Source organism: Colwellia sp. TT2012 (genome assembly GCF_001440345.1).
GTDB lineage: Bacteria > Pseudomonadota > Gammaproteobacteria > Enterobacterales > Alteromonadaceae > Colwellia.
The window spans coordinates 57672-103239 of the sequence record NZ_LJYX01000025.1 but is presented as its reverse complement, the minus strand read 5'-3'; the positions used below and the strand labels follow the sequence as shown (position 1 = coordinate 103239).

The following is a 45568-nucleotide window of genomic DNA, read 5'->3' as shown; positions in this document are numbered from 1 at the left end:
TAACTTATATTTATTTGCATGAACATCATTCATTAAGCGTTTTTGTTCTCCCCGAAAGGAAAACTATGTAAAACAACATTAATGTGAGTGTCCACACAAATTGCATGATAACTAATTGTTAAAGAAATAAGCAGTAATCGCATTCGTTACTCGCTTTAACTCCTTGCTAACGTTGCCGTTTGCCCGAAGCAGGATGCGTATAATACGCTTCCGAGTTTTGATGTCAACGTTTTATTTAAAAAACTTTTCAGCTTAACTTTTAAAACGTTAAGTTAACTTATTTACCTTAAAAGGAAGTAGATAACTTATCAAAACAGTTCTTTAGGATACCCCTTGGAACTGGATGCGCATTTTAGACATTTTTATAATTAGGTCAACCCTTTTTTGGTTAAAATCGTATAAATATTTCGCTTGCTCTATTTTTACACAGCCCTTGTGTGAGTTTACCTCGATACGTTCATTAGTTAGTCGTATTTATTGTTTTTCATTTCAATTGCTTATTTTATCTTTATAGATTTTTTCAATACAAAGCTGCTCTAATACTGGTTTTATTGACTGTCTATGTTATTTTTACCACCACTTGCCATTAAATTAAATTGCAGCTGTGCAAAAGGTGCTATATGAGTATAACTAACGTACGTCCTTATAAAGGTATTTACCCCTCACTTGGTTCGAATATCTATATCGATAACTCAGCCGTTTTAGTTGGAGACATTACCTTATCAGATGATGTCAGTATTTGGCCGCTCGTTGCCGCCCGAGGAGATGTTAATACCATAACCATTGGTGCTCGTACAAATATACAAGACGGTAGTGTTTTACACGTCACCCGTAAAAGTTCGAGTAATCCACAAGGAAATCCATTAATTATTGGCGACGACGTCACTGTAGGTCATAAATGTATGCTACACGGCTGTCAGCTTGGCAACCGCATATTAGTTGGTATGGGTGCGATAATTATGGATGGTGTAATTGTCGAGGATGATGTTTTTATTGGCGCCGGCAGTTTAGTGCCACCAAATAAAACACTGGTAAGCGGTTATTTATATGTTGGTAACCCAGTAAAACAAGTTAGGCCATTAAAAGAAAGTGAAGCCGCTTTCCTTAAACAGTCAGCGATAAACTATGTCGAATTAAAAAATGACTACCTCAGTGAATGATTCCCTTTATGGCGATAGTAATTAACGCATTTGTATGTGAATACTATCTCCCTCTGGCTCATTTTTTTCGAGCCAGAGTTCAACTATTTCCTCTAAGTCGAACTTAGTACAGTTATCTATCTTTGCAAGGTTCTTTAACTGCATTGAATGAAAGTAAATAGTCATCACTTGCGCCGAGAGTAGCGCGGTAAAACACCAAGCATCTTGTTCGTCATCAAATACTAAGTCATCATTAAACAAAATGGCTTGATTCATATTTATTCCTATTTTATTTAAGAGCGGCTCTTAATTTTTTAATTACTGGTTGCACTTGGGGAGTTACCCCTCGCCAAATAGCAAAGCTTACCGCAGCTTGTCCAACTAACATGCCTAAACCATCAATAACGTCTACCGCTCCTTGCTCTCTTGCCCATTGAAGAAATTGCGTTTCATTTCTCCCGTATGCCATGTCATAACAAACCACTTTACTGTTTATTATGCTAGTAGGTATTGGTGGTAAATCTCCAGCTAAACTTGCAGATGTGGCATTAATTATCAGGTCAAACTCTTGACCTGTGGTCTCAGCAAAGCTACAAGCACTTAGTCGTTCATCGTTAAAATGCTGACAAAGATCTTTTGCTTTACTTACCGTTCTATTAGCAATAACAATAGCGCTAGGACCTTGCGCCAATAGCGGCAATAAGACTCCTCTGGCTGCGCCACCAGCACCCAAGAGCAAAATTCTCCTTTGTTTTAACAGCACTTTGTTAATAATTAGGTCTTGAACTAAGCCTTCACCATCGGTGTTATCACCGAGTATCTTGCCTTCTTTAAAAGTTAGGGTGTTAACTGCACCAGCTAATGATGCACGTTCGGTGAGCTCATCGGCTAATGCCAGTGCTTGTTCTTTAAAAGGTGCGGTTACGTTTGCGCCTTTTCCGCCTTGATCAATAAGGTCGGCAACCGCATTAGCGAAACCATCAATATCAACTAGCTGTTTTTGGTAATTGATTATTTGTTGGCTCTTACTGGCAAATATATGATGAATATCTGGTGAACGTGATTGCTTAATTGGATTGCCAAAAACGCGATATTGATCTGGAATTGGTTGTGTCATAGCGATAGGGAGAAGTTAACGAATGGCGACAGCCTAACTGAATCAACAATTAATGAAAACAAAAAAGCAGTAACACTTTCGAATAAGTTACTGCTTTTTATTTTGATGCTAAAAGAAACCTTTAGAATTTTCCGCAAGCATAATTGAATATGCCATAGGAACATGCTCAATACCTACGCTGCAGTTATGTTCTAATCACCTTGCCGGTCAGCGCATGCATTATTTTTGATGGTGAGCTATGGCCTAACGTTACTCCCTCAATAATAAAATCTACTTGCTTAGATAATACCGGATCTAATGTTTGCCATGTTTTAGCGGGCTCTTGCCCTGATAAGTTAGCACTGGTCGATACTATGGGTTTATTGGTTTGTTTACACAGAGCAACAACGTCAGGTTGGCTGGTAATTCTTACCGCTATGGTGTCAAACTTACCAGATAATAACGGTGAAATATTACTATTTTTAGGAACAAGTTGCGTAATGCCATCTGGCCATCTCGACAACATAGTAAAACGCTTATCTTGCGGAATTTTACTGTCATCGATATAAGGCAGTAATTGCGAGTAATTTCCAGCAAGTAAAATAAGTCCTTTCTCAGCGGACCTCTGCTTTAGCGCTAACAAGTGTTGAAGTGACTCTTCGTTGTCTGGATCACAACCGAGACCAAACACCGCTTCGGTGGGATAAGCGATAATGCCACCATTGTTGAAAGCATCAACTACATTTTCTTCGTTCACAGACCACCCTTCTATTAATAACTACATATATGACAATATTACCAAACCCCCATCATAAATACCTAGTGCTGGATTAATTTATCGATAAAAAAGTTCTCCATTCCGTATTGCGGTAAACAAGGTTATAATTACAGCTCTATTTTTACTTTCTTCGTAAACGAAGAACACTATATTCTTTTAAAGGGCATAAATTCATGACAGTGGGTATCATCATGGGGTCAAAATCAGATTGGCCAACAATGCAACATACAGCAGAAATGCTTGATTCTTTGGGTGTAAAATACGAAACAAAAGTAATTTCAGCACATCGCACCCCGCACTTACTTGCCGAATATGCTGAAAGTGCAAAAGATAGAGGCATTAAAGTCATTGTGGCTGGTGCTGGTGGTGCCGCTCACCTACCAGGTATGGCTGCAGCTTATACCTCTTTACCTGTTTTGGGCGTACCCGTGCAATCTAAAGCACTTAACGGACAGGACTCATTATTATCTATTGTACAAATGCCAAAAGGTATCGCAGTAGGTACCTTAGCTATAGGTAATGCTGGTGCTGCTAACGCTGGTTTACTTGCGGCACAGATTATCGGCACTCATAATGCTGAGATCCAAGAAAACATCGAACAGTTTCGTAAAAAACAAACTGAAAACATACTTGCTAACCCAAATCCGGCAGAATAAACACAGCATGATGAAAAAAGTTCTCGTACTTGGCGCAGGCCAATTAGCTCGAATGATGCAATTAGCGGGCACACCTTTAAACTTGGATGTCAAAGCACTAGATGTATCAAGTAATAAGGTGGTTCACCCTATTACACCTGAACAGATATATGGCGATTTAGCAGCTGGTATTATTAATGCTGATGTTATTACCGCCGAGTTTGAACATGTAGCTCATGACATACTTGACGAGTGTGAGCAATCAGGAAAACTTTTCCCAAAAAGTGAAGCCATTAAGATTGGCGGTGATAGACGGTTAGAAAAAGCATTGCTTGAGTCTTGTAATACGGCCAATGCCAAATATTATTTTGTTAATTCAAAAGAAGACTTTGACAAGGCAATTAATTACTTATCTTTACCTATTATCTTTAAAACAGCACTTGAAGGATATGACGGCAAAGGCCAATGGCGATTAAAAGTAGCTGCTGATGCCGAAGCAATTTGGCAAGATATGGCTGATTTCCTTAACGCTTCCACAACAGTAAACCAGGGCATTGTTGCTGAACAAATGGTGCCTTTTGATCGCGAAATTTCTCTTGTGGGTGTACGCCGAATAAATGGTGATGTTGCTGTATATCCTCTGACTGAAAATCACCATACCAATGGTATTTTAACGGTATCCGTTGCTGCTCCTATTAATACTAAACTACAAGAACAAGCTGGTACTGTATTTAAAGCACTATCTGATAAGCTCAACTATGTTGGTGTTATGGCCATTGAATTTTTCCAAGTCGGTGATCAGCTCTTGGTCAATGAAATTGCACCAAGAGTCCATAATTCAGGTCATTGGACCCAGCAAGGTGCTGACACCTGTCAGTTTGAAAATCACTTAAGAGCAATATGTGATTTGCCTTTAGGTAGTACAGCGCTTGTTCGCCCAACAGCGATGGTCAACATTATTGGTGAGGATACTATCCCTGATGAAGTGCTTGCTATAGCAAGTGTATCTGTTCATTGGTACAACAAAGGTAAACGTGCTGGTCGTAAGATGGGCCATATTAATGTTAGCGGTGAGCATGAATTACAACTTGCTCAGCGTTTACAAAATTTAGCTGATATCCTTTGCCCTAAAGCATTTCCTGATCTTAACGATTTCGCAAAAAAATATTTAGACAAACAAAGCTAAAAACCCTTGAATTAATGACAAAAAAGACGCCTATTCACATAGTGAAAGGCGTCTTTTTTTATAGATGATATTTTGTCATGTCTTCTGCATATGAGAGCATTTTTTATCTGCACACTGGTATTTAAGTCCAGCGGCCATATTTCTTTTTAACAATAACGGAAATTGACACTTTTCGCACTCCCCCTCCATTGGCTCATGGTTTACAACAAATTTACATTTTGGATAAGCATCACAGGAGTAAAATTTTTTGCCAAATCGACTGGTCTTTTCTTGCAATGAGCCGCTTTTACAGCTTGGACATGCCACATTATCTAAGGTTTCTTGCACCTCATGCTCAATGTGATGACATGCAGGGAAGTTACTACAACCAATAAACATACCATATCGACCTTGTTTCACCGCTAACTCATGTGAGCACAATGGACATTCACTACCCGATAGTATCTTATCTTCAACACGTTCATGTTCTACTACTGCGCGGGTATATTGACAATTAGGGTAATTGACACAACCTAAAAAGGCTCCTGATTTACCACGTTTAATAGCCAATTCAGCACCACATTCAGGACACACTTGCTGCACTTTATCTAAAGCATGTTCGTGATGAGTAAAGAGAGCTTTATCAGATTCAGACATTATTGAAATTGCGGGTAAAACAAGTGTGGCACTATTATGCCACAAAACTTGACTAAACCCTATGCTGAGCAATTGCTTACTACTGATTGCTTTGCTTGAAAGGCGTTATTAGTGTAGTGGTCCTTCTTGTTCTTCAAAGATTAAATCTTCTAATTGGGAGTAAGCCGACTCTTTACCTGGTACATTAAATAACACCATAAGAATTACCCATTTAAGATCATCCATAGAGAAGTATTTTGTATCAAGCTCCATCACCCTATCAATCACCATTTCACGCGTAATAAAATCAAGTACATTCACTTGCTCTAAAAACAAAATAAAACCGCGGCTAGGTGTATCAAGTAACTGCATTTCTTCGCTGGTATAAATACGTACCGACTTACTACCTACACGTGTTAGATAAGGATAAGCCTCTGTGTCTTGTAACGCGGTAAGTTTTTCTAACCAGTTTAATGCTTTATATATTTCATCCTGATGAAAGCCCGCTCGTGTTAACTCATCTGTTAACAGCTCATGATCCACCATGGTTTCTGCTTCATTTTGAATATAGGTTTCAAAAAGATACATTAAGATATCGAACATAACTAGCCCCTTATAACTTTATTGCGTTCTAATGTAGCCACCAGGTACCGCAGTTACCAGGCCACTTAGCTCAAGCATTGTTAATCGAGTTAACACTTCCTCTACGGGAAGTTCGCTTCGTGAAACCACTTTATCAACGGGAGTAATTTCAAATCCCACACTAGCCAACAATGCATCGTTACACAAGCCTTTTTGCTTTATTTCCGTGACTCCTTTGTTAGCGCCTTGTTCAACAGGCTTAAATAGCTGTGCCTCACTATTTAAGTGTAGACTAGCTTTATCGGCAAAAGCGAACTCATCTATTATATCGGCACAATGTTCAACTAGTTTAGCACCTTGTTTAATTAACCAATGACAACCTTTAGCGTACGGATTATGAATAGAATTTGGTATAGCAAAAACATCTCTATTTTGTTCTAGTGCACAACGCGCGGTAATCAAAGAGCCACTTTTTAATTCAGCCTCCACCACTAAAACGCCTAAGCTCAAACCACTAATAAGTCGGTTTCTTTTGGGAAAGTGCCCGGCTCTCGCTGGTGTACTTGGAATAAACTCACTAATAATAGCTCCACCTGAGTTAATTATTTGTCTCGCTAAAGCACTGTGTCTTGCCGGGTATACTTGATCTAAGCCAGTAGCAACTACCGCTATAGTACCGGTAGACTCACTCAGAGCGCCACGATGAGCCGCAGCATCAATACCCAGTGCCAAGCCACTAGTGATAACAATATTTTTTTTGGCTAGTTGTTGGCATAATGAAAAGGCGGTATCTCTACCTCCTGCGCTAGCAGAGCGACTGCCGACCACGGCTAACTGTGGCGCATTGAGTAATAGAGGATTACCCTGAATAAATATCACCAAAGGCGGATCATAAATTTGCTTTAATAATTGTGGGTAGCAAGCATCATCAAAGCAAATCAAGTCACTATGGCATGATTTGCTGGCTTGGATGATATGGCTTATTTGTTGCCAATCTGGCCGATAAAAAGCGTGAAGTTGTTTAACACTTAAGCCATTGGCAGAGGTAAGCACCGATGACTTATCGTTAAACGTAAAAAGCGCGGTTAAACCAAAGGTTTCAACCAGCGCTATTTTTTTGTGAATGGCTAACCGAGGTACAAGCTTTAAAGCTAACCAATATTCAATATTATTTTTACTGTTATTGCTCATTACTTGTCTTCTCCCTAAGAGCAAGTGCTAAGTTTACCTTCCCTTAGATAAAAAAGCCTTTAACAGTTGACTAGTCTGGTGCCGTAATCAAATCACTGATTCTGGCAGGTTTATCCGTATGAAGAATAAGTGCCATACTTGCTTTTTGATAAACTTTAAAGACCATTAATTCACCTAAGGTCTCTGTTGGCATATTATAATCACCGCCAGTAATTTGGTGCCAGCGTGATGTTTCGCTAACATAAGCTGGGCCATCGCCAGTATCAACTACTGCTGGACTGATACGTTTTATTGCCATGACATCACCTACTGTCACGTCATGTTCAAGACCACGGTTAATCATAACAATGTCCAACTTGGCAAATTCACGACCATTACTGCTAGCTTTAACAATAGCACCGCGAAGCGACTTATTTGCTGCTTTCATTGAAAAAACTGCGGGTAATAATTGCCCGTCATTAACTGGTACGACATAGTTACCGACATGTATTTCTCTTTTTATCGAGCCAACATTCATAGTAGAGGGTACATCATTGTCTATATCACCACGCTTTAATACCTGTCCGGTACCGACTAAGTTGACATAAAAGCCTAAAGAATCGTCGGTTTCTGGATCAAAAATCTCTTGCCCTTTATCATAAATGGCATAACTTTGTGCCACATCTAGATCCGCATTAACATACACTTTAAAATCTTTGGTCGACATTTTATAACCTGCATCACTACCTATAATATAAGGTAAGGCTGCTAGCTCATCTTCAGTAAATAAGTGCTCGTACCTAAGAAAAGGGGCGATAACGTTGAGGGGTAATAAGGTAATTGCCGAGTCTTTTTTCTTCTTTTGACGAATCTTAGGCGACCATTTATAACTAGGTTTTGCCGGCTCTATCACTAACATTGGCTCACCGTATTCATCAAAAACCAGCTTTAAAACATCACCGGGGTAAATTAAATGTGGGTTATTAATTTCTGGGTTTAAACGCCATAATTTAGGCCATAACCAAGGTTGTTCAAGAAATAAAGCTGAAATATCCCATAACGTATCACCTTTAACTACCACATGGGTTTTAGGTGCGTCATCATTAAGTTTTATTTGCTCAGCAAGTGCAATCAATGGACAAGAAAGTAAAGATAGCGAGAGTATTATTTTTTTAAGCATAGTGCTCATTCCTTTTGCGTGCTTACTACTGTAACGCACTATAATGATTAGTTATATCGAGTGACTTAAAAATGCAGGTTACAGTTACAGTTACTTGAGTATATAATTAAAACATAACATTCTAGATGAATTATCGCTAATTCTTTTAACAAAATATGACTATTTTAACTGTTTTACGTTTTCCCGATCCGCGTTTAAGAACAAAAGCGCAGCCGATTACTGATATGACTAATGCGACAGCAACAATTATAGACGATATGCTGGCAACTATGTACGAAGAGAAAGGCATAGGTCTTGCCGCTACACAAGTCGATATTCATCAACGTATCGTTGTAATGGATACCTCTGAAGAGTGCAATCAGCCTATGGTACTTATCAACCCTGAAATTATTGCTAGCAGTGATGAAACATCAATAAACGAAGAAGGCTGTTTATCCGTCCCCGGAACTTATGCCAAAGTAAATCGCCATGATGCTTGCACGGTAAAAGCACTTGATCGCCAGGGTAAAGAATTCACGTTAAGCGCCACCGGATTACAAAGCATTTGTATTCAACATGAAATTGACCATTTAAATGGCATTTTATTTGTTGATTATTTATCGCAATTAAAGCGCCAACGTATTCAAAAGAAACTTGAAAAAGAAGCTCGTTTAGATAAATAGCAACAACTAAGTAAGTATTTACTTACCATTATAGGATACTCCCTTGGCTACCCCATTAAATATCATTTTTGCTGGCACTCCTGACTTTGCGGCTAAACATTTAGCGGCATTAATTAACTCTGAACATAATGTAGTTGCTGTTTATTGTCCGCCAGATAAACCCGCAGGCCGTGGTAAAAAACTAACCGCTTGTGCAACAAAATTGCTAGCGCTAGAACACAACATTATTGTTGAACAACCGATAAACTTTAAAAGTGACGAAGACCAACAACAATTGGCTCAATATAACGCTGATATTATGGTGGTGGTTGCTTATGGTCTGATATTACCTGAAGTCATTTTAAACTCACCACGGTTAGGCTGTATAAATGTCCATGGCTCAATTTTACCTAAATGGCGTGGTGCTGCGCCAATTCAACGTTCACTTGAAGCGGGAGATAAAAAAACAGGTGTCACCATAATGCAAATGGATAAAGGACTCGATACTGGCGATATGATATTAACGGCTCAGTGCGAAATAGAAAAGACCGATACTAGTACAAATCTTTATGAAAAACTTGCCAAGCTAGGACCAACAGCTTTGCTAGAAACACTCGCACTGATGGCGCAAGCTAATTATCAAGCAAGGGTTCACAATATTGCCCAAGATAATACACTAGCCACTTACGCGCATAAGCTAGACAAAGCTGAAGCTGAGCTTAATTGGCAACTCAGTGCTAATGAACTAGATAGAAAAATCCGTGCTTATATACCCTGGCCTGTCTCTCAATTCACCTTAACTGAATTAGAGTCTGCATCAGAAAACAAGCAACATATATTACGGGTATGGCAAGCATCGGTTCAGGAATATCAAGGCTGTGCGGCTCCCGGCACCATAGTAAAAGTGGATAAACAAGGTATAGAAGTAGCAACAGGCGATGGTTCATTACGCTTAGAAATAATGCAACTGCCCGGTAAAAAAGCATTAGCCGTGAAAGATATCCTTAATGGTCGCAGCGAGTGGTTCGTTGTTGGCAGCCCTATAAATAAGCTAAGCTAAATAAAATTAAGAGAAACAATGATAATTAATATAAGAGCTCTGGCAGCAAAGTGTTGTTACGCCGTTATAGATCAGGGGCGAAGCCTAAGTGATGAACTGCCAAGGCAGCAAGAAAATCTGATAGGTAAAGATAAAGCTTTGTTGCAAGAAATTTGCTATGGCGTACTGCGTTACTTACCAGAGTTAGAAAATGATGTACGTCATTTAGTGCAAAAACCAATAAAGGGCAAACAAAGAGTCTTTCACTTTTTACTGTTAGTGGGCGTTTATCAAATAAGATATATGCGTATACCCGATCACGCAGCGGTCAGTGAAACCGTTGCAGCGACAAAGCCTCTAAAAAATAGTCATATGAAAGGGTTAGTAAATGCCGTGCTTAGAGGTTTTTTACGTACACTTGAAGCAGAAAGTAAGGTGAGTGGCACAAATAAAAACTTACCTGAGCCAATAAAATACAACCACCCGAGCTGGTTTATTAAAAAAGTGCAACTAGGCTACCCTGAACAATGGCAAGCTATTCTCGATGCTAACCAGCAAAGACCACCGATGTGGTTACGTGTCAATCAACAACACCATACTAGTGAAGAATATCAAGCCTTGCTTATTGCAGCAGAGATAGAAATTGCTAATATTGAGCCAAACACCCAAGCAATAGAGCTGACTAAAGCACTCGATGTTGCTAAATTGCCGGGCTTTGACCTAGGCTGGGTTTCAATACAAGATGCTGCAGCACAGCAAGCAGCACGTATATTAGACTGCCAACCAAGTGATGTGGTATTAGATTGTTGTGCGGCGCCTGGCGGTAAAACATGTCACATCATTGAGCAAACACCTGATATAACCTCAATGACGGCAATTGATATTGAAGAAAGTCGCCTAACACGAGTGCATGAAAATTTAGCACGTTTAGGTCTAACAGCAGACGTTATTACGGGTGATGCCGCCAGTCAAGATTGGTGGTCTGGTGAACAATTTGACCGCATATTACTGGATGCACCTTGCTCTGGCACGGGTGTAATTCGTCGCCACCCTGATATAAAATGGTTACGTAAAGCCGAGGACATTGATAAATTAGTCCTATTGCAGCAGCAAATTCTTGACAATATTTGGTCTTTACTCAAACCGGGCGGCACCTTGCTTTATGCCACCTGTAGTATTTTACCAGAAGAAAATGGTCAGCAAATATCTCGTTTTATTAAAGAAAACCAAGATGCACAATTAATTGCCATTACGGGTAATTACCTTGATACTGATGAAAATGCTATCGGTTGGCAATTATTACCCGATGCTAAAAATATGGACGGTTTTTATTACGCCAAACTGTTAAAACTCAAATAATTAATCCTATTGGTATAACCTAAGCAGAAAATAACACATGAAAATAATCATAGTGGGTGCTGGGCAAGTTGGCGGCACCTTAGCTGAAAACCTTGTTGGCGAGAATAATGAAATATGCATTGTTGATATTGACAGTGAAAAATTGCGCGAGCTGCAAGATAAAATGGATTTGAAAGTTGTTATTGGTCAAGGTTGCCATCCCGATGTATTAAGAGAAGCGGGTGGTGAAGATGCTGATATGGTGATAGCAGTTACCAATGACGATGCCACCAACATGATCACTTGCCAAATATGCTCCTCATTATTTAACACGCCGAAAAAAATTGCCCGTATCCGCTCTACTCAAATATTAAAATATGCGGAGCAACTTTTTCATAAGAAACACATTCCTGTTGACCATATCATTGCCCCTGAACAATTAGTGACCCGAGATATAGCTCGACTAATTGATTACCCAGGCGCACTGCAAGTATTAGAGTTTGCTAGCGGAAAAGTAAGTCTAGTCGCGGTAAAGGCGTACTACGGTGGTCTACTCGTTGGCCATGCGCTGTCAGCGTTAAAAGATCATATTCCTAATGTGGATACCCGAGTCGCTGCAATTTACCGAAATGGTAAACCTATTCGTCCTCTTGGCACGACAGTAATAGAAGCAGATGATGAAGTGTTTTTTATCGCCGCCAGTATTCATATTCGTGCGGTGATGAATGAGTTACAAAAACTCGAACCTGCTTATAAACGTATTATGATTGCCGGTGGCGGAAATATCGGTGCTGGTTTAGCTCGTATTCTAGAAAAAAACCATCAAGTAAAGCTTATTGAGCGCTCACAAAAACGCGCTGAGCAATTAACTTCTGAACTCAATAATACCTTAGTTTTCGTCGGAGACTCTTCAGACCAAGAGTTGCTTACTGAAGAAAACATTGACCAATTTGATCTTTTTATTGCGGTGACTAACGATGACGAAGCTAATATCATGTCATCACTGCTGGCTAAGCGACTTGGTGTTCGTAAAACCATGGTACTTATTCAACGCGCTGCCTACATAGATTTAGTACATGGCAGTACTATTGATATTGCCATTTCACCACAACAAGCAACCATCTCGGCCCTCTTAACTCATGTAAGACGTGGCGCCATCGATAACGTTTATAGCCTGCGTGGTGGTGCGGCTGAAGCGATTGAAATTGTTGCTAAGGGGGATGAAAAGTCCTCCAAAGTTGTTGGCCGTGCCATCAAAAATATTAAGCTACCACCAGGAGTTACTATTGGCGCTATTGTTCGTGGTAGTGAAGTGCTTATTGCTCACTCAAACACCTTAATACACGAAGAAGACCACGTAATTCTGTTTTTAGTTAACAAACGTTATATTTATGATATAGAAAAGCTTTTTCAAGTCAGTGCTATCTATTTTTGATGCATTTTTGACATGTTTACTTACAGCTAATCGCTTATCCTTGGGCCAATTAGCTGTAATAATCCCCCTGAACAGAATAATAAAATACTTATACCCGTTACCATTCTCACCCTATAAAAATGGCTTTGTTGTACTTTGGTGTTGTTGAGTAAACGAGCGAGACGCATAAACCCCTCCATGGGGCTCCACACAAGCATCAGGACAATATGCTCCATGCATTGTCTAGTAAGGTGTATCCATACACCGTCTTGCTTGAGAAGCTCGCTCTTATCACATCAGGCAACACCTTATTTTAAATCAGTGTGTTACATTATAGACAACTGTGTTCTACAACAGAGCCATAAAAACATATCAAATTAAACCCTACATTTAAAAGGATTTTATGAAAGTATCTAAGATACTTACCGCTATAACATTAGCGTTAAGTGGTATCACCTTTAGCAGTCAAGCTGAACTCGTTGATAGTGCTCAAGACTGGCAAACGTTTGAAACGAAAAACTTTAGAGTGCACTTTACCCCAGAATATCGCCAATGGGCTTTATCGAGTGCCAGAGAAATGGAAGCCGTTCGTCAATTGATTAAAGAACAACAAGGTAGAGTGTTAACGGAAAAAGTGGATGCTTATATAGTGGATCCTTACAATGCCGCCAATGGTTTTGCCCTGTCGTTAAGCCATAGGCCTTACATGGCCTTTTTCGCTACGCCGCCACAATCTGACAGCATTCTAGCTAATTCAACTGGCTGGCAACAATTTGTGGTATTACATGAATATGTACATCTAGTGCATTTGGCGCAAAAGAGCCGGAGTAAATGGCGCAACAACTTAGCCAATTGGTATGATGTATTTGATGCTGCGCAAATAAATGGCGAGCGCTGGGTTAGTGAAGGTTATGCCACCTTGCTCGAATCTAAACTCACCGGTCGTGGTCGGTTATTTAACAACCAAGTGGAAGCCATCCTCCAGCAATTTGCCCGTCAAGGCGCTCTGCCTAGTTATCAACAACTAAGTGTCGCCAATGATAATTTTATGTCTGGCGCTATGGCTTACATTATGGGTGCCCGCTATTTACAGTGGTTAGAAAAAAACTACGGTCAAGACACCCTTGATACTGTTTGGACGCGTTGGTCTGCCGTGGAACAGCGAGACTTTGACAAGGCTTTCAAAGGTGTTTTTCCTGATACAGCTCAACACCTTTATCAACGTTTTATTGCAGAATACACCTATAAAGCCATGCAAAAAGAGGCGCAATTAAGTGCTGACAGTAACGAAGATAATAGCTCAACATTATGGTTAGATTTATCTGGCTCTGTCAGTGAGCCGAGTTTAAGTCCACAAGGTGATTACCTCGCTATTGTTGAAACCGAAAGAACCGATGATGGTAATACCACTAAGTTACAAATCTATAAAACCAGTGAAAACACCAAAAAGATCGAAGAGTTTAACAAACAAGTTGAAGAGTTATTAGCTGATGATCCAGAAGACATTGCCGATAAAAAGCCAAGTGTTTTTAAGCGAGAAGTCGCCTACACCTTAAATCAAAGAAATGATCGTGGTATAAACAACCCTCGCTGGTTAAATAAGGATACTATTATTTATGGTGCCCGTAGTTTAGCGAGCAAAAACGACTACCACCAAGATCTATTTTCTTGGCACTTACCGAGCAATACTGTCAAACAACTTACGAAAAATGCTAACCTTCGTCGTTTTGACATTAGTGAAAATGGCCAATACCTCATTGCTGAACGCAGTCGTTTCGGCTATTCGCAATTAGTTAAAGTAAGTTTAATACCTGAATCTTTAGGTGAAATAACCGCGGAACTAACGCCACAAAGCTTTGAGCAAGTTTACGATTTCCCGCGACTTAGGCCAACCCCTGATGGCTCTCCTTCAGATAGTTTTGCTTATATCAGTTCAAGCCTGAATAATAAATGGCAATTAAAAGTTCGTCAGTTAGAAGGTGATGAAGAGCAAATAATACCTATGCCACAGCACTATCAATTCCTTTCATTCCCTGAGTGGTCTAAAGATGGTCAATCACTGTATTTTGTTGCTGGTTTAGAGGGTGCTACCCGTTTATATCAATATGACTTTTCCCAGCAAAAATTATCTGCGCTTACCTCAGGAGAGCAAGTTATTACTTGGCCTATGGTTAACGGCGATAATAAGTTACTGCATTTAGCAATAAATGCTCAAGGTCCCGATGTGTACCTGCTTGATTTGAGCAAGGAAAATAAGCAAATAATCACCAAGACCACCACAAGCTCGGCAATGACTATTAATTTAGCTGATAGTTTAAAGCTAGCCGAGGCGAGTATAGCCATAGATGAAAGCATTGGCGAGCAATCACCCTATGGCATAGGTCCGCAACAAGGCACTATAACAATGGCTGAAAGCTATTATTCGGCCAGTAGTGGCATGCTTGAAGTGGGTTTTAAGTCTGGCGATGTACTTTCTCGTTTTGATTGGCAAATAAACGCCAGCCAAGATGTTTTTAGCAATATTATCTCAGGGGCATCAGCCGCAATTCGTTGGCAAGGCTGGCCGGTTAAATTACTTGCCCACAGTTATTTGTTTAACTTAAAAACAGAGCAACAATATAGTGATGCCTTAGCCTTAGGTAAAATATCGGAGCAAGGACTCTTTTTAGAAGCACGCTACCCCTATAGCGTAGAAACACTTGCTATAGATGTATTTGCCCAAGTACAAACATCAAGCTTTGAAAATAGCCAAGGTGTAGATTTTTCTAGTCAATCTTTTGCTCTAGGCATTGAGCAAAGCTGGTCTCATGACCGACAAAGCTGGGGCATATCACAAGCAGTAAATGTCCAGTTAATTACCGGTCAAGATGAGCAAGCTGAAGTTAAGGGTAATGACGGCAGTTATACCGGTAGTAATGGCTTGATTAACTTAAGTGCACATATTCATGATTATGGCTTAGGCTTTAATTACCTATGGGCGCACCGCTCAGAGGATGCTGGCGATATACTCAGCTTAGGCGGTTACTCTTCAACATTAATTCAAGAAAAAGCACACCTAAATAAACAATTAGCGCCTGAATTAGCCTTTTATCGACAAACGGCTAATGACTATCAAGCATATCAAGCTTATATACCCTTAGGCTTTGTTGAAGTTTTTTATACTCGTCATAAAATGGCAGAACAAGCCTTTATCGATAGCTATGGTATTAAAGGTAGCTGGAATAATGATTTTGGTTATACTGGCTTAACTAATTTAATGATAAATTATGGTATAGCACAGGTAAACCCAGAAAATGATAGCTCAGATACTCAAGGTTGGCTTGCTTTTAGTTACAAGTGGTAATCAACCCTTGGGCTATATAGATAAATATTAAGCTTATACATAGCTATGACACGATATATGCCGTTACCATTCAAACATGCATCTTGAGTGGTAACGGGTATATACAAATAATGGCTCTTATGAACGCCAGAAACCCGGTGTAAATAAAACTAACAGAGTAAATATCTCTAAACGGCCAAACAGCATTGCCATAATTAATACCCATTTACTCATATCATTAATCGATGAAAAATTAGCTGCCACCTCTCCTAGCCCTGGTCCTAGGTTATTAATACAAGCAGCAACTGCGGTGAAGGCGGTCATGTTATCCATGCCGGTGGCAAGTAGTAATAACATACAAATAACAAACACCGCGGCATAAGCAGAAAAGAAGCCCCATACTGCCTCAACTACGCGATCAGGTAAAACTTTCCGGCCGAACTTGATGCTAAAAAGGGCCCTAGGGTGAACCAGTTTGTTTAACTCACGAAGACCTTGTAAATAGAGTAACACCACACGTACGACCTTCATGCCACCGCCAGTACTACCCGCGCAGCCACCAATGAAACTAGAAAAAATAAGTAACATAGGCAATAAGGTTGGCCAATCAGCAAAGGATGTGGTGGTAAACCCCGCCGTAGTACTAATTGAAACCGATTGGAATAGAGCTTGATCAAATGCATGATCAGCATCTTGGTATGTGCCTGTACTTATTAACACGGTAAAACAAATAATAAGCAGCACGACTTGGATACCAATAAAAACTTTGAATTCTGGGTCAAAGAAGTACTTTTTCAGCGATTTATTTTGTACTGCGGCATAGTGCAAGGCAAAGTTAACCCCGGCAATAAGTAAGAAGCTGACACAAACCAGATTGATAGCTGGGCTATTAAAGTAGCCCATACTGGCATCATGGGTAGAAAAACCGCCAATAGCAATGGTTGAAAAAGCATGACAAATGGCATCAAAACCAGACATACCGGCAAGCCAATAAGCTAACGCACACGCGATAGTTAACCCTAAATAGATGTACCACAAGTGTTTTGCGGTATCGGCAATACGAGGCGTCATTTTTGAATCTTTCACTGGGCCTGGTGTCTCAGCGCGATATAGCTGCATACCACCAATACCTAGCATAGGTAATACGGCAACAGCTAAAACAATGATACCCATACCTCCTAACCACTGTAATTGCTGGCGATACCATAAGACCGCATGAGGTAAATCGTCAATGTGATTTAAAATAGTTGCTCCAGTAGTAGTTAACCCGGAGAAAGATTCAAAGAATGCATCGGTAATTGATAAATTGGGTTGATCTAATAACATCAGCGGAATAGCAGAGAAGCTGGCTAAAACTAACCAAAAGAGCACAACAATTAAAAAGCCCTCTCTGGCTTTAAGGTCGGTTTTTTCATAACGGTTAGGATACCAAGCCAATAAACCAGTGCCAAGACACCAGAGAAAAGCCAGAATAAAAGGTAAGCCACCACCATCACGATAGACTAATGAAATTAACGCAGGTGGCAGCATGGTCACACTCAGTAACGCAACCATCAAACCTAGTATTCGGATAATATTTTTATATTGCACGTGTTATTTTTCTTGTTCGCTTTATTGTTCGAGAGTGGTTAACTGTAATTGTCCGGATGACAAGGTGTGTAACTTATCTTGCATTAAAGCCAAATTCCGGCTTGGAATGGCAAGCCTGAAAATGACTGTTTGTTGATAATCTTGAGCTATAACATGACCTTCAACTTGCCTAAGTAAATGCAAAACATTATCTACTTGTCTATATTGACATGCTAAGGTTTTGTGCACCATAGCTATTTTAAGTTTTGACTGCAAAAATCCTAAGGCTTGGCGTACACTGCCGCCATATGCTCTTTGCAAACCGCCTGTGCCTAATTTAGTACCGCCAAAGTAGCGAACAACAACAGCGCAGACTTGACCTACACCACCACCTTGCAAGGCTAGTAACATAGGTTTACCCGCGGTTCCGCTCGGCTCTCCATCATCAGAAAAACCATAGCCTTGACTATCTCCAGCTGCTCTTGTTAGAAAAGCATAACAATGATGGCTAGCTTGCGGATGAAGATGCTGTAACTCTTTGAGCATAGCTTTTGCTGCCACTATATCGACGCAGGGGCGTAAATAGCAGATAAAACGACTGCGGTTAATAATGATCTCATCTTCGACATTATTAACCGCGATAGGAAAAGACGTAGTCACAATATACTTTTACTTCTCTAAGCTTGGTTTACTTTAATTAAGTTTAGTTTAAGCCTAAATCTCTCGTCATATTCTCATTATGAGACTGATGGACAATAATATTATCTTCAATACGAATACCACCAAAACAACGCATTTCATCAACATTTTTCCAATTAACTTGGTCGGCATTAGGCGATGCTTTAAGCTCTGCCAATAATGAATCAATAAAGTATAAGCCAGGTTCAATAGTAAAGACCTGATTGGCTTCTATCAGTCGAGAGGTACGTAAAAATGGATGACTGGCGGGTGTATTTACATGGGTGCCACGTTCATCTGCCATAAAACCACCAACATCATGAACTTGTAGTCCTAAATGATGACCCAAACCATGGGGGAAGAAGGTAGAAATAATGCCAGACTCAACGGCAATATCAGCGTCAACCTTGATAAAGTTAAAATCACGTAATACTTGGCCAATCGCTCTATGTGTTTCAATATGAAGATCGACATAACTGACACCAGGTTTTAATCCTGCCACGGCCTTAAGCATCAATTGATCCATACTAGCAATGAGTTCGGCAAACTTATCATTTTTATAGGAATAAGTACGGGTAATGTCAGCCGCATAACCATTAAAGTTAGCGCCAGCATCGATAAGAAATGAACGATGCGCCTGCGGGGGCGCTTTATCCAAAGACATATAGTGTAAAATTGAACAGTTTTTATTTAGCGCGACAATATTACCGTATGGGGTATCGTTAGTACCATAACCGATAGACTTAAGGTAAGCCTGTTGAATATCATATTCACTATCACCTTGTAAAAAGGCGTTACGAGCCGCTTGATGTGCCTTTACTGCCAAAGTATTAGATTGACGAAGACACTCGTGCTCATATTTACTTTTATAGCCACGGTGGTAATGAATATAATTAAGCAAGGATTCAGGATTAATAGCTTCAAAACCTAAGGCTTTCGCCACTTCAATATGACTGCCAATATAGGCAAAACCCTTTTTGTCATAAGGCAGTAATTTATCGACTTCACTCGCATTAGTTAAAATTTTAATATTAAAATATTCCCCCCAATAACTTTCACTTAACGGGGTAATTTTATGCCAAAAATCGACTGGCTGATAATAGATTAAGGTTGGTTTATCTTCTCCATTAATCACCAGCCAAGAGTTTGGCAGTTCAATTAATGGCAGCCAATATTTAAAATGAGGGTTAACTTTAAATGGGTAACAGTTATCGTCAAGAAAGGCCTTAATTTCTTGTCCAGAATGGATAACTAAACCTTCTAGGTTTTCACGGGAAAGTGCAGCTTTAGTCATCTGTTGCAATTGGGCAATATGAGCTGGGTATTGGTTAGCCAACTTAGCATTAAGTGTTGTCATATATTCTGTCTCCGAGAGCGGCCATCAAGAAATTTTTCTCATGATAGCATAGACCTCAAAAAGCACGCTATTGACAAAAGAAAAGCGACGACTAAAGGTGCTAGATCTGTGCATTAAACTTGGCAATTACTCGCTGATGTCAAGGTTTTAACTAATCACCAATATTCATATTAATAACTTGTTCAAAAACCCGACTAATCTGCCCGGGCTGGTGCTGATAAATCTCTTGATACGCTAAGACACTTTTGACATAGTTTCGTGTTTCTTTAAATGGTATGGTTTCTATCCAAATATCAGCTGGCATGGCACTGGTGTTTTTTAACCATTTTTTTACTCTATAAGGTCCTGCATTATAAGATGCTGTAGCAAGTATCTTATTACCCTTGCTTTTATCAAGTAACTTACGTAAATACATTGTCCCTAGTTGGATATTATTCTCCGCATTGTATAGGTATTGCCGACTGATACGACCGCGTTTCAGTTGCTTGGCGGTATTAGGCATTAATTGCATCAAGCCCTTCGCCCCAACCGATGAGTGAGCATCGGTCATAAACGAACTTTCACGTCGAGTTATAGCAAAAGCCCAAGCAGGATTTATTTCCTGCTGTTGTGCATGTTGAGTAATTTTTTTATCAAATGCTTTTGGGAAACGTAACTCAACATCATCTAAATAGCCAACCTGAGCTAAGGTAAAAATAGCGCGATCAAACCAGCCATTTTCATTGGCTAATTTTGCCGCAACGAGTTTTTCCCGATAATTGAGTTGGCTAAGCCAATAGCGCCACTCTCTACGCGCTTCGACATAGCGTCCCAAGTAGTAAAACTCAAATGCCCGCTTCCCCGCAGGATGCAACAATATACCTTTTTTTTCCTGATTAGTTATTGCTAAAGGACTATTTTGTAAACTGGCCGGTGTTTCTAAATAACTCGCCGCCAGAAAGCCATAGTAATGGCGTTTAGTCGCTAGCTCACTCATGACATCTTGACCTCGTTCAAGTTCATCAGTAGCGATCAGTGCTCTGGCATACCAATACTGCCACTGTAACTCGGTTTTATATTTTCCCGGCATTTTGGCTAACGCTTGCAGTACTAAGTGCCAATTTTGTTGCTTCAACACCTCGATTAACTGCCATTGCATGATACTCGTATCTATATTTACTGGCTCTACTTTATCCAACCAAGCCCTTGCTTGTACATGATTTTTACTGGCTAAAGCCACTGCAAATCTCTCTGCTATTTGTTGGTTTTGTGTGCTTGAAAAGGTGAAAGCTTGCTGCGCCTTTTTATAACTCGCCAACGCTTTATCGGCATCGCGCCATATCAACCGCTTAATACCATAAGTATAAATCTGGCTTTCTTTAGCTGATTTGTTAATAAACTTATGTGTTATAACTACCGTCGCTGGATCACGCCTAACTTGATGCCATAACCGCCCCAAATATTGCTGCTCTTTAGGAAGAAAGTGCGTTAGATATGGAATTAATGTATGTTTACCGCCATCGGCCGCTAAGCCAATACGTTGCCAGACAAGCTCATCCGTTCTATAACCTGCTTGTTGCCATTGATTAATTAAGGAATCACAAGCTTTATCTAACGACTTACCGACTAACCATAACGTTGTCACTTGTGGTAACACCACATTTTTGGGTACACCTGCCTTTAAGGCAAATTTCAATTTTTGACAGAGCAACGCCGTATTACTAGATTTTTTATAAAATGCGAGAAAGAGTGTGCCTTTATTTTTTTTTGCTAAGTACTTTAACCACGCCTTTCTCAGTGGCCAATCTAATGGTGAGTGCCTATATTTTTCTAAAAAAGTCGTAATTTCACCTGCTGATGACAATTGCATCGTTGCCATTAAACGACGTTGTTCTAAATAAGGCTGTAAAGGGTAATAATTCAGTTGGTTATAGAGACGTTTATACTGCTCAGAATAGCTTATTGCTAACAATTTCTCGGCCTTTAAAAATTTTTTTTGCTGGCCGATATCTGTCATTATCTGCAAACTATCATTGGCTTTTGACAGATTTATTGAGGCAAAGGTACAAAATGACCATAATATAAATTTAAATATATTTTTCACTGGCACCTCAATGTCGGCATATAGATTAAGACTGTAATTTTGTATCGCTTATCTAACTAATTACGATAGTTTGAGTATAGCTGAAGCTATTTTTTTCAAAGTTAAAATTGCTCTCTTTCTTATGTTGAATTGTTTTAATAGAGTATAATTATTATTTAACTCACTTTGTAAATATCCTATTATGCTTACTACTATTTTTCAACAAACAGATCATATGCTTGACGCTATAGGATTGCGCTGTCCAGAGCCTGTGATGATGGTTCGTATGAACATTCGAAAAATTGCCAGCGGTGAGACATTATTAGTTAAATGTGATGACCCTTCTACCGCTAGAGATATTCCAAGCTTTTGTCGCTTTATGGAGCATGAGCTTCTGGCTAAGCAAACAGAAAAACTACCCTATCTGTATGTTATAAAAAAAAGTTAACCCTGACGCAGTGTTTTTCTTAGCAAGTTGTAAGTAAGTATTTCTGTATGGAACTATCAGTCTTTTATGTTGCCTTATAGCGAGTAGGTATTTAAAACAAACATATAGGGAGCAAGACATAATGCTAAAACCTAGCAATAATAAACTCATTGAAATTTTACTAAGTAATAAAAAACTGCTGATTTTCATCATACTAATGTCGGTATTTCGTAGTGCTGTTGCTGACTGGTATTCAGTACCTACCGGTTCAATGCAGCCCACCATTCAAGTAGGTGATCGTATAGTGGTAAACAAAATGGCCTATGATTTACGCTTGCCCTTTACCGATATAACACTACTTGCCCTTAATACACCGCGACGTGGAGAAATTGTAGTCTTCGAATCTAAAGCTGCTGATCTTCGATTAATTAAACGAATTGTGGGTTTACCTGGTGATGTCGTCGCGATGAACAATGAAGTTATTGAAATAAACGGTTTAGCCTTATCTTATAGCCCTTCAAGTAAAAGCACCTTGTCAGCAGACTCAGCGAGTGTAACGGTAACAATAGAAAAATTAGCGAATATTAAACATCAGATAAACATTGATAACACCGCAAGTAACAGGCTTAGCAGTTTTGGTCCGATAACGGTACCTGCGGGTCATTATCTCGTGTTAGGTGACAATCGCCGCCATAGTGCCGATTCTCGTGTTTATGGCTTTGTGCCACATAAAGAGTTACGAGGCAAGGCAACAGCGGTCGCATTTTCTGTTGATTATAATAATTTTTATCTTCCGCGTGCTAAACGATTCTTCAAAGATATTTATGGTATCTAACACTTTTAATAACATAAACCCCCTAAACCTAACGGCTAATGGGGATTGCTAAGGTATCATTCAACAAACTTATGCCGGTATCGTTATCACCATGTTATAGCGCACAGTTAATACATTTAGTTGTATAAGGTAACGCCGATAATCGGTCTGGATTTATCAGTCCATCACACTTATCACAATGTCCGTATAATCCTTCGCCTATTCGTTGTAATGCCGATTTAACTAAGGTTAATTCTAACTTTGCTTCGTGATGTATTTCATCAAGTACACCATCATTTTCCGTCTCAGTGGCTTGCTCAGAAAAATCCTGTGATCTACCTTTATGGAAATCAGCTTCTATGGCGGCAATTCGCTTGGTTAGTTGTGTTTGTTTATTTTCCAATAATATCGTTATTTCTTTGCTTGGCATAAACAGCTCCTTATGACTCGGTATCTCTTTATATTAGCTCTTACATTCACCTTATGCCTATTTGTGCGGTTATTATTGATCTAGCTCAAATTTTGGCCATAAAAAAAGGCCATGTTGCTATGACCTTTTATCACTATTTTAGTACTGATTTTATTACTGCAGCACGGATATATCCGCTATGGCAAAGAAACTATTTCTAATTTCATTCAGCAAGGTTAACCGGTTAATTTTAACCGCTTCATCATCACTCATCACCATAACACTATCAAAGAAAGTATCGATTGGTGTTTTAAGCTGAGCTAATTCAGTCAGTGCGGCTTGGTAATTTTTGTCTGCCATCAAGGGCGCTACTTTCAAGCTTATTTCTTGATAGATATTTGCTAAATCGTTTTCCGCTTGTTCTGTTGCTAAATCTTTGTTAAATGCTTGATATAGCTCACCCTCAAATTTAGCCAGTATATTACCAACACGCTTATTTGCTGCAGCAAGTGTCGCGGCTTCCGGTAATTTACCAAAGAAGGTAACGGCTTTAATACGCTTTTCAAAATCAAGTGGTGCGCTGGGTTTTTTAGCCAATACCGCTTGGATAACATCAACCCTAATCCCCTGCTCTTGATAGAAGGCACGAAATCGGCCCATAATAAATTCAAGTACATCACTAGCAGTATTTTTATTAACTAACTTATCGCCAAATAACTCGATACTTTTGTTTATTAACACGGCAAGGTCTAAATCCAGCTGTTTTACAATGATAATACGAATACTACCAATGGCGGCTCTTCGTAGCGCAAACGGGTCTTTATCGCCCTTAGGGGCCTGATTAATACCAAAGATACCGACTAAGGTATCAATCTTGTCGCTGATAGCGACTGCACAGCCAATATTGGCTTCAGGTAGACTATCACCAGCAAAACGTGGACGGTATTGATCTTCCAGTGCTTGGGCAATATTTTCATTTTCACCATCATGCAAGGCATAGTACTTACCCATAGTGCCTTGCACTTGTGGAAACTCTAGTACCATTTCTGTCATCAAGTCGGTTTTACTCAGTAAGCCAGCACGGTACGCATCTTGTGCATTCTCGTTTAACTGTTCAGCAATGAACTGAGATAAAGTGGCGATTCGCTCAGACTTTGCTTTCATTGTACCCAGTTGTTTTTGAAATAATACTGATTCAAGGCTGGCTAGTCTTGATGCTAAACTCTGTTTTTTATCTGTTTTAAAGAAAAATTCAGCGTCAGCCAAACGTGGGCGAATCACTTTCTCATTACCAAAAATAACAGTATTTGGATCTTTAGATTCGATATTGGCAACAAAAATAAATTTGTTAACCAATTGGCCTTGATGATCGGTTACCGGAAAATACTTCTGATGATCTTTCATCGAGTATATTAATGGCTCAGCGGGAACATTTAAGAATTTTTCATCAAAGGTACCTACTAAGGTTACCGGCCACTCAACTAATGCCGTGACTTCGTTTAGTAACTCTTCATCAATGAGAGCGACAGCGTCAATATCTTTAGCGACTTGTTTTATTTGCGCAACAATTTTACTTTGTCTTACGTTAAAGTCGACTTCTACATAAGCTTTGATTAATTCGGCTTGGTAATCATTAGCATGATTAATGGTCACTAAACCTTCATGATGAAAGCGATGACCTTGCACTTGGTTACTTGAACTGACGCCAAGGGCTTCACCCGCAATTATTTCGCTACCAAAAAGCATAGTTAACGTGTGCACAGGACGAATAAACTGAATACGTTCAGAGCCCCAACGCATTGGTTTAGCAATAGGTAACTTACTTAATGCTGTTGTTACCATATCCGGCACTAATTCAGTAACATATTTACCCGCAACTGTCGCACGGTACAGTAACCACTCACCTTTATCGGTTACTAGACGCTCGGCTTGCTCAACATCGATACCATTGGATCTGGCCCACCCTTGCGCGGCTCTGCTGGCATTACCGGCATCATCAAAAGCAACATTGACTGCTGGGCCACGCTTTTCTACGATTTTATCTTGTTGTTTATCAACTAAATCAAAAACTTGTACAGCTAAACGGCGCGGAGTAGCAAACCACTTAATATCGCTATAAGTTAAATTATGGCTATCGAGTTGGCTTTTAATATTGTCATAAAAAGCTATCGCTAATGTTTTTAATGATTTTGGTGGTAACTCTTCTGTGCCAAGCTCTATAAGGAGTGTCTCAGTAGTCATTATTTATCTCCTTTAGCTGAAGCTTGCTTAGTACTGGCATCATTATTTTTACCTTCACTATTTTTACATAAGGGAAAGCCAAGCTCTTTACGTTTTTGGTAATATGATTCTGCTACGGCTTTAGATAAGGTACGTACACGTAAAATATATCGCTGACGTTCAGTTACTGATATCGCATGGCGAGCATCAAGCATATTAAAGGCATGGGATGCTTTCATTACTTGCTCATAAGCGGGTAATGGTAAGTTTACCTCAATCAGTTTTTTACTCTCTTTTTCACATTGGTCAAATTGTTTAAATAGTGCGTCAACATCCGCGTATTCAAAGTTATAGGTTGATTGCTCGACTTCATTTTGGTGGAAAATATCACGGTAATAGATAGTTCCTAATGGGCCATCAGTCCACACTAGATCATAAATGCTATCCACATTTTGAATATACATTGCTAACCGCTCTAAGCCGTAAGTAATTTCACCGGTAACTGGCTTACACTCTAAACCACCCACTTGTTGGAAGTAGGTAAATTGTGATATTTCCATGCCGTTAAGCCAAATTTCCCAACCTAAACCCCAAGCGCCTAAGGTTGGTGATTCCCAGTTATCTTCAACAAAACGAATATCATGTACCAGAGGATCGATACCTAACTCTTTTAGCGAGTTGAGGTAAAGCTGCTGAATATTTTTTGGCGATGGCTTTAACATCACTTGAAATTGATAGTAGTGCTGTAAGCGATTTGGGTTTTCTCCATAACGACCATCGGTCGGACGTCGGCAAGGTTGTACATAGGCACTGCTGATCGGCTCAGGGCCAATTGAGCGTAAAAAAGTCATGGGATGGAAGGTACCTGCCCCAACTTCTAAATCAAGAGGTTGTACGATTGCACAACCTTGACGTGACCAGTAATCTTGCAACTGCAAAATTAAGCCTTGAAAAGTTTTACTTTGGTAAGTTGTCATGGTGTTCAAATTCACTTTTGTCTTAGTTAACTGAGCAAAGAGTATTTGCTGGGAATTATATTGCGCTTTTTACATCTGACGATTATAGCTTTTATCCTACAAAAATGCCCAGACATGAAGACCGGGCATCTTATTCAAGCTTTAATAAGAACTATATATCTAAGTTTGAAACTCGTAGTGCATTTTCCTCGATAAATTTTCTACGCGGTTCGACATGATCACCCATCAAGGTGGTAAACAGTAGATCCGCAGCAATGGCATCTTCAATGGTTACCTGTAACATACGTCGTGTGTCAGGATCCATGGTAGTTTCCCAAAGCTGCTCAGGGTTCATTTCCCCTAGCCCTTTATAACGCTGTATGTATTGACCACGTTTCGATTCTGTCATTAACCAGTCCAAAGCTTCATCAAAGGTATCTACTGACTTAACTTTATCACCACGTTTAACGTAAGCGCCTTCTTCCATTAAGCCATTAATTGCCGTGTTTAATGACATAATAGCGGCAAACTCTTTTGATTGTAAAAGCTCATAACTGCAATAATATTCTTTATCGATACCATGTTTTCTAACCGTAAAGTTCGGGTAGTAGATATTACGCTCTTGGTTATGCTTCACTTCAACTTGATAGATTGAACCATTACTATCTTGATTTTCTAGTTGAGTAATAAGATCTTTGGTCCACTCTTGCACTTTACTTTCATCGGCAAAGTCTTCAGCGGTGATAGTTCTGCTATAAATCATCTTCTCTAGAATATCAGCCGGCATCTGTCTAGATAGACGTTTAATAACATCCATGGTCTTACGATATTGATTGACTAGTTGTTCTAAGGCTGCACCCGAAATTCCTGGTGCATCTTCATTTACATGAACAGAGGCGTTATCAAGTGCTAATGTTGTTAAGTACTCTGTTAAAGCTTCATCATCTTTAAGGTAGCGTTCTTGCTTACCTTTTTTCACTTTATAAAGCGGTGGCTGGGCAATAAAAATATGGCCACGTTCCATAATTTCTGGCATTTGACGATAAAAGAATGTCAGTAATAAGGTACGAATATGAGAACCATCGACATCGGCATCGGTCATGATGATAATGCTGTGATAACGTAATTTGTCTGGATTATATTCGTCGCGACCTATACCACAACCTAATGCGGTAATTAAGGTACCTACTTCTTGTGAAGAAATCATTTTATCAAAACGCGCTTTTTCTACGTTAAGAATTTTACCTTTTAACGGTAAAATTGCTTGGTTTTTACGATTACGGCCCTGCTTGGCTGAACCGCCAGCAGAGTCCCCTTCCACAATATATATTTCAGATAAGGCAGGATCTTTTTCCTGACAATCTGCCAACTTACCTGGTAAACCAGCAATATCTAGAGCACCTTTACGACGTGTCATTTCACGTGCTTTACGGGCAGCTTCACGAGCTCGAGCAGCATCAACTATCTTCATAATAATGGTGCGGGCAATAGTAGGATTCTCTAATAGGTATTCACCTAACTTTTCACCCATGGCTTGTTCAACGGCAGTTTTAACTTCAGATGAAACAAGTTTATCTTTGGTTTGTGATGAGAACTTAGGATCGGGTACTTTAACGGATATTACCGCAGTTAAACCTTCACGGGCATCATCACCGGTAGCACTAGTTTCAGTACTGCCACCTTTTTTGGTCTTATTCAGACCCTCTTTATTCATATAAGAATTCAGTGTTCTGGTAAGTGCTGTTCTAAAACCACTTAAATGCGAACCACCATCACGTTGTGGAATATTATTGGTAAAACAGTGAATACTTTCTTGAAAGCCATCATTCCATTGCATGGCTACTTCGACAATAATACCGTCGTCACGCGTTAAATCGAAATAAAATATCTCTTCATTAACCGGTGTTTTATTGGTATTTAAATAATCAACAAAGGCTTGAATACCACCTTTATAGCAAAAAAGCTCTTCTTTACCTTCTTCACGTTCATCAATTAAATGTATTGAAACACCTGAATTTAAGAAAGATAATTCACGAATACGCTTAACTAAAATATCATAGTGAAATAACACATCAGTAAAGGTATCGGTGCTTGGCCAAAAACGAACTTCAGTACCCGTTTTATCACTTACCCCCACTTCGGCAATGGGCGCTTCCGCTACACCTACATAATAAAACTGTTCAAACAATTTACCATCGCGACGAATATTCAACTTAAGCTTTGCACTTAAAGCATTTACCACTGAAATGCCCACGCCATGAAGACCACCGGACACTTTATAACCCGAATCTTCACCGCCAAACTTACCACCAGCGTGTAAAACAGTCATAATAACTTCTGCTGCTGATATACCTTCCTCAGGATGTATGTCAGTTGGAATGCCACGGCCATCATCTAGTACTGATACCGAGCCATCTAAATGAATGGTTACCACAATTTCAGAGCAATGCCCTGCTAATGCTTCATCGATTGAGTTATCTAGAACCTCAAAAACCATATGATGTAAACCAGTGCCATCATCCGTGTCACCTATATACATACCAGGTCTTTTTCGTACTGCATCAAGTCCTTTTAGTACTTTAATACTGGACGAACCATATTCATTTTCTACTGTCATAGTTTTAGCCTACTCAATCATTACTGAATTATTCACAGGTAATATAACACCATGTTTCACGTGAAACATATGATAATTATTCTTGTCGCTACCCTCATTTTTAATGACTTGGCAGTCATTAAAAAAAGGTTGCAGAACACTTTCTTCAATTGCCGTAATAACAACTTGGCAATCTAATTTACTCGTTGCATTTGATAAAGCCTGCCTTGAGTTACTATCTAACTCAGCACCTACATCATCAATAAGTAAAATTGGTTTTACTCGATTAACTCTTGCAATCAATTTAGCTTGTGCAAATGTTAATGCCAATAAAAACAACTTTTGTTGCCCCCTTGAAAGTTGACTTTCTAATGGCTGCTTAGCGATAAGAAATTTAACATCAAATTTATGCGCGCCATAGATACTATAACCAAAACCTTGCTCTCTTTCATGACTATCCTGTAGCGCTGCCATTAAATTCTTTTTTTGTGGCCAGCCCTGTAAATATTGCACACTAACCTTTTCCGCGATATTTGGTAATAATATCGCCAACCAAAAAGGCAATTCTGTCACTAGGTCGGCAACATATTGAGATCTGATCTCAGCCACATTTTCAGATAACTGACAAAATATTTTAGTCCAGTAATCTAAGCTCGATTTATCTAAAGTATTTCTGATGCAAGCATTTCGCTGTTTAAGTACCCGATTAAATTCCCGCCACTGTTTAGAAAAATCATGTTTCACGTGAAACATGCCTAAATCGATAAAGCGTCGACGTTCTCTGGGTCCACCAAAAAAAAGCTTAAAACTTTCGGGTGTCACTATTTGAACGGCAATATTCTTGGCAAGTTCAGATAATCGAGCATGCCGCTCACCGTTTATCTTTATTAACGTTACCCCTGAAGCTGTATTTTTACTAAGACCTAGTTGTAAATCATTATCATCTTTAATACTAACAACAAAGTTATCTGTATCATAACTTGCTATATGTTCGACCTTAGAGGTACGAAAAGATTTTCCGTGCCCAATAAAAAAAATAGCTTCAAGTAAACTACTTTTACCACTGCCATTATCGCCAACAAAGAAGTTAAGCTTAGGGTGAAAATCTATAGTTACCGATGATAAATTTCTAAAGTTATAAGTTGTTAGTTTTGCAACACTCATCTGTAGATATAATATATGTTATTGAAAACTATAAACGCATAGGCATGACAACGTAAAGCGCTTCGCTATTACTACTGCCTTCAATAACAACACTACTATTTGCATCCGCCAAAGTAAATTTAACTTTCTCATCTTTAATAGCGTTTAACACATCAAGTACATAACTCACGTTAAAACCAATTTCTAAATCATCATAAGGAAAATCGATTTCTATTTCTTCTTCCGCTTGCTCTTGTTCAGGATTATTTGCTGTTATCTTTAAATTAGTCCTAGAGAAGTTTAAACGTACACCCTTAAATTTTTCATTGGATAATATTGATGCTCGTGAAAGCACTTGGCGAAGTTCGTCTTTATTTGTTTCAAAAACTTTATCACCATTACGAGGTAATACCCGACGGTAATCAGGAAAGCGACCATCAACTAATTTACTGGTAAAAGTAAACTCTGAGTCTATAATGCGAATATGATTAGATCCTAAAAAGATCTGCACCGACTCATCAACGGGTGCCAGTAAACGTATAATCTCTAGAATACCTTTCCGCGGTACAATAACTTGTCTAACCGGTAAAGCGAGCGAGTCGTTTGAAATTTTACATATCGCCAGACGATGACCATCGGTAGCTACTGAACGGATTTCATTACCGTCGCTTTCAATGGACATGCCATTCAAATAGTAACGAACATCTTGGTTGGCCATGGAAAAATGAGTACTTTCAATTAGGCGCAAAAATTCAGACTTTAACAGCTTAAATTCAACATCGCCCTGCCATTCCTCAATATTAGGAAAATCTACTGCCGGTAATGTTGACAGAGAATAGCGACTACGACCAGATGATAACTTAATCGTCTCATCAATGACCTCAAAAGATATCAAAGAATTATCAGGTAAACTTTTGCAAATATCTAATAATTTCCGCGCGGGAATAGTAATTTTTCCATCTTCACCTTGATTATCAATTTGTGCATAAGCAACCATTTCTAACTCTAAATCTGTAGCGGTTAAAGTAAGTGATTGACCACTTACTTCAAAAAGTACATTACTTAGAATCGGTAAAGTGCTTTTTCGTTCGACTGCACCAGAAACCAATAATAGTGGCTTAAGTAATAATTCCCTATTCAGTGAAAACTTCATTTTTTTACCTGCTTGATGCTAGTGTTTTTATTTTATAAAAAATTAAGACGAAAGTGTTCTGATTAAATTAGAATAATCTTCTTTAATATCATGCATTTCTTCACGTAAAGATTTAACCTTACGACAAGCATGTAAAACAGTGGTGTGATCTCGGCCACCAAAGGCATCACCAATTTCAGGTAAACTATGATTGGTTAATTCCTTAGATAATGCCATGGCTATTTGCCTAGGTCTAGCTACAGAGCGGTTGCGACGTTTCGATAACAAATCGGAAATCTTAATTTTATAATATTCGGCAACGGTGCGTTGAATATTATCTATAGTAACCAGCTTGTCTTGCAGTGCTAATAAATCACGTAATGCTTCACGGACAAAATCAATGGTAATGGCACGACCCGTAAAATTAGCATTAGCAATAACACGATTTAATGCCCCTTCCAATTCTCGTACATTAGAACGCAGACGCTTGGCAATGAAGAAAGCAACTTCATCTGCTAGGTTGATCTGACTCTCTTGCGCCTTACGTTTTAAAATGGCAACACGAGTTTCAAGTTCTGGCGGTTCAATGGCAATAGTTAATCCCCAACCAAATCGAGATTTTAACCTGTCATCTACACCAACAATTTCTTTAGGATAACGATCACTAGTTAAAATAACCTGTTGATTTCCTTCAAGTAAAGCGTTAAAGGTGTGAAAAAACTCTTCTTGAGTACGTTCTTTACCAGCAAAAAATTGAATATCATCAATAAGTAATGCATCAACTGACCGGTAATATTGTTTAAATTTTTCCATAGCATTATTTTGTAATGCCCGAACCATATCTTGGACAAATCGCTCTGAATGCATATAGGCAATTTTAGCATTGGGGTTTTTAAGCAATATTGCATTGCCAACCGCGTGTAATAAATGCGTTTTACCTAAACCTGTGCCGCCATAGATAAATAAAGGGTTGTAAGCAGTGCCTGGGTTGTCTGCAACTTGCGAGGCCGCAGCACGGGCAAGTTGATTAGATTTACCTTCAACAAAGTTATCGAAAGTGTAATTCTTTCGTATGTTGGCTTTTTTAGGAATATTACTTTCCGGCTCGGCAATTTTGACAGCAGGAGTTGAGCGAGCAAACATATTTTCATTAGCACGAACAGTCGCCGGTGTTGAAATATTATTTGTCGTATTAACAGTAGGTTTACTGCCAACATCAAAACGCAGCAACAATGGATTATTTGCTTCATTAATGCTAAGAAGTTCATTAATCCGATTGACGTATTTATCTCTAACCCAATCGAGTACAAAACGGTTAGGTGCATATAACGTCATAACATTATCATTAACAACGGCCTGCAAGGGTCGGATCCACATACTAAATTGCTGGGCAGGCAATTCTTCTTGTAGAACAGAGAGGCATCGTTGCCAAGGGGAATGATCCAACCAAAACTCCAGTAATTACTAGGTTAATATTTTTCTGAGGGCTATTATCTATGGAGTTATCCACAAGTGCAATATTGACTTTAAACTATTCTCCATTTTTTTCACTTACCTAATATTAAGTAATTGTTAATAATGAAATTACTCTAATATTTACAACAAAAAAAACTCTCCTTTTTATTGATAATTTAAGCTTTAAACAAGCAATTTACCAAATTAGTTATTCAGATGGGCCAACAGTAATGTGGTAAAACTGTGAATATAGTTAGTGAACACCATAAAGATCACCACGATCCTAGGATGAAAACCAAAGGATCATAGTAAAATAGCGAACATAAATGATTGACAATTACCCTAATAAGATTTAATATTCTGCCTCATTTTTTAGACCAGTGTGCTCAAAAGGCTGTTTTGCCAGGGCAACAACAACCGACGGATTAGCATAATGAAAAGAACATTTCAACCTAGCATACTAAAGCGTAAACGTAACCACGGATTCCGTGCTCGTATGGCAACTAAAAGCGGCCGTGCTGTTATAGCTCGTCGCCGTGCCAAAGGCCGTGTACGCCTTAGCGCATAATATCAAACCTTGTTTACAATTTTTGATATAAGGTAACCTAGCTATGGTTACTTACAAATTTAATCGGGAGTCACGTTTGTTGACTCCCGGTCATTTTCAAGCGGTTTTTTCTAAACCTATCCGCTTTGGCTCTCGCCACTTTACTTTATTAGTAACACAAAAACCTCATACTCTCGTCTCTGATAAACATAATTCAGTTGCCAAAAACCGTTTAGGCTTAGCTATAGCCAAAAAACGAGTAAAACTTGCAGTGCAACGCAATCGCATTAAAAGACAAATAAGAGAAAGCTTCCGCTTAAACCAACATAATTTACCTGCTATCGATATAGTCGTTATGGTAAAGTCTGGTATTGATCAACTTGATAACAAGACAATAAATCAAGAATTAGAGAAGATATGGCGCAAAATAATTCAACGCCACAAAAACTAGTTATAACAGGTATTAAAGGCTATCAACGCTTTATTAGCCCGTTACTAGGTTCTAATTGTCGATTTCAACCAAGCTGCTCTTGCTATGCAACCGAAGCCATTAATCGCTTTGGTGTAATAAAAGGTGGTTGGTTAGCAAGCAAACGTATATTAAGATGTCACCCTCTCAATCAAGGTGGTGAAGATCCAGTGCCACAAAAAAAGAATAAATAACCTACCTAGACTAAAAGAGTGTTGGTAATCAAGCAAACGTATATTAAAATGCCACGCACTTATCAAATTTAAATTATGCTCGGGAAAATACTCCCCTGCCAACAAAGAAGAGAAGTAAATTTTATGGAATCCCAACGCAGTCTACTTTTTATTGCGCTTATGGTTGTTACCTACTTACTGTTTAGTCAATGGCAGCAGCAAAATGCACCTATTATGCAACAAACAAGTATTAGCCAAAATCAGTCTGGTGAAATTGCTAACGCAGACTTCGTGCCTGAATCATCAGATGCACAAATAAGCGCGGTAAAATCAAACGTGACTTCGGCAAAGTTAATAAACGTGACTACTGATACCTTCACCTTAAAAATTAATAGTCAAGGTGGTGATATCGTAGAAGTAAAATTACTTAACTTCGATACAGAGCAAGGAAATGGTATTCCCTTTACCATAATGCAAAATGGCAATCAAAAGTATATTGCTCAAAGTGGTTTAACCGGTGCTAACGGTATTGACCGTATCATTAAAGGTCGCCCTATCTATTCCAGCGTGCAAAGCAATTATGAATTAATCAATGATAGCTTAATCATTGATTTAGTTTTTAACGATGTCAGTGGTATGACGGTCACTAAACGTTTTACCTTTCAGAAAAATAGCTACAGCGTTAATGTTGAATACATAATCGATAACAACACAGCGAATAGCGTATCTGTACAAATGTATGGCCAACTTAAGCAGTCTACCTTGGTAGACACAGGCGGTGGTATGTTGCCAACTTATCGTGGTGCTGCTTATTCAACCACAGAAGAGCGTTACGAAAAATACGATTTTGACGATATTCAAGACGCTAACTTAGCTAAAGCAACCCTTGGTGGTTGGGTTGCCATGCTTGAACATTACTTTGTATCAGCTTGGATACCAAACGCTGAAGATAGTAACCAAATATATACTAGCTACAGTAATAATTTTGAAGCGGTAATAGGCTTTAAAGCTCCCGCTATAATTATTGATGCTGGTCAACAAGGCACTACATCGGCAATTTTTTATGTCGGTCCTAAAGATCAATACGTACTAGACGAAATTTCTGACGGTTTAGGTTTAACGATTGATTACGGTTTCTTATGGATGATCAGTAAACCCTTATTCTGGTTACTGCTAACTATCCAAAGCTTTGTCACTAACTGGGGTGTGGCTATTATTATCATCACCTTGATTGTCAAAGGTGGTATGTACCCATTAACTAAAGCGCAATACACCTCAATGGCGAAAATGCGTGACCTAGCACCGAAAATAGCTCAGTTAAAAGAACGTTTTGGCGATGACAGACAAAAAATGTCACAAGCCACCATGGAAATGTATCGTAAAGAAAAAGTAAATCCTGCTGGCGGTTGTTTACCATTATTACTGCAAATGCCCATTTTCTTAGCGCTTTACTGGGTATTCTTAGAAAGTGTTGAATTACGTCATGCACCATTCTTCTTCTGGATTCAAGATTTATCGACAATGGACCCTTACTTTGTCTTACCCGTATTAATGGGTGCAAGTATGTATGTTATGCAAAGAATGCAACCTATGACCATTCAAGATCCAATGCAACAAAAAATCATGCAGTATATGCCAGTAGTATTCTCAATATTTATGGCTTGGTTCCCGTCAGGTTTAGTACTTTATTGGTTTATCAGTAACTTGATTTCAATTACCCAAATGAAGATTATATTTGCGGGTATTGCTAAGAAAAAAGCAGCACAAGCAGCTTAAACTCGGTATTGAGTTAACAATAAAATGAATAACATAAAAGGCGATTACTGTTTAACAGTAATCGCCTTTTTTATTGTCGACATTAATGCCAACTATAGCCTCAGCAAAAATTGGTATTAATTTTTAAATACAGTAAAATACCAGCATTCAACCGTTAAAATTAATTACCTAGCCATGACATCAATTTCTCACACAACGACAATCGCCGCCCAAGCAACCGCACCAGGACGTGGTGGCGTCGGTATTATTAGAGTATCAGGCCCAGAAGCAACAAATGTTGCTCAAGCTATATTAGGTAAAATTCCTGAAGTAAGAAAAGCGGAATATCTGCCTTTTTTAGATAAGACCTTACCGGATAAAAATCAGGTGTTAGATCAAGGCATAGCACTATTTTTTAAAGGGCCTAACTCATTTACTGGCGAAGATGTTATTGAGTTTCAAGGCCATGGTGGCCCAGTAATTTTAGATATGCTGCTAAAGACAATTCTTGCGCTACCGAAAGTAATAATGGCTAAACCAGGTGAATTTAGCGAACAAGCTTTTTTGAATGACAAACTCGATTTAACCCAAGCAGAAGCCATTGCTGATTTAATTAACTCTAGTTCAGAGCAAGCTGCTCGCTCTGCCATGCACTCTTTACAAGGCGACTTCTCAAAACTGGTGCATGAAATGGTCGAAAGTATTATTCACCTACGCATGTATGTTGAAGCGGCCATAGACTTTCCTGAAGAAGAAATTGACTTTCTCGCTGATAAAAAAATAGTTACTGATTTAAAAACTATTATCAGTAAAGTAGAAGATGTACGTAAACAAGCACAGCAAGGCTGTATTATCCGTGAAGGTATGCGTGTCGTCATAGCTGGTCGCCCAAATGCCGGAAAATCCAGTTTATTAAATTCCTTAAGTGGTAAACAAACCGCCATCGTTACCGATATTGCCGGTACTACCCGTGATGTACTGGCCGAACAAATTCATATCGATGGCATGCCATTACATATTATTGATACCGCAGGATTACGCGACAGTGATGATGTGGTTGAAAAAATTGGCATTGAGCGTGCTTGGCAAGAAATAGAAAAAGCGGATCGCGTTTTATTAATGGTTGATGGCAGTGAAGATCACAGCGTGTTGACCGATGAGCAAGATATTAAAGATTACTACCCAGAATTTTTTGCCAAGCTACCAGCAAATATTGGCCTTACGCTGATCAGAAATAAAGCCGATGTAACTAATGCAAAAACCGGTTTTAGCGAGTTTACTGACACCGACGGCACACAACACACTATCATTACTTTATCAGCAAAAACAGGTGCAGGCGTTGACAGCCTAAAAGAGCACTTAAAAAGTATTATGGGTTATCAAAGTAGTACTGAAGGTGGATTTATGGCAAGAAGGCGGCATTTAGTGGCGCTAGAGAATACCCATCAGCATTTACTTATCGGGCTCGAGCAACTTGAGTCTTACGTGGCCGGTGAGATCTTGGCAGAAGAGTTACGTATTTGTCAGCAGGAGTTGGATCAAATTACCGGCGAATTCACCAGTGATGATCTGTTAGGTAAGATATTCAGTTCTTTTTGTATTGGTAAGTAACCTGAACTGTGGATAAGCAGCACTTGCTCAATATTCCCCTTTATCTGATTATCAGCGTTAAAACGTCGATAAATAACCCGTTATTCATAAACGTTTTATCTTGATAATCGAATAAATTGAAACATTGATAACATATATCGCGACTGATTTTGTAAATTTCATTCTTAATAATCGTAAGTTATTGTTTTTACTTAACCATCAAGCACTCATTATCCAGAGTTCAGGTTAAGTAACAACCAAGAAAAACGCAGCATAGCTAAAATTTATGCTGCGTTAATATTATTCCGCTACTATTAACCTAGCTCTAAAATCGTTTCATCGAGCCGCGTACAATATCTTTTGATAACCATATTAGCCCTTATATTTGCTACCAATAAGCCAGCAGCGCCAGTCGAACGAGCAGCTATCGGGGTATTTTGATTTATATCATCTGAGCCAACACCAACAAGACCACCAATAAATTTGTTTATTTTTCAGCCTCACCTGTTTTATATACCCGTTTTTGCCATTTCATGGCCAACATAATAATGTGCTACTGAGAATTATTGTTATATTATTGTTTAAAATAACAACAATAATATAACAAAGTATGCAAAGTAATTGGTTATCAGAACTTAGCTTAAGTAATACAATAACTCCCCGCTTATTATCGTTATATCACTCCATTTTATTAAAAAGAGACCCTCTATGAGCTCAATTCAAATCATTGTTGGTAGTATGCTTGGTGGCACGGAATATGTTGCAGAAGCCTGTGAAGAAACCCTAACTGAACTTGATTTTAAGGTTGATATTCACTTAAAACCGGATCTTAATAACATCCTCAGTAATACTTTCCCGATCAATAATGAACAAAAAAAGCACAGTAATTTCCCTAAAAACCCTCTTTGGATCATTTGTACCTCAACACATGGTGCTGGAGACTACCCAGACAACATAAGGCAATTTGTCAGTGATCTAGCTAATTGTGAGCAAGATCTATCCACGGTTAGTTTTTTAACCATCGGGATCGGAGATTCTAGCTATGATACTTTCTGTAAAGCAGCTAAAGATATTACAAGTCTAATGATTACAAAAGGTTGTAATCAAATAGCACCCTTAAAATCTTTGGATATGTCTGAAGATATTGATCCAGAAGAGCTTGCTCAGCAGTGGATCAGCTTAAATAAAGATCTACTTTAGATCTAGCACGATCAGTTATCCATAAGTTATTAACAGTTATTGATCTATATTTTTTGCATTGTGGATAAAACAGTGAATAACCGGTTATTTTTCTATTATTATTCAGTGGATTAAATTGGATTTTAACATGCCTGTGTATAAGTCGCTGTTTTGATCAAAGCTTATTTGCAGATTGATCAAGGGTTGATCACAAGGTTATCATTACTATTAGTCACTAATATTTATAAAGAAAAAGTACTTACCCACAGAAAATAAGGATCTTAATAAGTAATAGTAATAAGATCTTTATAAAGATCTCTTAATATATATTAAAGATCAGCCCAGATCTTTTTTACGCATTTGATCGTATCCATGAGGAGAAAAAAGCGCTAAAATACGTTTCCTAATTTTGAGCATTGCAAATTTTGCTGTGCATTTTTAAATAAAAACTTTAACCAAGCAGGATTGTAAATTTATGTGGTATCAAGAGTCTTATGACGTAATTGTTGTTGGTGGTGGTCATGCGGGAACCGAGGCCTCACTTGCAGCAGCACGTATGGGCTGCAAAACGTTGTTGTTAACTCATAACATTGACACTCTGGGCCAAATGTCTTGTAATCCTGCCATTGGTGGCATTGGCAAGGGCCATCTGGTTAAAGAAATTGATGCACTCGGTGGTTTAATGGCAACGGCCATTGATCATAGTGCCATTCAATTTAGAACCTTAAATTCAAGCAAGGGTCCAGCCGTAAGAGCGACTCGAGCACAAGCGGATCGCGTATTATATCGATCTTATGTTCGTAACGTATTGGAAAACCAAGAAAATTTAACTATTTTCCAACAGCCCTGTGATGACTTGATCCTTGAAAACGATCGCGTAGTTGGCATATCAACACAAATGGGTCTTAAATTTAAAGGAAAAACAGTGGTACTTACCGTTGGAACTTTCCTTGCAGGACAAATTCACATTGGTCTAAATAATTATCAAGGCGGCCGTGCAGGTGATCCTGCCAGTATCACTCTAGCCGAAAAAATGCGTGATATGCCTTTTAGAATGGGTCGTTTAAAAACAGGAACACCACCAAGGCTTGATGGAAGATCAATAGATTTTTCGGTAATGGAAGAGCAACCAGGTGATACACCGCGTCCGGTATTTTCTTTTATGGGCTCTCGCGCTGATCATCCAAAACAAATATCTTGTTATATCACTCACACCAATGAGAAAACCCATCAGATTATTCGAGATGGTTTAGATAGATCTCCCATGTATACGGGTGTCATTGAAGGCGTAGGCCCAAGATACTGTCCATCTATTGAAGACAAGATCACTCGTTTTGCCGATAAAAATTCACATCAAATATTCGTTGAGCCTGAAGGCTTAACTACCAATGAAGTGTACCCTAATGGCATTTCAACCAGTTTACCTTTTGATGTACAAATTGATTTAGTACGCTCAATTAAAGGTTTTGAAAATGCTTTTATTACTCGTCCAGGCTATGCCATTGAGTATGACTACTTCGATCCTCGTGATTTAAAGCAAAGTTTAGAAAGTAAATTTGTGCAAAACTTATATTTTGCCGGTCAAATTAATGGTACTACCGGCTATGAAGAAGCTGCCGCGCAAGGCCTCATTGCCGCAACTAATGCTGCCAACAGAGTAAAAGAGCGCGATGAGTTTATTCTCGGTCGTGACCAAGCTTATGTCGGTGTGCTAATTGATGATTTAGCAACATTAGGAACTAAAGAACCGTATCGCATGTTTACTTCGCGTGCTGAATACCGTTTGTTATTGCGGGAAGATAACGCCGATATTCGTTTAACCGAACTAGGTCGTAAAGTTGGCTTAGTTGATGATGCTCGCTGGCAACGATTTAATGAAAAAATGGAAAATATTGAACTCGAGCGTCAACGGTTACGCTCAACGTGGATTCAAAAGGATCATCACAATATTGATCAGATTAATGCCTTACTAAAATCGCCTTTGAGTAAAGAAGCCAGTTTAGAAGATTTGATCCGTCGTCCAGAAGTAAAATATGATGATCTGATGAAAATTGAAGGTTTAGGGCCAGCAGCGGCTGATAAAGAAGCTTCTCAACAGATTGAAATTCAAACCAAATACGCGGGCTATATTGATAGACAGTTAGATGAAATAGCTAAGAAAAAGCGTAATGAAAATACTTTGATCCCAATGGATCTTAATTATCAACAAATTTCAGGGCTCTCTAATGAAGTTGTCGCTAAGCTAAAAGATGCTCGTCCAGAAACTATTGGTAAAGCTTCACGAATTTCTGGTATTACTCCGGCGGCAATTTCGTTATTATTAGTCTACTTAAAAAAACACGGTCTTTTACGCAAATTAGGCTAAAAGCAATAGCTAGGGGCGAGCTGCTAACTTAACAAGTTAGTTAAGCTCGTCTAAATAAAAATGACTTTAACACAAGAATTAACGACACTGATCAGTAAAACGCAGCTCGTCGTATCTCATCAGCAAATAGATTTACTTATTCAATACGTTGAGCTACTCAACAAATGGAATAAAACTTATAACCTTACTTCAGTTCGTGATCCTAGTGATATGTTAATTAAACATATTATGGATAGTTTAATGGTCGGCGAAGTACTTATTGGTAAGAATTTTATCGATGTCGGTACGGGTGCGGGTTTACCCGGTATACCATTGGCTATTTTATACCCAGAAAGAAGTTTTGTCTTATTAGACAGTTTAGGTAAACGTATTACCTTCCTTAGACAAGCTATTTTTCAATTAAAACTCACTAATGTTACGCCAGTGAAGGCAAGAGTTGAAGACTATCAAGGCGAGCAACCTTTTGATGGTGTCTTAAGTCGCGCATTTTCTTCCCTTAATGATATGGTAAGCTGGTGTCAGCATTTGATAACCACAGAACAAGGACTGTTTTTTGCACTTAAAGGGCAATATCCTCAGGATGAAATCTCGCAATTACCTGAAAATATTACTTTAGTAGACAGTCATAAGATCACCGTACCTGGCTTGGTTGGTGAACGTCACGTTCTGGTCTTGAAGAAGTTGCACGAGCAACAAAAATAACAATAGAGGCGCTTGTGGGAAAAATAATAGCAATTGCAAACCAAAAAGGTGGTGTGGGTAAAACTACAACCGCAGTTAATTTGGCTGCCTCGTTGGCGGCAACAAAACGCAAAATTTTATTAATTGATTTAGATCCGCAAGGCAATGCCACCATGGCTAGTGGTGTTGATAAATACAATGTTCATGCCACCTGTTATGAATTACTGGTTGAAGAGCAGAGTGTTGAACAGGTTGTCATTAAAGAAACCTCAGGTCTTTATCATTTAATTTCAGCCAATGCCGATGTTACCGCAGCAGAAATTAAATTGATGGGCGTTTTTGCTCGAGAACAGCGTTTAAAAAGCGCCCTAGCGCCCGTAAAAGACTACTATGATTTTATTATCATCGACTGCCCACCATCACTCAATATGCTGACCGTTAACGCTATGACGGCAGCTGATTCTGTTTTAGTGCCAATGCAATGTGAATACTATGCGTTAGAAGGCTTAACAGCACTTATGGATACCATCACTAAGTTAACGTCAGTAGTGAATGATAAATTACATATTGAAGGCATACTTCGTACTATGTATGATCCTCGCAACCGCTTAGCAAATGATGTATCTGAGCAATTAAAACGCCATTTTGGTGATAAAGTTTATCGTAGTGTAATCCCTCGAAATGTTCGTTTAGCTGAAGCTCCGAGTTTTGGTACGCCAGTTATGTATTATGATAAATCTTCAACCGGCGCTAAAGCCTATTTAGCTCTTGCTGGTGAAGTGTTACGTAAAAATGATGCCGCGAAAAAAGCCCAAAAAGCTGCCGCCAGTGTCGCCAATTAGCGCAAAGGAAAATTATGAGTACAGCAAAACGTAAAGGCGTTAGTCGCTTAGGTCGCGGACTTGATGCTTTATTATCACCAGCGATTCCCGCAGCAATAGATAGCGCGAAAGAAAGTCACACAGTAATAACTAGCGATAACGAGTTTCAAAAAATTGCCATCACTTCGATTGTTCCTGGTAAATATCAACCCCGTCGTGATATGTCGGATACTGGCCTAGAAGAATTATCATTATCCATTCAAGCGCAAGGTATTATTCAGCCCATTGTGGTGCGTTTAGTGGCGGGTGAACAGTATGAAATTATTGCTGGAGAACGTCGCTGGCGTGCGGCAAAATTAGCAAAACTTGATGTTATTCCTTGTCTTATTAAAAATGTACCTGATGAATCAGCTGTCGCTATTGCCTTAATTGAGAATATTCAGCGTGAAGATCTTAATGCCATGGAAGAAGCAATCGCGTTAGAGCGCTTATTAACTGAATTCGATTTAACGCATCAAGAAGTTGCGATTGCCATTGGTAAATCACGTACTACGGTTAGTAATTTATTACGTTTAAATAACTTAAATCAAGAAGTAAAAACCTTTTTAGAAAATGGTGATATTGAAATGGGCCACGCCCGTGCTTTATTAGCACTGGATGGTGAGGCACAAACGTCAGCAGCACAAACTGTGGCAACTAAAGAGTTAACGGTAAGAGAAACTGAGAGCTTAATTAAGAAAATTCAAAATCCGGTTGTGGCAAAAGAAAAAGTTGAAAAAGCCAGTGAAACCGTTGCAATGGAACAAGGCTTAGCTGACAAGCTTGGCGCTAAAGTTGCGATTAGCCACAATACAAAAGGTAAAGGTAAGCTGGTCATTTCTTATGCTAATTTAGACAAACTTACCGAAATATTAGCTAAAATTAACTAATATTTTATCGATAAACTTACCAAAATTAGAAACCAGCTTAGTGCTGGTTTTTTACTGATATTATGCCCTCGTCGCGGTTACTGCCTATACGGATAATTATTGACGTTTTGCTGTAGGCTTAGACATGAATATACTTATTAAACAAATGTAAATAATACAGTAGTTTACGGAGGGAATAGTGTCAGGTTATTTTACATTTATTAATTTAAGTATTATTTATTTTTACTATGACACTGAAATAAAGGGTTTTATTAAGAGTGGTATACTTATTGCCTTTGTACAGCAACTACAAAAATAATGCCTTTCTATTTCAAGGAATGTATTACAAAGGAAAATACGATGAATATAAAAATGTTAAAAGCGGCTGTTGCTGGATTAGTTTTATCTGTTAGTGGTTTTGCTAATGCTACATTTATAGATTTTACGGGAGGAGATGTTACTAAAAACGGAGGAGGGGTTGGGACAACGAATAATTTTATTCTTTTTGATAATGCCGCTTTCTATGTAGAAGATGGATTTAAATTCGAGTTTTTCTTTACGGGATTACCTACTGCATTCGCGTCATCAATTGGAGATTACTACAATACTGGTAATGATGTTGTTCACTGGCATTGGCTTGATGGTTGTTGCGGTAATGTTACTGAAGTAAAAGTATCTAAAGTAGATGGTACAACATTTGATCTTGGCGGCTTTAGTGTGAGTACTAATACATCAAATGGTGGTGGAGGTTCAATAGGCACTGAACAAGTTTATATAAACACTTCTAAAGCACTTGGTATATTTAATGTCGCCTCAGATGACTGGGGGTTAGGTAATGGTCCAGACCCTTTAATTACCATTGCAGCATCAAACATGTTATTTGACGATATCAGTTGGTTTTCATTTACTAACGGTAATAATAGTACCGCTGTTGGAATGGGATTAGATAATTTCTTTCTTGATGAAGCGGGTGATCCTAATGGCTTTGATCCTACCTCTGTCCCAGAACCTACTACCCTTGCCATCTTCGCATTAGGTCTTATGGGTTTAGCAGCACGTAGATTCAAAAAACAGTAAGCTAATCTGTTTAATACTCCTACATTCAAGTAATGAGTAAAACATTAAGCACCATTGATTGGTGCTTTTTTATTGCCTGTAGTTTAGTTAAATTACCTTAGAGATAACTCAAACCAGCAAGTCATCCCACGATTTGGAAATATGTTTTATTCCTTTACTCGACTTGTACCATAGTTCTTTGTTTGGTCAGGTTTATAGCCTTTGCCTCTTGCTTCGGCTCGTTTTTCTCTGGCTTTAGCTAAAGTAACATCTGGATATTGGTCAAAACCTAAATTAGATCGTTTTTTGGTGAACGGTCGATAGTAATTGAATAGCCATATTTTAGAGCCACTGGGCTTAATTCTAAGCATCAAACCATTAGTTTGTACTCTTTTTATTTTGGCTTAGCGTGCTTAACTTCTGTGGTTGTTAGAGGGGATATTATCTTGGCCATAGTAACACCAGTATTTAAAATATAGGGTGAATTAGGAGCTGGACTCGCCAGTGTTACTATGAATGTTACTATATAGATTGGTTTTAATAAATAGCTACTGATAACTATGTAGGGTGTTTTATTAGGGTTTTCGTGGTTTGTAGCGTGTTATTGATGGGGAAAATTGTGTAAATGGTCCACCCGACAGGATTCGAACCTGTGACCTATGCCTCCGGAGGGCATCGCTCTATCCAGCTGAGCTACGGGTGGTTTTTTAGGCAAAGTCTTAATATTAATATTACCTTAAGGAATGCGCGGCAAATACTATAATTTATCAATATACTTGTCTAGTTAAGTTGTCGAAAATATCACATTATTTACTAGCTATATTTGTGTTGAGCTCTTATCTTTAGCATATTTATCAAATTTATGTACTTTCGTGAAAAAACTGCCTAATGTTATGAATACCCTATTAAATTTTCGGTTGTATTCTCAAAATGAAACCACGTCTTTACCGGTTACTTTCAGCACAAATAGCCGCCATTTTACTATTCAGTTTTTTTGTCGTCGCTACGTTGTTAATTACACCCGTTTATGGACAAACGCTTGCAACGAAAACCCTTAAGGCTGAGCTGATT

The 45568-nt window shown here is 38.8% G+C and carries 41 protein-coding genes and 1 tRNA gene (1 of these 42 running past the window's edge); 22 read left to right on the top strand and 20 right to left on the bottom strand.

From position 1 onward, the window contains the following. Positions 1 to 620 precede the first annotated feature (620 nt). On the top strand, positions 621 to 1160 hold the full coding sequence (locus ASU03_RS17990; RefSeq protein WP_057833168.1) for a gamma carbonic anhydrase family protein: 540 nt from the start codon (positions 621 to 623) through the stop codon (positions 1158 to 1160). A 21-nt stretch (positions 1161 to 1181) separates the two neighbouring features. On the opposite strand, the gene ASU03_RS17985 is transcribed toward ASU03_RS17990, so the two are convergent. From ASU03_RS17985 to ASU03_RS17975, 3 genes are all read right to left on the bottom strand, one after another. After that, on the bottom strand, positions 1182 to 1415 hold the full coding sequence (locus tag ASU03_RS17985; RefSeq protein WP_057833167.1) for a hypothetical protein: 234 nt from the start codon (positions 1413 to 1415) through the stop codon (positions 1182 to 1184). 13 nt (positions 1416 to 1428) lie between these two features. Continuing rightward, the gene (gene aroE / locus ASU03_RS17980; protein WP_057833166.1) at positions 1429 to 2256 is read right to left on the bottom strand and encodes a shikimate dehydrogenase; all 828 of its coding nucleotides are present in this window, start codon (positions 2254 to 2256) and stop codon (positions 1429 to 1431) included. A gap of 184 nt (positions 2257 to 2440) precedes the next feature. Then, positions 2441 to 2992: a Sua5/YciO/YrdC/YwlC family protein gene (locus ASU03_RS17975; protein ID WP_057833165.1), complete on the bottom strand. Its 552-nt coding sequence runs from the start codon at positions 2990 to 2992 to the stop codon at positions 2441 to 2443. Between the two features lie 194 nt (positions 2993 to 3186). Here ASU03_RS17975 and purE point away from each other — a divergent pair, with 194 nt between their 5' ends. Beyond that, complete coding sequence (gene purE / locus ASU03_RS17970; RefSeq protein ID WP_057833164.1) at positions 3187 to 3669, top strand: 5-(carboxyamino)imidazole ribonucleotide mutase; 483 nt, start codon at positions 3187 to 3189, stop codon at positions 3667 to 3669. A 10-nt stretch (positions 3670 to 3679) separates the two neighbouring features. Next, positions 3680 to 4834: a 5-(carboxyamino)imidazole ribonucleotide synthase gene (locus ASU03_RS17965; RefSeq protein WP_057833163.1), complete on the top strand. Its 1155-nt coding sequence runs from the start codon at positions 3680 to 3682 to the stop codon at positions 4832 to 4834. Between the two features lie 75 nt (positions 4835 to 4909). Here the strand turns inward: ASU03_RS17965 and ASU03_RS17960 are convergent, their stop codons facing one another. From ASU03_RS17960 to ASU03_RS17945, 4 genes are all read right to left on the bottom strand, one after another. After that, positions 4910 to 5470 carry a DNA topoisomerase family protein gene (locus tag ASU03_RS17960; protein WP_057833171.1) on the bottom strand — a complete coding sequence of 187 codons (561 nt, stop codon included), beginning with the start codon at positions 5468 to 5470 and terminating at the stop codon, positions 4910 to 4912. A gap of 108 nt (positions 5471 to 5578) precedes the next feature. Then, entirely contained in the window at positions 5579 to 6052 is a 474-nt protein-coding gene (locus tag ASU03_RS17955) for a DUF494 family protein (protein WP_057833162.1), read from the bottom strand. An 18-nt stretch (positions 6053 to 6070) separates the two neighbouring features. Continuing rightward, positions 6071 to 7222: a DNA-processing protein DprA gene (gene dprA / locus ASU03_RS17950; protein ID WP_057833161.1), complete on the bottom strand. Its 1152-nt coding sequence runs from the start codon at positions 7220 to 7222 to the stop codon at positions 6071 to 6073. 70 nt (positions 7223 to 7292) lie between these two features. Beyond that, entirely contained in the window at positions 7293 to 8381 is a 1089-nt protein-coding gene (locus ASU03_RS17945; RefSeq protein WP_057833160.1) for a LysM peptidoglycan-binding domain-containing protein, read from the bottom strand. A gap of 155 nt (positions 8382 to 8536) precedes the next feature. On the opposite strand from ASU03_RS17945, the gene def reads away from it, so the two are divergent. The 5 genes from def to ASU03_RS17920 all read left to right on the top strand — a co-directional run bounded on the left by def (position 8537) and on the right by ASU03_RS17920 (position 16156). Then, the gene (def, locus tag ASU03_RS17940) at positions 8537 to 9043 is read left to right on the top strand and encodes a peptide deformylase (protein WP_057833159.1); all 507 of its coding nucleotides are present in this window, start codon (positions 8537 to 8539) and stop codon (positions 9041 to 9043) included. A 43-nt stretch (positions 9044 to 9086) separates the two neighbouring features. Beyond that, positions 9087 to 10082, top strand: coding sequence for a methionyl-tRNA formyltransferase (gene fmt, locus ASU03_RS17935; RefSeq protein ID WP_057833158.1), 996 nt, complete (start codon positions 9087 to 9089; stop codon positions 10080 to 10082). 18 nt (positions 10083 to 10100) lie between these two features. Continuing rightward, positions 10101 to 11420 carry a 16S rRNA (cytosine(967)-C(5))-methyltransferase RsmB gene (gene rsmB / locus ASU03_RS17930; RefSeq protein ID WP_057833157.1) on the top strand — a complete coding sequence of 440 codons (1320 nt, stop codon included), beginning with the start codon at positions 10101 to 10103 and terminating at the stop codon, positions 11418 to 11420. 37 nt (positions 11421 to 11457) lie between these two features. Continuing rightward, a complete protein-coding gene (trkA, locus tag ASU03_RS17925; RefSeq protein ID WP_057833156.1) occupies positions 11458 to 12834 on the top strand; it encodes a Trk system potassium transporter TrkA in 1377 nt (458 codons plus the stop codon). A gap of 382 nt (positions 12835 to 13216) precedes the next feature. Then, positions 13217 to 16156 carry a TolB family protein gene (locus tag ASU03_RS17920; protein WP_057833155.1) on the top strand — a complete coding sequence of 980 codons (2940 nt, stop codon included), beginning with the start codon at positions 13217 to 13219 and terminating at the stop codon, positions 16154 to 16156. Positions 16157 to 16273: 117 nt separating this feature from the next. Here the strand turns inward: ASU03_RS17920 and ASU03_RS17915 are convergent, their stop codons facing one another. From ASU03_RS17915 to ASU03_RS17900, 4 genes are all read right to left on the bottom strand, one after another. Then, positions 16274 to 17725, bottom strand: a complete 1452-nt coding sequence (locus tag ASU03_RS17915; protein WP_057833154.1) for a TrkH family potassium uptake protein — start codon at positions 17723 to 17725, stop codon at positions 16274 to 16276. A 21-nt stretch (positions 17726 to 17746) separates the two neighbouring features. Next, the gene (locus ASU03_RS17910) at positions 17747 to 18364 is read right to left on the bottom strand and encodes a YigZ family protein (protein ID WP_057833153.1); all 618 of its coding nucleotides are present in this window, start codon (positions 18362 to 18364) and stop codon (positions 17747 to 17749) included. A 43-nt stretch (positions 18365 to 18407) separates the two neighbouring features. Then, positions 18408 to 19739, bottom strand: coding sequence for a Xaa-Pro dipeptidase (gene pepQ / locus ASU03_RS17905; RefSeq protein ID WP_057833152.1), 1332 nt, complete (start codon positions 19737 to 19739; stop codon positions 18408 to 18410). A gap of 151 nt (positions 19740 to 19890) precedes the next feature. Continuing rightward, entirely contained in the window at positions 19891 to 21822 is a 1932-nt protein-coding gene (locus tag ASU03_RS17900; RefSeq protein ID WP_057833151.1) for a transglycosylase SLT domain-containing protein, read from the bottom strand. Between the two features lie 181 nt (positions 21823 to 22003). Between ASU03_RS17900 and tusA the strand changes: the two genes are divergently transcribed. Together tusA and lepB are read left to right on the top strand one after the other, a co-directional pair. Next, positions 22004 to 22249 (top strand): sulfurtransferase TusA, encoded by a 246-nt coding sequence (tusA, locus tag ASU03_RS17895; RefSeq protein ID WP_057833150.1) that lies wholly within the window; start codon positions 22004 to 22006, stop codon positions 22247 to 22249. 121 nt (positions 22250 to 22370) lie between these two features. Then, the gene (gene lepB / locus ASU03_RS17890; protein WP_057833149.1) at positions 22371 to 23063 is read left to right on the top strand and encodes a signal peptidase I; all 693 of its coding nucleotides are present in this window, start codon (positions 22371 to 22373) and stop codon (positions 23061 to 23063) included. A gap of 94 nt (positions 23064 to 23157) precedes the next feature. On the opposite strand, the gene ASU03_RS17885 is transcribed toward lepB, so the two are convergent. The 7 genes from ASU03_RS17885 to dnaA all read right to left on the bottom strand — a co-directional run bounded on the left by ASU03_RS17885 (position 23158) and on the right by dnaA (position 32944). Further along, positions 23158 to 23472: a TraR/DksA family transcriptional regulator gene (locus ASU03_RS17885; protein WP_057833148.1), complete on the bottom strand. Its 315-nt coding sequence runs from the start codon at positions 23470 to 23472 to the stop codon at positions 23158 to 23160. A 153-nt stretch (positions 23473 to 23625) separates the two neighbouring features. Next, positions 23626 to 25692 carry a glycine--tRNA ligase subunit beta gene (glyS, locus tag ASU03_RS17880; protein ID WP_057833147.1) on the bottom strand — a complete coding sequence of 689 codons (2067 nt, stop codon included), beginning with the start codon at positions 25690 to 25692 and terminating at the stop codon, positions 23626 to 23628. Then, complete coding sequence (gene glyQ, locus ASU03_RS17875) at positions 25692 to 26648, bottom strand: glycine--tRNA ligase subunit alpha (RefSeq protein ID WP_057183542.1); 957 nt, start codon at positions 26646 to 26648, stop codon at positions 25692 to 25694. Before glyQ ends, glyS begins: the two co-directional genes overlap by 1 nt. Positions 26649 to 26799: 151 nt before the next feature. Further along, positions 26800 to 29244 (bottom strand): DNA topoisomerase (ATP-hydrolyzing) subunit B, encoded by a 2445-nt coding sequence (gene gyrB / locus ASU03_RS17870; RefSeq protein ID WP_057833146.1) that lies wholly within the window; start codon positions 29242 to 29244, stop codon positions 26800 to 26802. Positions 29245 to 29253: 9 nt separating this feature from the next. Beyond that, positions 29254 to 30387 carry a DNA replication/repair protein RecF gene (gene recF, locus ASU03_RS17865; protein WP_057833145.1) on the bottom strand — a complete coding sequence of 378 codons (1134 nt, stop codon included), beginning with the start codon at positions 30385 to 30387 and terminating at the stop codon, positions 29254 to 29256. A 28-nt stretch (positions 30388 to 30415) separates the two neighbouring features. Further along, positions 30416 to 31519, bottom strand: a complete 1104-nt coding sequence (gene dnaN / locus ASU03_RS17860; RefSeq protein ID WP_057833144.1) for a DNA polymerase III subunit beta — start codon at positions 31517 to 31519, stop codon at positions 30416 to 30418. A 42-nt stretch (positions 31520 to 31561) separates the two neighbouring features. Beyond that, positions 31562 to 32944: a chromosomal replication initiator protein DnaA gene (gene dnaA / locus ASU03_RS17855; protein ID WP_057833143.1), complete on the bottom strand. Its 1383-nt coding sequence runs from the start codon at positions 32942 to 32944 to the stop codon at positions 31562 to 31564. 442 nt (positions 32945 to 33386) lie between these two features. Between dnaA and rpmH the strand changes: the two genes are divergently transcribed. The 11 genes from rpmH to ASU03_RS21605 all read left to right on the top strand — a co-directional run bounded on the left by rpmH (position 33387) and on the right by ASU03_RS21605 (position 44518). Beyond that, positions 33387 to 33521 carry a 50S ribosomal protein L34 gene (rpmH, locus tag ASU03_RS17850; protein WP_057833142.1) on the top strand — a complete coding sequence of 45 codons (135 nt, stop codon included), beginning with the start codon at positions 33387 to 33389 and terminating at the stop codon, positions 33519 to 33521. 43 nt (positions 33522 to 33564) lie between these two features. Next, positions 33565 to 33951 carry a ribonuclease P protein component gene (rnpA, locus tag ASU03_RS17845; RefSeq protein ID WP_057183532.1) on the top strand — a complete coding sequence of 129 codons (387 nt, stop codon included), beginning with the start codon at positions 33565 to 33567 and terminating at the stop codon, positions 33949 to 33951. Beyond that, positions 33918 to 34163, top strand: coding sequence for a membrane protein insertion efficiency factor YidD (gene yidD, locus ASU03_RS17840; RefSeq protein WP_057833141.1), 246 nt, complete (start codon positions 33918 to 33920; stop codon positions 34161 to 34163). The genes rnpA and yidD overlap by 34 nt, the downstream gene beginning before the upstream one ends. A 123-nt stretch (positions 34164 to 34286) precedes the next feature. Further along, on the top strand, positions 34287 to 35918 hold the full coding sequence (gene yidC, locus ASU03_RS17835) for a membrane protein insertase YidC (RefSeq protein ID WP_057833140.1): 1632 nt from the start codon (positions 34287 to 34289) through the stop codon (positions 35916 to 35918). A gap of 174 nt (positions 35919 to 36092) precedes the next feature. Next, positions 36093 to 37508, top strand: coding sequence for a tRNA uridine-5-carboxymethylaminomethyl(34) synthesis GTPase MnmE (gene mnmE, locus ASU03_RS17830; RefSeq protein ID WP_057183526.1), 1416 nt, complete (start codon positions 36093 to 36095; stop codon positions 37506 to 37508). A gap of 687 nt (positions 37509 to 38195) precedes the next feature. Next, positions 38196 to 38687, top strand: coding sequence for a flavodoxin domain-containing protein (locus tag ASU03_RS17825; protein ID WP_057833139.1), 492 nt, complete (start codon positions 38196 to 38198; stop codon positions 38685 to 38687). A gap of 454 nt (positions 38688 to 39141) precedes the next feature. Beyond that, positions 39142 to 41031: a tRNA uridine-5-carboxymethylaminomethyl(34) synthesis enzyme MnmG gene (mnmG, locus tag ASU03_RS17820; RefSeq protein WP_057833138.1), complete on the top strand. Its 1890-nt coding sequence runs from the start codon at positions 39142 to 39144 to the stop codon at positions 41029 to 41031. Positions 41032 to 41091: 60 nt separating this feature from the next. Beyond that, positions 41092 to 41733 carry a 16S rRNA (guanine(527)-N(7))-methyltransferase RsmG gene (rsmG, locus tag ASU03_RS17815; protein WP_057833137.1) on the top strand — a complete coding sequence of 214 codons (642 nt, stop codon included), beginning with the start codon at positions 41092 to 41094 and terminating at the stop codon, positions 41731 to 41733. 14 nt (positions 41734 to 41747) lie between these two features. Continuing rightward, positions 41748 to 42554, top strand: coding sequence for a ParA family protein (locus ASU03_RS17810; RefSeq protein WP_057833136.1), 807 nt, complete (start codon positions 41748 to 41750; stop codon positions 42552 to 42554). A 14-nt stretch (positions 42555 to 42568) separates the two neighbouring features. Further along, positions 42569 to 43462, top strand: a complete 894-nt coding sequence (locus tag ASU03_RS17805; protein ID WP_057833135.1) for a ParB/RepB/Spo0J family partition protein — start codon at positions 42569 to 42571, stop codon at positions 43460 to 43462. A gap of 339 nt (positions 43463 to 43801) precedes the next feature. Beyond that, on the top strand, positions 43802 to 44518 hold the full coding sequence (locus ASU03_RS21605) for a PEP-CTERM sorting domain-containing protein (RefSeq protein ID WP_057833134.1): 717 nt from the start codon (positions 43802 to 43804) through the stop codon (positions 44516 to 44518). Between the two features lie 146 nt (positions 44519 to 44664). On the opposite strand, the gene ASU03_RS21965 is transcribed toward ASU03_RS21605, so the two are convergent. Beyond that, the gene (locus tag ASU03_RS21965) at positions 44665 to 44868 is read right to left on the bottom strand and encodes an integrase arm-type DNA-binding domain-containing protein (RefSeq protein WP_057833133.1); all 204 of its coding nucleotides are present in this window, start codon (positions 44866 to 44868) and stop codon (positions 44665 to 44667) included. A gap of 255 nt (positions 44869 to 45123) precedes the next feature. Then, a tRNA-Arg gene (locus ASU03_RS17790) sits at positions 45124 to 45200 on the bottom strand. Between the two features lie 227 nt (positions 45201 to 45427). Here ASU03_RS17790 and ASU03_RS17785 point away from each other — a divergent pair. Then, positions 45428 to 45568: the beginning of an efflux RND transporter periplasmic adaptor subunit gene (locus tag ASU03_RS17785; protein WP_057833132.1), read on the top strand. The gene runs 930 nt beyond the window's last position; the window shows 141 of its 1071 coding nt (coding positions 1-141); it begins with the start codon at positions 45428 to 45430; its stop codon lies off the right edge, out of view.

What these genes read in the sequence shown, in the direction of transcription:
- ASU03_RS17990 (WP_057833168.1), top strand. Translation starts at nt 621, where the DNA reads ATGAGTATAACTAACGTACGTCCTTATAAAGGTATTTACCCCTCACTT.
- ASU03_RS17985 (WP_057833167.1), bottom strand. Translation starts at nt 1,415, where the DNA reads ATGAATCAAGCCATTTTGTTTAATGATGACTTAGTATTTGATGACGAA.
- aroE (WP_057833166.1), bottom strand. Translation starts at nt 2,256, where the DNA reads ATGACACAACCAATTCCAGATCAATATCGCGTTTTTGGCAATCCAATT.
- purE (WP_057833164.1), top strand. Translation starts at nt 3,187, where the DNA reads ATGACAGTGGGTATCATCATGGGGTCAAAATCAGATTGGCCAACAATG.
- ASU03_RS17965 (WP_057833163.1), top strand. Translation starts at nt 3,680, where the DNA reads ATGAAAAAAGTTCTCGTACTTGGCGCAGGCCAATTAGCTCGAATGATG.
- ASU03_RS17960 (WP_057833171.1), bottom strand. Translation starts at nt 5,470, where the DNA reads ATGTCTGAATCTGATAAAGCTCTCTTTACTCATCACGAACATGCTTTA.
- ASU03_RS17955 (WP_057833162.1), bottom strand. Translation starts at nt 6,052, where the DNA reads ATGTTCGATATCTTAATGTATCTTTTTGAAACCTATATTCAAAATGAA.
- dprA (WP_057833161.1), bottom strand. Translation starts at nt 7,222, where the DNA reads ATGAGCAATAACAGTAAAAATAATATTGAATATTGGTTAGCTTTAAAG.
- ASU03_RS17945 (WP_057833160.1), bottom strand. Translation starts at nt 8,381, where the DNA reads ATGCTTAAAAAAATAATACTCTCGCTATCTTTACTTTCTTGTCCATTG.
- def (WP_057833159.1), top strand. Translation starts at nt 8,537, where the DNA reads ATGACTATTTTAACTGTTTTACGTTTTCCCGATCCGCGTTTAAGAACA.
- rsmB (WP_057833157.1), top strand. Translation starts at nt 10,101, where the DNA reads ATGATAATTAATATAAGAGCTCTGGCAGCAAAGTGTTGTTACGCCGTT.
- trkA (WP_057833156.1), top strand. Translation starts at nt 11,458, where the DNA reads ATGAAAATAATCATAGTGGGTGCTGGGCAAGTTGGCGGCACCTTAGCT.
- ASU03_RS17920 (WP_057833155.1), top strand. Translation starts at nt 13,217, where the DNA reads ATGAAAGTATCTAAGATACTTACCGCTATAACATTAGCGTTAAGTGGT.
- pepQ (WP_057833152.1), bottom strand. Translation starts at nt 19,739, where the DNA reads ATGACAACACTTAATGCTAAGTTGGCTAACCAATACCCAGCTCATATT.
- tusA (WP_057833150.1), top strand. Translation starts at nt 22,004, where the DNA reads ATGCTTACTACTATTTTTCAACAAACAGATCATATGCTTGACGCTATA.
- lepB (WP_057833149.1), top strand. Translation starts at nt 22,371, where the DNA reads ATGCTAAAACCTAGCAATAATAAACTCATTGAAATTTTACTAAGTAAT.
- ASU03_RS17885 (WP_057833148.1), bottom strand. Translation starts at nt 23,472, where the DNA reads ATGCCAAGCAAAGAAATAACGATATTATTGGAAAATAAACAAACACAA.
- glyS (WP_057833147.1), bottom strand. Translation starts at nt 25,692, where the DNA reads ATGACTACTGAGACACTCCTTATAGAGCTTGGCACAGAAGAGTTACCA.
- glyQ (WP_057183542.1), bottom strand. Translation starts at nt 26,648, where the DNA reads ATGACAACTTACCAAAGTAAAACTTTTCAAGGCTTAATTTTGCAGTTG.
- gyrB (WP_057833146.1), bottom strand. Translation starts at nt 29,244, where the DNA reads ATGACAGTAGAAAATGAATATGGTTCGTCCAGTATTAAAGTACTAAAA.
- recF (WP_057833145.1), bottom strand. Translation starts at nt 30,387, where the DNA reads ATGAGTGTTGCAAAACTAACAACTTATAACTTTAGAAATTTATCATCG.
- dnaN (WP_057833144.1), bottom strand. Translation starts at nt 31,519, where the DNA reads ATGAAGTTTTCACTGAATAGGGAATTATTACTTAAGCCACTATTATTG.
- rpmH (WP_057833142.1), top strand. Translation starts at nt 33,387, where the DNA reads ATGAAAAGAACATTTCAACCTAGCATACTAAAGCGTAAACGTAACCAC.
- rnpA (WP_057183532.1), top strand. Translation starts at nt 33,565, where the DNA reads ATGGTTACTTACAAATTTAATCGGGAGTCACGTTTGTTGACTCCCGGT.
- yidD (WP_057833141.1), top strand. Translation starts at nt 33,918, where the DNA reads ATGGCGCAAAATAATTCAACGCCACAAAAACTAGTTATAACAGGTATT.
- yidC (WP_057833140.1), top strand. Translation starts at nt 34,287, where the DNA reads ATGGAATCCCAACGCAGTCTACTTTTTATTGCGCTTATGGTTGTTACC.
- mnmE (WP_057183526.1), top strand. Translation starts at nt 36,093, where the DNA reads ATGACATCAATTTCTCACACAACGACAATCGCCGCCCAAGCAACCGCA.
- ASU03_RS17825 (WP_057833139.1), top strand. Translation starts at nt 38,196, where the DNA reads ATGAGCTCAATTCAAATCATTGTTGGTAGTATGCTTGGTGGCACGGAA.
- mnmG (WP_057833138.1), top strand. Translation starts at nt 39,142, where the DNA reads ATGTGGTATCAAGAGTCTTATGACGTAATTGTTGTTGGTGGTGGTCAT.
- rsmG (WP_057833137.1), top strand. Translation starts at nt 41,092, where the DNA reads ATGACTTTAACACAAGAATTAACGACACTGATCAGTAAAACGCAGCTC.
- ASU03_RS17805 (WP_057833135.1), top strand. Translation starts at nt 42,569, where the DNA reads ATGAGTACAGCAAAACGTAAAGGCGTTAGTCGCTTAGGTCGCGGACTT.
- ASU03_RS21605 (WP_057833134.1), top strand. Translation starts at nt 43,802, where the DNA reads ATGAATATAAAAATGTTAAAAGCGGCTGTTGCTGGATTAGTTTTATCT.
- ASU03_RS21965 (WP_057833133.1), bottom strand. Translation starts at nt 44,868, where the DNA reads ATGCTTAGAATTAAGCCCAGTGGCTCTAAAATATGGCTATTCAATTAC.